Here is a 57671-nt window from a genome sequence, read left to right on the forward strand (position 1 = left end):
AAGGTCGGAGAAGTTAAAGAGATCACTTAGGTCGAGAAGGTCTTGTTGAAAAGCCATAAAAAAATCCGATTCCATGCTTGAAATCGGATTTTCTACTAGGCCACGCTGTACTTCAAATGCTTAAGTGAACAGCATTGCGCCCCTGGGCGGCCTTTTTTATGACAGTTACAACGTCGAACACTCTGTACTATTGGCTGAAGGCAAAGCCGTTGATAAGCAGACTGGAGTCTTTCGAGGGTGCCCAATCTCTTGTATTGCCGCCGTGAAAAGTTGAAAAGTACATTCCCCCAATTTTACCGGCGTTATTATCTTGGGTACGGTAGGTTATGTTATTGAGGCTAAGCACTTGCTCGCCATCAAACCAAACCTGCAGTTGCCCGTTTTCTTCACCTATATCATTAATCACAACACGCTGCTTAAGGCAGTGCCACTGCTCGGGTATAAAAGTGCGGTTTAATGCAATGTCCTGCCCCCAGGTTGCACTGCCATAGCGGCCATTAGGGGAGGGGGGCAGGTAGGCATAAATGACCGCCTGGCCACCAGTACGCCACATGTAACGCAAAGTCCATCCGTTGCTGCCATCGGGCTGATTGCCGCCTGAGCGCGTCCAGGAATCTTCGCCGCCGATCAGTCCTGGCAGTTTGCCACCCATTACAAAATCAAAGTCTTCGTTAAATTTTAAGCAGTAACTGAGGGTCAGATCTTCGTAGTGATCATTCATCCCCTGCCATTTTCGAAACAAGAGCGGGAATTGGGCTCCACCTTCGCCAGGGCCCACCGCGCCTTTGGGGAAATGTACTTCCAGGGCGTGGGGAAACTGCGCGGCATCCGGCGCGGGTACGACGCGAGTGGTTTCGAGACGGCTGTGCCAGGCCGGGGAAAGCTCTTCGAGCCAGTTTGGCTGAAAGGTCAGTGCTTTTATAACGCGGCTGTCGGCGTGCTCTGGTATTGGTGTGTCGGCAACAGCTAAGAGATTAACCGATGAGAGCAGCGTTACAGATGTTAGTAATCGCATTATTTTTTTCATGGTAAGCCCTGTTCTGCTGTTGATTAACGCCAGTTATCCCAGGCGTCCATTACCTTAGCCGAATAACGGTAACTGCCGTAGCTGCCGTTGTATCTTGCGAGTGCTTCGGCTAGGTGACCGTCTGCCCGGTCAATGTAGTGTTTTAGAATAATACAGCCGTAGCGCAGGTTGGTGGTTAGATCGATCAGGTTGTCTTCCGGGCGACCAATTTCGTGCTTCCAGAACGGCATAATTTGCATCATCCCTTGTGCGCCGACAGGGGAGAGGGCAAACCGGTCAAAGTGACTTTCCACTTCTATAACCGCTAGTACTAGTTCGGGCTTCACGCCCGCTGCTGTCGCCTCTTTATGTACGGTGCGCAACAGTGTCAGGCGTTCATCGCTGTCTTTAACGTAACGTTTTAGCCTGCCATCCATAAGCATTAGCCAGGCCTCAGCGTCAAACCGATCGATAAAGCTATCCGCTTGTTCGATGTGATTTTTTAGTAACTCGGCCAGTTCGGCGTCGATTTTTTCAGGTGTTTGCGCGAGAGAACTCTTGCTGAGTGCGAATACCAATGCGCCCAGCAAGAGAAGTTTCAGTGATTTACTGAGTGAGCAGCTTTTCACGTAACATTGAACCAATATCTTGTAGTGGTACTTCTTGCTTGTCTGCATCGCGACGGCCTTTGTACTCGACCATACCGTTTTCCAGGCCGCGCGCGCCAATCACTACCCTGTGCGGAATTCCAATAAGATCGGTGTTGGCCAGTAGCACGCCTAGGCGAGCATTTTTTTCGTCCATAAACAACACATCAATGCCCGCTTCACTCAGCTGTTGATAAAGTGCTTCGCAAGCTTCAGCCACTTGCTCAGACTTATGCATATTAATAGGCACAATGGCAACGTGGAATGGGGCGATGTTGTCGGGCCAGATTATGCCGTTCTCGTCGTAGTTTTGCTCGATGGCCGCAGCGACAACCCGGGTAACGCCAATACCGTAGCAGCCCATCATCATTGGCAGGTCTTTGCCATTCTCATCGAGTACTTTAGCGCCCATAGCTTCGGAGTACTTAGTGCCTAGCTGAAAGATATGCCCCACTTCGATGCCGCGTTTAATCTCGAGTGTGCCCTGACCACAGGGGCTAGGGTCGCCCGGTACAATATTGCGAATATCGGCCGCTTCAGTTGGCTCTAGTTCCCGCTCCCAGTTTACGCCAGTCAAGTGATAGCCATCTTTATTGGCGCCACAGGCAAAGTTGGCGACGGTTAGGGCGCTGTGATCGGCGATAACGCGGATGTTCAGTCCAACCGGCCCTATGGAGCCAACACCCACACCGAGTTCAGCTTTAATACGCTCTTCTGGCGCAAACGTCAGAGGGTTGGCTATGCCCTCAAGTTTCTCAGCTTTTATGTCATTGAGCTCGTGATCGCCGCGTAAGACTAACGCTACCAGCGGTTGTCCGGAGTCTTCCGTCTCAGCTTCGCCCAGTACAATCAGGGTTTTTAGGGTTTGCGCTGCGCTAAGCTCCAGGTATTGCGCTACCTCTTCGATACTGTGCTTGCCCGGAGTTGCAACCTCTGCGCATGCACTCGTCGCCGCAGGGCGCGCTTCGCTGGGGGGGAGAGCATCGGCCTTTTCAACGTTGGCAGCGTAGTCGGAACCGCTACTAAAGGCGATGGCGTCTTCACCACTTTCGGCCAGTACGTGAAACTCGTGAGAGAATGCTCCACCGATGGAACCGGTATCGGCGAGCACAGGGCGGTAGGCCAGCCCGATGCGATCAAAAATGTTGCAATAGGTTTGGTGCATAACCTCATAGGTTTGCTGTAAGCAATCCGCCGAGCTGTGGAAAGAGTAGGCGTCTTTCATAATGAACTCACGTGAGCGCATCACCCCAAAGCGAGGACGAATTTCGTCGCGAAATTTAGTCTGAATCTGGTAAAAATTAGCGGGCAATCGCTTGTAACTGTTAAGCTCGCTACGAGCCAGATCCGTGATCACCTCTTCATGCGTGGGCCCCAGACAGAAATCGCGCTGGTGGCGGTCACTGATTCGCAGCAATTCGGGCCCGTATTGCTCCCAACGGCCGGAATCTTGCCAGAGCTCAGCGGGCTGCACCACAGGCATCAAAACCTCCTGGCCGCCTGACTTGTCCATTTCTTCGCGAACAATGGTCTCAACCTTGCGTAGAACGCGAAGGCCCAGAGGCAGCCAGGTGTATAAGCCGGAGGCGAGCTTGCGAATCATACCGGCACGCAGCATCAGCTGATGGCTAATGACTTCGGCGTCGGCAGGTGTTTCTTTCAATGTGGCAATTAAATAACGGCTAGATCGCATAATAGGGTTCTGGCTTACTATAATGATAGGTGAGTTTGTTGGTTTTGTAGGTTGGGCTATTTTACGCAGCTTCACAGTCTGGGTACAGACCAATAGAGCAAAGTGTTTAAAGGAGTTACTTATGTTTTCACTGGATTCGCGCTTACGCAATGACAGCTTTGTTATTGGGCGTTTTGATCTGTCGCTGCTGCTTCTGGCGCGCGATGCTAATTATCCCTGGTGCATCTTGGTGCCGGAACGGGGCAATACTTATGAGCTCTACCACCTATCCGACGAGGAACAGGTTCAGCTAATCCGTGAATCCAGCCGTTTGGCTGAGGTAATGCACAATATTTTTGACGCGGATAAGATGAATATAGCGACTTTGGGCAATATAGTGTCGCAGCTGCATGTTCACCATGTGGCGCGCTATGAGACTGATCCCGCTTGGCCCGGCCCAATTTGGGGCAAGGTGCCGCCGAAAGAGTATACGCCTGAACGGCTTGAAGAGATTGTTGGAAAAATAACCAACGCTCTGGCGGGTGAAGGATTTACGGCTTTAGGTGAAGGAGATGATTTTACCATCGGCAATTCACCCAAGCCGACTATTGATTGCTAAGTAGCACCTTATTGAGCCTGGAAAGGCCACAAAAAAGCCCGCAACAGCGGGCATTTTTTAATGCAAAACAGGGGGCTGTTTACAGTGCCATTTCTTTCAGCTTCTTCAGCGGGCGCACTTTTACCTGAGTAGTGGCGGGCTTGGCTTTGAACATGGTTTCTTCGCCTGTGAAGGGGTTGATGCCTTTACGAGCTTTTGTTGCAGGCTTCTTAACGGTCTGAATTTTTAACAGGCCTGGCAACACAAATTCACCACAGGCACGTTTTTTGATATGACCTTCAATGACATCTGATAGCTCGTCCAATACGGCTTGAACTTGCTTCTTGCTCAGTTCGGTATTTTCAGCAATTTGGTTCAGAATTTGGGTTTTGTTATAGCGTTCGCGAACGGCGGTCACTTTTTTAACCGGAGCGGCTTTGGCTGCTGGTTTCTTGGCAGCGGCTTTCTTGGCGGGTGCTTTTTTTGCTGTAGCTTTTCTGGCGGCCATTTCTTTTTCCTTTGGGGTTAGTGAGTTGAAAAGGTGTGGATTGACAGGTGTTTGCCCGCTTGCCTATCACCTATCCGCAACCGTAGACAACTTGGCGTCGATAAACAACAGAAGCGAATGACACTATATATAAAGGATTAAAATCCAAGCAGCAAGAAAAAAGTGCGTGAAACTGCAGAAAAAATGCTTATTTTCAAAAATGCACACTTTTTGCCCGCAGTTCCCCCGTCGCAGACGCCATTACTCACAATCGGTTCTCGGTGTATGTCTGTGGCTTAAGCTCACAAGTGTAGCGTGCGAAGGTCGGGTATTTCGTTGGCAAATTCCCAAATTCGCAGGAACTCTTCGGCAATTGGTTTAACTTCACTGCCGGCAGCGTAATTGGCAAAACCTTGGTGAACCATGTCATCATTTTTATAGACTAAAAGGTTGCTGTCGGCTAATAAATAAGCCATTTGACTGTTGCCGGGCTCAATTGTCATTATGCGCAGCTTTACTTTGGTGCTGAGCCTTTGATGCAGTCGGGCCAGTCGATGGCCCCGCTCAACCAAGTCATCGCTATCGCGTACCAGCATTCTTAAGTCGCTGTTGCGCGAGCGTCTGGCAAATGCAGACAGTGCTGTCGTCATATCATCGCGATCGTACAGGTGAGGGTCGAGGGTGTCGCTGAGTAAGAAAATTCGACGCCTGGCCTTTTCAATGACCGCAATGCTGTGCTCAACCAGATCGTCCAGAGACTCGAGTAGTATAAGTTGCTTACTGGATTGCGATACTCTGCTCATGGCTATACCTAAAGACATTTAAAAATTTGAATTACTACTTATTGAGTAGCATAGTGCGATGTGGAATACCCGCGTCCATAAATTCATCGCTGACCGGCTCAAAGCCCAGTTTCTGATAGAATGCCATGGCATCGATCTGAGAGTGCAAAAAAACCGGGCATTGAGATCTGCGCGGTGCAGCGCACCAATCCAGCATGGAGGACATTAGGTAGCGCCCCACACCTTGCTTGCGCCAATTTTTGATAACGGCAACGCGCCCGATATGTAGGCCGCGGTTACCCCGCCAGGTTTCGTCCACAATGCGCGCGCAGCCAATGACGGAAGGTTGCGGTTTGGCACAATATTCAACGCAAAAGTGCCGCGCGCTTTGGTCTTTACCATCCCACTCCTCATCTTCACTGACTCCCTGTTCGTCAATGAACACGGTCTTGCGAATATCGCATAACTGTTGGCTATCTCTCCCCCACTGTGCCTGGACAAAGCGCAGTGGCGGGCTGGTCAAATCTATCATTGTGTTTGCCGGATTAAGCTGAAGCCAATCAATACTTTAGAACATTAGCGCGGGGTGATCTACAGCTATGGGACGGTTTATTGTTTTACGGTGTTTCGAGCAATGAACCTGTCGCAAGCAACTCGAGTAATAGATTTTGATCACATGCATTGGGAGCACAATCAGCCAACTTTTGCCACTTCCAGCGTCTGCCATTGCACAATGTAGAGGCTAAGTTGAGGCTACACGCGTAGCTATGACCGTCGACGAAAAGCTTGACGTTGGAGTCCACCTCGCTATAACAAAAACGCGAGGCTGCATTGACTTCTATCCAGGGGTTAGTTTGTTTTAGCCCCACGACTTCGCTGTCGCTTAATGGCTGCAAATCACCGTCTTCCTGAGGGTACTTCGGGGTCGTCATATAGGAGCCAAACCAACTCGCAATAGATCGATCGTCGAGATGTTGAACGATAATTTTTCTAAGTTCATCGATCGTGGCGTTAGTAATTAAACCCGAAGGCTCACGGGAATCAACAATCCTGTCTTTAAAGCGCTTATCGTTATCGAGTTTAGACGCAACTTCCTGCGCGAAATCACAGAGGATATCGGCGTGGCTAGGAGCGCGAAAGCCAATTGAGTAGGTTACGCAGTCTTCGCTTGCAGCTTTGCCCCAGTGTGCAACACCCGGCGGAATATAGAGAATGTCGCCGGGTTTGGCCAAATATTCGGCCGCCGGGGAAAAGTCTCGCAAAATTTTGAGATCAGTGCCTTCTCGCAGCGGTGACTGACTGTCGCACATTTGCCCCAATTGCCATTGGCGCTCACCAGCGCCTTGCAGTAAGAAAACATCGTAGTAGTCAAAGTGTGGGCCAACGCTACCTCCGGGTGGGGCGTAGCTGACCATAATGTCGTCGAGGCGCCAGTTCGCGATGAAACGAAATTTGTGTAATAACTCGGTGAGCTCGGGCACCCAGTGATCCACCGCATTGACCAGCAAGCTCCAGTTGCTGTCGGGTAGTTGGGCAAAACGAGTTTCACTAAAAGGCCCACTTTCTAACTGCCAAGGAGCTTGCTCGGTATCGACGACAAGACGCGATTCGATATCGGCTTCGAGTGCCAGCCCAGCTATTTCATTGGGCGTTAGCGGTGAGCGAAAGCCGGGAAGGGCGCCGGGTAAAAAAACAGCTTGTTTTTGCCAGTGATTTTGTAAAAAATCTTCTACCGATAAAGGGCCCAGCTGGGTGAGACGAGGAGTCATAGGCAGTAATTTGAGATGGTTGCGGGAAGCAAAGCTCCCCGCAAATTGATCAGATTAAATCGCGCGAGCTTGCGATTCTGCGTTGCCAATGTAATTGCCAGGCGTTAATTCACGGATGGTTTGTTTGGCGTGTTCAGGAATATCCAGTGTCTCAACAAACTCGGCCAGAACTTCCCGGGTTATGGCCTGACCGCGTGTAAGCGCCTTGAGCTTTTCGTAAGGCTCGGCAACCGCATAACGGCGCATAATTGTTTGGATGGGTTCGGCCAAAACTTCCCAGCTGTTATCCAGATCAGCGGCCAGACGGGCGCGGTTGATCTCGAGTTTGCCAATCCCTTTTAATGTCGACGCATAAGCAATTAGGCTGTAACCAAATCCTACGCCCATGTTGCGCAATACGGTAGAGTCGGTCAGGTCGCGCTGCCAGCGAGAAATTGGCAGTTTCTGTGCGAGATGGGAGAATACTGCGTTGCCAATTCCGAGATTACCTTCGGAGTTTTCAAAATCAATCGGGTTTACTTTGTGGGGCATGGTGGAAGAACCCACTTCGCCAGCAATGGTTTTTTGCTTGAAGTAACCGAGCGAAATATAACCCCAGATGTCGCGGTCAAAATCTATCAAGATTGTGTTAAATCGTGCGATGGCATCGAACAGCTCGGCGATATAGTCGTGCGGCTCAATCTGAGTGGTGTAAGGGTTCCAGCTCAGCCCCAGGCTGGTGACAAAAGTATCGGCATTGGTTTGCCAGTCGACGTCGGGGTAAGCGGAAATATGAGCGTTGTAATTACCCACGGCGCCGTTAATTTTACCCAGCAATTCGACCGCTTCTATTTGGCCAATTTGACGGCGCAGGCGGGCGGCAACGTTTGCCATTTCTTTGCCCACGGTTGAGGGACTCGCTGTTTGGCCGTGAGTGCGGGACAGAATCGGGTCGGCGGCGTAGTCATGAGCCAGCTTGGCGATGGCCTCGCTAATGGCGCGTGCGTCTTGCAATAAAACGTTGCGGCCGCGCTTTAACATCAGGGCGTGCGACAGGTTGTTAATGTCTTCGCTGGTACAGGCAAAATGAACAAACTCCAGTACCGCTTCCAACTCGCTGTTGCCGGCAAATTTTTGCTTTAGGAAGTACTCAACCGCTTTTACATCGTGATTGGTGGTACGCTCGATGGCTTTAATGGCTTCGGCGTCCGCTTCACTAAAATTACTTACAATCTCGTCGAGCTGGCGGTTGGTTGCATCGCTAAAAGCGGGCACTTCGGCCACACCGGTCAGTTGGCTCAGTTGCTGCAGCCAGCGTACTTCCACTTCAACCCGGCAGTGGATTAAGCCAAATTCACTGAAAATTGGGCGAAGAGAATCGGTTTTGCTGCCGTAACGTCCGTCGACGGGAGAAACGGCGCTCAGAGGAGAAAGTTCCATGGGCGGTCTCGCAGGTTTAACAAGTTGAGATAGGGGTGGTCGGTGTTACACCGGCCAGAATCATAAAGGCGCTATGATACCGTATTAGTGACCATTTTTCAGGCATTAATGATGCCGTACACGGTTAAAGTGGTATTTGCTGCAACAGACGCTCGGTCTCTGCCAATAGCTTTTTTCGATGCAGCAGGATTTGCAGTCGGGAGCCTCCCACCTGGCGCCAAAGCATGGCTGACCGTATCGCTGCCAGTAATAAAGCTCTGACTTGGTTGGCGACTCTTTGCTGCTGCAAATAACTTGGATCTCCGGCGACCTGAATGCGAAAACGAAAACGACTCAGTGTGTCACTGTAGATATCGGCCAGGTTGGCAACCACGTTGTCATGGGTGGGCCCGAAATGCTGCGCTTGAGACGTCGCAGTACCGATTCGGCTCGAGATTACCTGCAGCATGTCTTTGCGTTTACGCAAGCGCCCCTGCAAATGCAAGATGCCGGCACTGTAGCGTACGGTGTCGTTCTGTAGCTGGCGGCTAGATCGCAGCAAGTCGCGCAATGTTTCTAGCCCTAGACGCATGTCTGCCAGTTCACCGTATACACTCAGAGTGTCGGTCGGGTTGGTCTGAAATAAGCTATTAATGCTACAAGAATAGGCGTCGCTGGGAATAAACCCGGTACGGGCGAGCTGATCCACCAGAGCGGTTGCCTGCAATATGCCGGCAGCTGCCAGAGTGACGTCTTGCCATTTGTTTGATTGTGCCAAGGGTTACATCCTACTTCGAGTGTGCTTGTTGAACCATTTCGGGTTGCGCCCTAACGGTTGCCGGCGTATTCGATGACCGCCCCGCCCAGGCAGACGTCGCCGTTGTAAAATACCACTGACTGGCCCGGGGTGACGGCGCGCTGCGGCTCGTCAAAAACGACGTCTAGGTTGTCATCACCTACAGCAACGGTACAGGCTTGGTCGGCCTGCCGGTAACGGGTTTTCGCGGTGCAGCGCAGCGTCTTATGCGCGGGCACCTGATTGATCCAATGTGGTTGCGTGGCGTGTAAAAAGTTGGTGTACAGCAATGGGTTTTCTGTGCCCTGGGCCACAAGTAGAACATTGCGCTCAAGATCCTTACCCACCACAAACCAGGGGTCGTCACTGGCGCCCTTAACGCCGCCGATTCCCAACCCCTGACGCTGGCCAATGGTGTGGTACATCAGGCCACTGTGGGTGCCAATGGTGTGGCCGGCTTCATCTTCAATATTGCCGGGCTGGGCGGGTAAGTACTGTTCGAGAAAATCTTTAAAGCGGCGCTCGCCGATAAAACAAATACCGGTGCTGTCTTTCTTGCTGTGAGTGATTAAATTATGGGCCTCGGCAATTTTTCGAACCTCGGGTTTTTCTAATTCTCCTATCGGAAACAACGTTTGTGCGAACTCGGCTTCACTCACCGCATGGAGAAAGTAACTTTGGTCTTTGTTGCTGTCTAAGCCGCGCAATAGGTAGGTCTGGTTATCTCGGTCTGAACGGCGCACATAGTGGCCGGTCGCAATTGTTTCGGCTCCGAGCATTTGGGCGTACTCGAGGAAGACTTTAAATTTTATTTCGCGATTGCACAGGATGTCTGGATTTGGTGTACGGCCAGCTTTGTACTCCGCCAGAAAGTGCTCGAAGACGTTGTCCCAGTACTCAGCGGCAAAATTGGCGGTGTGCAGGCGAATGCCCAGGGTTTCGCAAACTTGTTGCGCGTCGGCCAGATCTTCCTTGGCCGTGCAGTAGTCGGTGCCGTCGTCTTCCTCCCAGTTTTTCATAAATAGCCCTTCGACTTCGTAGCCTTGCTGCTGCAGAAGGAGGGCGGAAACGGACGAGTCAACACCGCCGGACATGCCGACAATGACTTTTTTAGCGCAATGATTCATACATCGTAGGTTCTTTGGTGAGCGTTACTGGGCGCTATTCTAACCTTGCCCGCGCGTTACCTCCAAGGGGAAACACCGCCCGGCTAAATAGTCCTCTATTACCGAGAGCACCATTGGGCTGCGCAATTGTGCGGTGCGCTCGCGTATTTGTTCCAGGGTGAGCCAGATCGGGCCAATTATGCCGGTATCCAAGGGGGCGTCGTCGAGATGACGTTTGGCGCGAGCGATGAAGGTGGTGCGGACATAGGTGACACCATTGGCAGGTGCACGGTAGAGGTCGATGCCGACCACGCCGGTGGCCTCAACAATCCAGCCGGTTTCCTCCAGCGTTTCCCGGGCGGCGGCCTGTTCCAGGCTTTCGTTTTCCTCCAGGTGGCCCGCGGGTTGGTTAAGTTGTTCTATGCCATCGATTAGTTCGCGTACCAACAAGAATCGACCATCCTGTTCAACGATGGTGGCGACGGTAACGTGTGGTTGAAAACCCATAAGTTGTCCTGTAATGCCCTGACTGTGCAGGTGCTAACGGCGCTTTCGGTTGCCGGGCGCGCGCTGCGCGGCCGGCGACTGTGGCAAATGTATGCGCTCTTCCCGCGATTGACCACTGGCTAAATCCCCCAGTTCCCACTGGCCGACGCGGGCCCGTACCAGCCGCAAAGTGGGCAGATCCACAGCGGCTGTCATGCGGCGCACCTGACGGTTGCGCCCCTCAGTTATGGTAATCGATAGCCACGACGTCGGTATTTGCTGTCGCTCGCGTACAGGAGGGTTGCGCGGCCAGAGTGTGGGGGGATCAATGAGCTCCACGATGGCAGGGCGGGTGGGGCCATCCTTTAAGGTCAAGCCGCGGCGCAGCCGGTCGAGGGCTTGAGTACCGGCAGTACCTTCCACTTGCACCCAATAGGTTTTGGGGAGCTTATTGCGTGGGTGAGTAATGCGTTGTTGGAGGGCACCATCGTCAGTGAGCAGCAACAGCCCTTCTGAGTCGAGGTCCAGCCGTCCGGCAGCGTATATGCCTTTTTGTTTGACGTAGTCGGCGAGCGTGGGCCGGCCTTCAGTGTCGGTAAATTGGCACAAAACCCCATAGGGCTTGTTGAAAAGCACTAATTTGGCCATAGATATAGAGTGTTCGGTGCTGAAAGCGGGCCAGTGTAGCCCATGGGCGAGCATTACTAAAGAGCACCGTGTGACCTTTGGCGCTTGGCGCCTGTGCGCCCATCAAAGGCCACCGGAGAATGAGATCAGGAGCTGGCAGCCCTAGGCTCGGGCAGAGTGATATTAACGGCGTGCAGGCCTTTATCACCTTTTGAAATATCAAAATTAACAGATTGGCCAGCTTTTAGAGTTTTGTAACCGTCCATGTCGATGGCAGAGTAGTGAGCAAATAGGTCTTCATCGCCTTCGTCAGGGAGAATAAACCCGTAACCTTTGGCATTGTTGAACCACTTGACGGTACCTGTAGGCATATTTTTAGTCCTTCTTATTACAGGCGCGGCAACGGTCAGTTTACGCGCGATCGTTATTATTAGAGTTTGTTCGTCCCCAAGGTACGCAAAATGATCACGAAATATCGCGATAGAGCGTCAAAAAGGCGACGATCAAAGCTGGTGGCGAAGAAATGACCACCACATTACTTTTTATCTGACAGGCCGCGCCTTGTCAAGTGAGCTGGCAGGCTGTTGATAAACCCCAAGCGTACACAGGCTTTCAGGCTGGCTCTTAAGCTAGGCGGCCTTTTGACCGTGTGTGCCCACCCATCGAAAAAAGACAACGACGAGTGCGGGCCGGCCAGAAAGCGCCGGAGGGCGTGGCCTGAAGCGCACATCTGTTGCGCCTTGCCTCTAGCAAAGGGAACCACCCTGTCCGTCGAGACAAGACGCAACATCTGCACGCTGCAGGCTACGCTGAGCATGCATGGGGTTTTTCAGTAGCCTGCTAGTCTCAGCGCAATGAGGTACAATGTTATCTCACCGAAATTATGTAAGTTATCCAGTTCTTGTGTGTGACTATGGGAAAGTTTGAAAACTATCGACTAACATTAAATCAAGTGCGTTGTCACAGTAGTGACGACGAATATGACCACGATGACGGAGTGGCGGTGCAAGAGGCGCCGCCAGAGCTTAAAAAGCCCTCCATGTACAAGGTGATCATGCATAACGACGATTATACGCCTATGGAGTTTGTGGTTTTGACTCTGGAATCGTTTTTTGGCATGAATCGTGAGCAAGCCACTAATGTGATGCTGACGGTTCATACTCAGGGCAAGGCGGTTTGCGGAATTTTTACGCGCGATATAGCTGAAACCAAGGCGGCGCAAGTAAATCAGTTCTCAAAGGACAATGAGCACCCATTGTTGTGTGAAATCGAAGCAGTAGAAGGGGACGATGACGGAGATTGAGAAGTCACCCGGTGACAAAATTCCGGTGTGTTGGGCTCCCTAGAGAGGTACCGTTGATGTTAAGTAAAGATCTAGAAGTAACCCTGAACATGGCCTTTAAAGGGGCTCGCAGTAAGCGGCATGAGTTTATGACCGTGGAGCACTTGCTATTGGCGTTGATCGACAATGAATCGGCGGCCAATGTCTTGCGCTCCTGCGGTGCTGATTTGGTCGTTCTTCGACGGGAATTGATTGAGTTTGTCGACTCCACGACGCCGTTACTCCCGGAAAACGACGATGAGCGCGAAACCCAGCCAACCTTGGGTTTCCAGCGGGTGCTGCAGCGCGCGGTATTCCATGTGCAGTCCTCGGGTAAGCAAGAGGTTACCGGGGCCAATGTTTTAGTGGCAATTTTTAGCGAGCAGGAAAGCCAGGCGGTCTATTACCTGAAGCAGCAGAGCATTGCGCGTATTGATGTGGTGAATTACATCACTCATGGCATTCAAAAAGTGGCTGGCCACGAGCACGGCTCTGAAGAGCCGTCACAGGATCAAGCCGACGAAGAGACGTTGGGCGTTGAACAGCCCTCGCAAAGCCCGTTAGAAAATTATGCGGCGAACCTCAATGAGTTGGCTTCTGCAGGTAAAATTGACCCGCTGATTGGTCGTGCTTATGAGCTCGAACGAGTGGCGCAAATTTTAACGCGTCGGCGCAAAAATAATCCGCTGTTGGTGGGGGAGTCCGGTGTTGGTAAAACAGCAATCGCGGAAGGCCTGGCCAAACGTATTGTCGACGGCGAAGTGCCAGAGGCGCTGGCATCAAGTGTTGTGTACTCATTGGATATGGGGGCGTTGCTCGCCGGCACCAAATACCGCGGCGATTTTGAAAAGCGTTTTAAAGGCTTGTTGCAAGAGCTTAAAAAACAGAAAGATTCGATTCTTTTTATCGATGAAATACATACGATCATCGGTGCCGGCGCGGCATCGGGCGGGGTAATGGATGCGTCCAATCTGCTGAAACCTCTGTTGAGCTCAGGCCAGTTGCGCTGTATGGGCTCGACAACTTATCAAGAGTACCGTGGGATCTTTGAAAAAGATCGGGCGCTATCTCGTCGCTTTCAAAAAGTGGATGTGGTTGAGCCTACAGTGGATGAAACTTATCAAATTCTCAAAGGGCTGAAAAAGCACTTTGAAGAGCACCACGGGCTGCGTTTTACCGAGCCCGCGTTAAAGGCTGCGGCGGAATTAGCCGAGCGCTATATCAATGATCGATTCTTGCCCGATAAAGCGATTGATGTGATCGATGAAGCGGGAGCCTACCAACAGTTGCAGCCACCCAGTAAGCGCAAGAAAACTGTTGGCGTGACCGACGTTGAGGCGGTTGTGGCAAAAATTGCCCGTATTCCTCCCAAAAGTGTGTCAGCGAATGATTTAGAGCAGCTGCGCAAATTGGAAGATAATCTCAAGTTGACGGTGTTTGGTCAGAACGAAGCTATTGAAACTTTGGCCACGGCTATTAAATTAGCGCGGGCAGGTCTGCGTACGGGCGACAAACCCATAGGCTCATTCTTGTTTACCGGGCCTACGGGCGTGGGTAAAACGGAAGTCAGTAAGCAGCTGTCGAAGTGCTTAGGGGTGGAGTTGGTTAGGTTTGATATGTCGGAATACATGGAGCGCCATACCGTATCGCGTTTGATTGGTGCCCCACCTGGGTATGTTGGTTTTGATCAAGGAGGGTTGTTAACCGACGCCGTGACCAAAAACCCGCACTGCGTGGTGTTGCTGGATGAAATCGAAAAAGCTCACCCCGATGTATTCAATTTGCTGCTGCAGGTTATGGATCACGGTACCTTGACGGACAATAATGGGCGCAAAGCGGATTTTCGCAATGTAATACTGGTTATGACAACCAATGCGGGAGCCGAGGAAGCCAGCAGGGCGTCTATTGGGTTTACCAAGCAAGATCATTCCACCGACGCGATGGAAGCGCTCAAGCGTATGTTTACGCCGGAGTTTCGCAACCGGCTTGATGCGATCGTGCAATTTGGCTCACTGCCCATGAGTGTCGTTGAAACAGTGGTCGATAAATTTCTCACTGAGTTACAAAGTCAGCTGGACGATAAAAAGGTCACCCTCGAAGTTACTGAGCGCGCTCGCAAATGGTTAGCCGTAAACGGTTACGATGAAAAAATGGGCGCAAGACCAATGGCACGCTTAATCCAGGAGAAAGTTAAAAAGCCGCTGGCCGAAGCGGTACTGTTTGGTGATTTATCCGGTGGCGGCGTGGTCGAAGTTGATGTGGCAGAAGGGCGCGATGAACTGGCGCTGGAGTATGAAACCAATGAGTTAGAGCACGCGTAGTTTTTCAAGCTGCGCGGCTTCGAAATAAATCCCGGCTTTGGCTGGGATTTTTTTGTTCTGGTGTACAACTTACCTTTTGTCCACATTCGGGGCCATCTATGCACAATGCGCTGCCGATCATAAGTGCGCGAGCGCCAAGTGGTAAAGCAACAATCGATCGCGGCGGCCCGCTGTTATCACCGGGTAAATATCACCGGGTGTATTCAGCAATGGCATCTTGGCCAATGCGAGCGACTGAAGAGCAAGCAATTTGCGACAATTGCGCCCGCTCGTCGTGGCGACGATAGGAATGGGTTGGGGCGATCCATTCCTATCAGTAGGTAAATGAATACAGGAGGTATTCATCATTGGCATGTTTGCCAATGCGAGCGACTTAAGAGCAAGCAATTTGCGACAATTGCGCCCGCTCGTAGTGGCGACGATAGGAATGGGATGGGGCGATCCATTCCTATCAGTAGGTAAATGAATACAGGAGGTATTCATCATTGGCATGTTTGCCAATGCGAGCGACTTAAGAGCAAGCAATTTGCGACAATTGCGCCCGCTCGTAGGGGCGACGATAGGAATGGGTTAGGACAACCCATTCCTATCAGTAGGTAAAAAGCCTCAATAGCTGTCGCGAATTATGCTGATGCCTGGCTCTATCGCGCGACGCCAGGACTGTTCGATGTCGTTGTTAAACTGCGGGTCAAACTTCGCCAGCGTTTCAAGTAGCGCGTCAAACCACAGAGAGTACCAGCGTGGTTCGATATTGTAACCCGTGCGGGAGTGGCTTTCGCCTAACGCCTTCAGCTTAGTGGCAGGCATGCCCCTGGCATGCAGTACTAGCTGCATAATGCCGTTGCGTAAAAGGTGGCGTTGAGCTGACATGTCAGTGGCGCGGAATAGGTTTCTAATTTCGTCGGATTTCCCCATAAAACGGTCGTAGAAATCAACGAAAAAGGCGTCCTGATTACAGCAGCGGCCGTAACTTTGAAAGACGATATCTGAATCCGGTGTGATCATGGTTTTCGCTCCTGAGGTCAAGGCAATGGCCGTTTCAATACTGGCCGGGCAATATACCTTAGGCTGCAGAGCTTGTATTTGACCCTCGTCAATCCGCAGATACGAAAAAGCCCCTCAGCAAGGGGCTTTTACTAAAGCGGATGCGGATCGCGCAATTAACGAGCGCGGTAGGTTATGCGACCTTTGCTCAAATCATAAGGTGTCATTTCCACTTTTACTTTATCGCCAGTCAAAATACGAATGTAGTTCTTGCGCATTTTGCCGGAAATATGGGCAGTGACGACGTGACCGTTTTCCAGCTTTACGCGGAAGGTGGTATTTGGCAGTGTGTCAATCACTTCGCCTTCAAATTCGATATTGTCTTCTTTCGCCATTCGGCAGAGTCCTCTACTTGGCTAAGCTTCTCGCTGGGGTTGTCTAAAAAGGCGTGAATTGTGCCTGAAAAGACCCCATTAGCCAAGCCTAGGCGGCTAAATAGTAGACAAAATAGGGTAAAAATAACGTGATTGGTGATTCTTCAGCGCTTAATTCAGGCGAACCCAGCGTTTGTTGACCAGCAACTCCAGTGGCCGATACTGTGTTTTATAGCTCATTTTTTGGCAATCTCTGATCCAGTACCCCAAATAAATGTAGGGGAGCGCCAATTCCTGAGCCTTTTCGATCTGTTTTAAAATGGCAAAAGCCCCCAGGCTTCGCCGCTCATGATCGTTCTCGAAAAACGTATAGACAGCCGAGAGTCCGTCGAGTAGTTGGTCGCAAACTGAAACGCCCACCAATTGGCCATCCAGGCGGTACTCAATATATTGGGTCGTATCCCATTCGGCGCTTAAAAACGTCTGATATTGTTCGCGGGTCGGCGGGTACATATCACCATCGCGGTGGCGCGACTCTATGTAGCGCTGATACAGCTGGTAGTGCTCATCGGTATCGATGGTGTCGGCCCAGGTTATTACCAAGTCCTGATTGCGTTTTAAACACCGCTTTTGGGTTCGGTTGGGGCGGAACAGTTGCACGGGTATTCGGCAGGATATACAGGCTTGACAGTTAGCGCAGTGGGGGCGATATAGGTGTGAGCCACTGCGACGAAACCCTAATTGCGACAGTTCGGTGTATAACCTACTGTCTATGTTTGCCGCGGGGTCGATAAATACCGTGGTGGCTTCCTCACCGTCGAGATAGCTGCAGGGGTGTGGCGCTGTGGCAAAGAGCTTTAATGTTGATAAATCACTCACGCGTACCTCCACGTCCGTTACTGCTATTTTTGTTTACTCTAGAGTATTTAATCCGCTTTGTCTTCCCCAGTCAGACAGATTGCACGGCCCTTTAGGCCGAAACCAGCTGCGCGTGGCGCGGCCAGTTCGAAGCACTGTTGCTGCCAATCAGCTCTGTCAGGCGTTCGGCAAATTCTTCGCGTTGCATGTTGCTGGCACCCAGCGATGTTAGGTGATTACTGTGTACCTGACAGTCGATCAGTTCAAAGCCCCACAATGCGAGGTTGTGTCCAAGTGTAGCAAAGGCAACTTTGGAGGCATTACTCATTCGGCTGAACATGGATTCGCCAAAAAACACCTTGCCGAGAGAGACACCATAAAGCCCACCAACTAACTGGTCTTGGTAAAAGACTTCCACCGAGTGAGCTATCCCCAATCGGTGGAGCTCAATATAGGCCGAGCGCATCTCTTCGGTTATCCAGGTGCCCCCTTGCTCACTGCGAGGCTCAGCACATGCATCGATCACGCGCTCGAAACAGCTGTCACAGGTAACAGAAAATACATTTTTATTCAGTTGTTTGCGCAACGAGCGGGAAACGTGCACTGCGTCGGGAGTGACCACCGTGCGCGGGTTAGGGCTCCACCACAGTATCGGTTGGTCGTCTTCATACCAGGGAAAAATCCCCTGAGTATAGGCGTTGACCAGGCGGCTCGGGGTTAGGTCGCCGCCCGCCGCCAGCAATCCTTCAGGATCACTCAATGCTTCCTCAAGCGGAGGAAAAAGGGATGGGTTGGGGCCGAGCCAGGGTAATTGAATCATGCAAGCCTAGAGTTGCGGATAATAAAAAGCGGACCAAAGTCCGCTTCAATTGTATCGCATGCTTGATTGACGCGTTAGTCGTCGAGAAACTTCTCGGCGTCAAGGGCGGCCATGCAGCCGAAACCCGCTGAGGTGATAGCTTGACGATAAATGTGATCTGACACGTCGCCCGCGGCATAGACGCCTTCTACGCTAGTACAGGTGGCATTGCCGTCGAGACCACTGTTGATCTTAATGTAGCCGTCTTTCATGTCCAGTTGGCCGGCAAAAATGTCGGTGTTTGGTTTGTGGCCGATGGCAATAAAGGCTCCGGCAACATCAATCTCGGTTGTCTCACCGGCATCCAGATTGTTTAAGCGCAAGCCCGTAACGCCACTGTCGTCGCCAAGCACTTCGTCCAAAGTGTGGTTCCACAAGATCTTGATATTCTCTTTGGCAAACAGTTTGTCTTGCAATATTTTTTCTGAACGCAGGCTGTCGCGGCGATGGATTAACGTCACTTCACTGGCAATGTTGGACAGATACAGCGCTTCTTCGACCGCCGTGTTACCGCCACCAATGACGGCGACTTTCTGGTCGCGATAAAAGAAGCCGTCGCATGTGGCACAGGCGCTAACACCTTTGCCCATGAAAGCCTCTTCAGAGGGCAGGCCTAAGTACTGCGCCGAGGCACCGGTGGCGATAATAAGTGCATCACAGGTGTAGGTCTCGGTACCTTTAAGGGTAAAAGGGCGTTGCGACAGGTCAGTTTCGTGAATGTGGTCGAAAAGGACCTCGGTGTCGAAGCGCTCGGCGTGTTGTTGCATTTGCACCATCAAATCGGGCCCCTGCAGGTCGGCCACGCCTCCCGGCCAGTTTTCGACCTCGGTGGTGGTGGTAAGTTGACCGCCTTGCTGCATGCCGGTAATAACGACGGGCTTTAAGTTGGCCCGCGCCGCATAGATGGCCGCCGTGTAACCAGCGGGGCCGGAGCCCAAGATTATTAAGCGGTGATGCTTAGCTTCGCTCATTTGCTGTGTCCTTGTTGATTAGGTCTGAAGTATTTGAAATCGCATGCCCTGCATGGGGTTACGGGTTATGCCGCAGCGGTGCAGGGCAAATCTGGCGGAGGCTCACTTGCGGCGCCCCAGAATTGGCACCAATCATAAGGCAATCAAACTCAGCAGGCAAAATTGTAGTCTTCAATCTGTTAGATTGGTAAATTCTATTAAGCTCGAATTTGGCATAGACTTCACTGTTTGTTAGCCAGGGCCTCACACAGTGCTGGCAATGGATTACAATAGGCCGCTGGAGTCGATAGGCTCGAAATTATAATTAGATCTAATGGAGTTGGAACCGTTTGACTAAAAGCAGCGCCAAACAGGTAAAAAATGATGCAAGCACCGGGAACGCGTTTGCCGCACGTATATTGCGTGAAGGGGCTCTGATTGGGTTGGCGAGCGCCTGTGTGCTCATTTTAATCATTTTGCTGACCTATGACTCGGGCGATCCGGGATGGTCGCGGACCGGAGAAAACCTGCACGTCAAAAATGCAGGAGGGCCCGCGGGCGCTTGGTTTGCCGATGTCTGTTTTGCGCTGTTTGGCTATCTCTCCTTCCTCTTCCCCCTGATGTTGGGCTATCGCGCCTGGCTTATTTTTCGTGACCGTGCGCATCCTGCCGAGTTCGATCCGGTTTTGGTGGGATTGCGCGCCGTTGGTCTACTTCTCGTTATGGTGGCAGGTACCGGCCTTGCGGTACTGCGCATAGGCGGGCGGGAATCGGCGTTGCCTTTTTCTGACGGTGGCTATCTTGGGCTTTCCGTGGCGGACGCTGTTGCGGGCGCTTTCAGTCATACCGGTGGCACGCTGTTGCTGTTTGCGGTGTTCTTTTTCGGCTTAACGATTTTTACTGATTTGTCCTGGCTGGGGCTTATGGACCGGATTGGGCAGTGGGTGCTTCACGGCTGTCGGCTTACGACTGAAAAGTGGTCGCACTGGCGTCAACACCGGGTTGAGCAGCGTGAAGCGGATAAGCAACAACGCGAGCGTAAAGTAGCCATTGAAACACGCAAAAAAGAAGAAGCTAAACGTGTTCCGCCTAAAATCACCGAACCTGTGCGCAAGCCGGCTCCGGCCAAACGAGCGCCGCCAGCGAAACAAGCCTCTCTATTTGACAAAAGTGAAGGGCCGGTCGGCGAATTGCCGGCTATTAACTTGCTCGATCCAGCCGACAAGCACAGCGACAAAGCCTTTTCCAAGGAGTCCCTTGAGGCAATGTCCAAGTTACTGGAGCTTAAGCTCAAAGATTTTGGTATTGAGATTGAGGTGACCTCGGTGCAGCCGGGCCCAGTAGTAACGCGGTTTGAAATTAAGCCGGCGCCGGGGGTAAAGGCTAGCCGTATTACCAACCTGGCAAAAGATTTGGCCCGTTCGCTTGCGGTGATCAGTGTTCGGGTGGTGGAGGTTATTCCCGGCAAGTCAGTCATGGGTATCGAAATTCCCAATGAGCACCGCGAAATCGTACGCTTAAGTGAGGTGTTGGCCTCTGAGAGTTACGATCGCTCCCGGTCTCCTCTGACGATGGCATTAGGGCACGATATTGCCGGTGAGCCGGTGATTGCAGATCTCGCCAAAATGCCGCACTTGCTGGTAGCTGGTACCACGGGCTCGGGGAAATCGGTAGGGGTTAACGTCATGCTCCTGTCGTTACTGTATAAGTCGACACCGAAAGATGTTCGTTTAATATTGGTTGACCCAAAGATGCTGGAGCTTTCGGTATACGAAGGCATCCCCCATTTGTTGACCCCCGTTATTACCGACATGAATGATGCCGCCAATGGGCTGCGCTGGTGCGTGGGCGAAATGGAGCGGCGCTACAAATTAATGGCCGCGATGGGTGTGCGAAATTTGGCGGGCTTTAACCGCAAGGTAACCGAGGCGGAAAAAGCCGGTGCGCCAATTGCTGATCCGCTGTTTGTACCCGATGAACACTTCGAAGCGGGTAGTGCTGACGCAACAGCGCCAAACCTTGAAACTCTGCCCGCGATCGTTGTCGTTATCGATGAGTTTGCCGATATGATGATGATTGTCGGTAAAAAAGTGGAACAATTAATCGCCCGCATTGCCCAAAAGGCGAGGGCTGCTGGTATTCATTTGATTCTTGCCACTCAGCGTCCATCGGTGGATGTTATTACCGGTTTAATTAAGGCGAATGTACCGACGCGTATGGCGTTCCAGGTATCGAGCAAAATTGACTCGCGTACCATTCTCGATCAGGGCGGCGCAGAGCAGTTATTAGGGCACGGTGACATGCTGTATTTGCCACCGGGTACAAGCGTACCCGAGCGGGTTCACGGAGCGTTTGTGGACGATCACGAAGTGCACAATGTCGTGTCCGACTGGAAAAAGCGCGGCGAGCCAGATTATTTAGAAGATGTGGTAGACGATAGTACCAACAGTATCCCCGTCCCCGGCTTGCCGGGCGGCGATGAAAATAGCAACGATGAGGCTGATGCGCTCTACGATGAAGCCGTGGCGTTCGTAATAGATTCTCGCAAGGCTTCGATTTCTTCGGTGCAGCGCAAGTTGCGAATCGGTTACAACCGCGCCGCCCGGCTCATTGAAACTATGGAGGCGGCAGGGGTCATTTCTGAGGCCGGTCACAATGGCAGTCGTGAAGTGTTGGCGCCAAAAGCTTAGGAGCATTAATGATAATTTTAAAGAGTGTTGGAGCTGTGGTTTTCGGTGTGTTGCTGCTAAGTTCTGCGCAAGCACAAACCGCAGCGCAGGAGTTGGTTGATAAGTTGGCAGATTTGACCAGTCTGACCGGTAACTTTGAACAAACTCTGATTGATGAAGCCGGCGAGGTAATCGAAAGTAGCTCTGGCCAATTTGTGCTGCAAAAGCCAGGGCGGTTTTACTGGTTGACGACACGACCTTACGAGCAGCAGCTTGTTTCCAACGGCGAAACGATTTGGCTCTATGATCCGGATTTGTTTCAGGTAACTGTTCGCCAGGTGACCGCTGATTTAGAAAAGTCGCCTGCCTTGTTGTTGAGTGCGGATGCTGACCAGCTGTCCACCAACTATGACGTTGCTGCAGCGCAAGACGACGGTTTTACTCTTACACCTCGACAACCGCAGGCCTTGTTTGATTCTCTGTATCTTGGCTTTGCAGGCGGCCAAATTCAAACGGTTCGTCTTAATGATGCGTTAGGGCAGGCTACCGTAATCGCCTTCACCGACACGCAAGCCAATGTGCCTGTGGACGAGTCGCGCTTTCATTTTGTCGTGCCTGACGATGTTGACGTATTGATCGACTGACATGGCTGATTTGTTTGCTCAAGAAGGGCCGTTGCCACCATTGGCTGCCCGTATGCGGCCGCGTTCTCTCGACCAATATATTGGTCAGGAGCATATACTTGGGCCGGGTAAACCGCTGCGTGAGGCGGTCGATAAAGGCCAGCTGCACTCGATGATTTTGTGGGGGCCGCCGGGAGTTGGTAAAACATCACTGGCTCGTCTGTTTGCCGAACGTGCAGATGCCCGTTTTGAGAGCATTTCAGCGGTTTTAGCTGGCGTAAAAGATATCCGCCAGGCGGTGCATATGGCGCAGCAAGAGCGACAGATGCGCGGCCGCCCCACCATTCTTTTTGTCGATGAGGTTCACCGTTTTAATAAATCACAGCAGGATGCCTTTCTGCCTTTTGTGGAAGATGGCACCTTTATTTTTATTGGTGCAACGACGGAAAACCCCTCATTTGAGCTCAACAACGCCTTACTTTCGCGCTGCCGGGTGTATGTGTTGCGCTCATTGGGTGAGGACAGTATTCAGGCTGTTCTGCAACAGGCGTTAGTTGATGACAAAGGCCTCGGAGGGGAATACAGCCTCAGTGAAGAGACATTACAGAGGCTGGCGGTAGCGGCCGACGGTGATGCGCGCCGCGCCTTGAACCTATTGCAGGTCGCGGCAGATTTAGCCGTAGATGCCGAGGGTGTGAAGCGTATCGATAGTGGGGTATTGGCGGAAGTGCTCGGTGGCGATGTGCGCCGTTTCGATAAAGGCGGCGATCTTTTCTACGAGCAGATATCGGCCATGCATAAATCTGTGCGAGGCTCCTCTCCCGATGGCGCCCTGTATTGGATGGCGCGTATGCTCGATGGCGGTTGCGACGCACTGTACATCGCCAGAAGAGTTGTGAGGATGGCCAGTGAGGACATTGGCAATGCCGATCCGCGCGGATTGTCCCTCGCGCTGGCGGCATGGGACACCCAGGAGCGCCTCGGCAGCCCGGAGGGTGAGCTGGCCATAGCGCAGGCGATTACCTACCTCGCCTGCGCCCCTAAAAGTAACGCTGTGTATAATGGCTTTAAGCAGGCAATGGCTGATGTGCGCGCAGACCCAGCCTACGATGTTCCTATGCACCTGCGCAATGCGCCTACAGCAATGATGAAAGACATGGACTTCGGTGCCGAATACCGCTATGCCCATGATGAGCCCGAAGCTTATGCGGCCGGTGAAGTTTACCTACCCGAAGAAATAGCATCGAGGCGCTATTACCAGCCCACAGGCCGCGGTTTAGAGCGAAAAATTGGTGATAAGCTTCAACACCTGCAGACGTTGGATCTGGCCAGCCGGCAGAGGCGCTATTCAAGCGAGGAATGAACATGCAGTGGCTGTTTATAGCCTGTGGCGGCGCTCTGGGAGCTATGCTGCGTTTTTTTATTACCGCTCAGCTCTATCCGGTTACCGGTAACAAGTTTCCCTTGGGAACCCTTGTAGTTAACTTATTGGGGTGTGCGCTGGTGGCTTTTTGTTACGTGTTTATTGTTGAAAAGGCCATGATTTCGCCGCATTGGCGGCATTTATTGATAGGCGGTTTTTTAGGCGCCTTGACGACTTTTTCGACGTTTTCGCTCGATGCCTTGCTGCTTTGGCAAAATGGGCTTCATTCGGTCGCTCTAATTTATGTTCTGGCCAATGTCTTCGGTTGCCTGTTGGTGGTGGCCGGGTCGTGGTATTTGGCCAACTTTATGTTATCTTAACCGCCCTTAAAATCACCATCCAACCGTTAAATAGTCAAATATATGCTAGATCCTAAACTGATTCGCGCCAACCTCGACGAGGTCGCTGACGGGCTTGCTAAACGCGGCTTCGAACTCGATGTAAACTTGCTGCGCTCGCTTGAGCAAGAACGCAAAGAAATTCAGGTGAAAACTGAAAATTTGCAGTCTGAGCGCAACAGCCGCTCGAAAAATATTGGTAAGGCGAAAGCCGCCGGTGAAGACATCACGCCTTTACTGCAAGAGGTGGATCAGCTGAAACAGGATTTGGCCAATGCCGAAGCTGAGTTGCATCAGGTCCAACATAAGTTGGATGAGTATTTGTCCACTGTACCCAATATTCCCGCCGCTGAGGTGCCCGCAGGGCTCAGTGAAGACGATAACGTCGAAGTGCGCCAGTGGGGTACGCCACGCGTATTCGATTTTGATGTGAAAGACCACGTTGACCTGGGTGCGAATATTTCAGGGCTGGATTTCGAAACGGCCAGCAAGATTACCGGCGCGCGTTTTGCGGTGATGCGTGGCGCAATTGCCAAATTGCATCGGGCACTGATTCAATTAATGCTCGATACGCATGAAAACGAACATGGCTATGAAGAGGTTAATGTTCCTTATATCGTCAATGCCGAGTCGCTCTACGGTACAGGACAGCTGCCTAAGTTTGAAGAAGACTTGTTCAAGCTGAACGACGAGCGGGATTTCTACCTCATTCCTACCGCAGAGGTGCCGGTTACGAATCTGTTGCGTGATTCGCTGCTTGATAAAGACACCCAGTTGCCGCTCAAGTTTGTCGCCCATACCCCTTGTTTTCGGTCCGAGGCAGGCAGTCATGGTCGCGACACCCGAGGTATGATTCGTCAACACCAGTTCGAAAAAGTGGAACTGGTGCAGTTCGTCCGCCCCGAGGAGTCTGACGCGGCGCTGGAGTCACTAACAGGGCACGCCGAAGCTATCTTGCAGAAGCTGGGCTTGCCTTACCGCACCGTTATATTGTGCGGTGGAGATATTGGTTTCTCGGCTGCGAAAACCTACGATATTGAAGTGTGGGTTCCTTCGCAGAACAAGTATCGCGAAATTTCGTCTTGCTCCAGCTTTCGGGACTTTCAGGCGCGTCGCTTAAAAGCGCGTTACCGCGACCCGGAGACAGGAAAACCTGCATTACTGCACACTCTCAATGGTTCGGGTTTGGCCATCGGCAGAACCCTTTTGGCGGTTATGGAAAACTACCAGCAGGCCGACGGCAGTATATTGATACCCGAAGCGCTGCAGCCTTATATGGCTGGGCTCAAGCGTATAGAAGCTTAATTAACAAGGTATCACCGTGGATTATTTCCCCTTCTTTATGCGTTTGCGAGGCCAGCGGGTGTTGCTGGTCGGTGGAGGGGATATCGCTACGCGTAAAGCGCGTTTACTGGCCAAGGCGGGCGCCAAATTGCATGTGGTCAGCCTTGCAATAGAGTCGGAGTTAGAAGCGTTAGTTGCGCGTACCGAAGGCTCTCTAAGGCTGGGCGAGTTCGTCGACACTGATCTCGACGGGGTCGTGCTGGCCGTCGCCGCGACGGACGATGCCGGCGTTAACCAGCGTATATCCGAGCAAGCTCAGGCGCGCCACTTACCGGTAAATGTGGTGGATAGCCCAGAGTTGTGTACCGTCATTACCCCAGCCATTGTAGATCGCTCTCCCTTGGTCATTGCCATTTCCAGCGGCGGTGAAGCCCCCGTTCTGGCGCGTCGAGTGCGCAGCAAGCTGGAACAAATGCTGCCAGCCAGTTATGGCCGTCTGGCCGGTTTGGCGAGCCGATTCAGGCAGGCGGTAAAGGATAAGTTTGGCGATGGTGATCAACGTCGCCGCTTTTGGGAAAAGGTATTAGAAGGGCCGATCGCGGAGCAAGTTTACGCCGGCAATGAGGCCGAAGCCGAATCGATGTTGGCAAACGAACTCGCCTCAGAAACCGGTCAGACCGGCGGCGAGGTCTATTTAGTGGGTGGTGGGCCGGGAGATCCCGAGCTGCTGACACTCAAAGCCCTGCGTTTAATGCAGCAAGCTGAAGTGGTCCTCTATGATCGTTTAGTCTCTTCTGAAGTAATGGAGCTGGTGCGCCGTGACGCGGATCGAATCTATGTGGGAAAACGGCGCAGTGAGCACAGCCTACCGCAACCCGAAATAAATCAATTGCTGCTGAATCTGGCTAAGCAGGGCAAGCGTGTCCTGCGCCTCAAGGGAGGAGATCCGTTTATCTTTGGGCGTGGTGGTGAAGAAATTGAGCTGCTTGCCGCCAATGGTATACCGTTTCAGGTTGTGCCGGGCATTACCGCCGCGTCAGGTTGTGCGGCCTACGCCGGTATTCCACTCACCCATCGCGATCACGCTCAATCCGTCCGCTTTATAACCGGTCATTTAAAGAACAATGACCCCAACCTAAGTTGGCCTGAGCTCGCGATGCCTGGTCAGACGTTGGTGTTTTATATGGGCCTGATGGGGCTGGAGGAAATCGCCCAAATGCTGCTAAAAAATGGGCGTTCGCCGCTCACACCGGTCGCGTTGATAGAGAAGGGAACAACTCGTGAACAGCGTGTCATAGTGGGAAATTTGCAGACGATTACGGCAAAAGTCGAAGAGTTTGCCGCGAAAGGGCCAACCCTGATTATAGTGGGTGAGGTGGTGTCACTGCGCGGACATCTGGATTGGTTTGGCGATAGAGACCGCCAAAATGTGAATTAGGCGAGATTTCGCGCTAAAATTTGTACAGTTTTGCAGCAGGTTGGCCGATAGCCATTGCACACAATCACCAAGGATTCAGTGCCAGCATGGTTTATTTAGGACCCATTACACGTCTTTCGCCAGTGAGCAAGCCGAAGCCTGCCACGGGCTATGAGCCAGATAAGGATCTGGTGATAGACAAGCGTTTGCCTGAGCATGTGTCTCCCAAGTTGGAGCGGCGTCGTAGCGATCGCCGCAAAAACGCGAAAAATGCCGTGCTAGATTCTCGCAGTGGTCGCGACCGCCGTCGTAATAAGCGCTCCAGCATCGACCTCGAAGTCTAGTAACGCGCCTACCTGGCTGCTCGCGCCTCTTAATCAGAATCGCAATTTTAACTATTGTCTGGAATATACTCTATGGAAACATATGACTTGCTGGTGGTGGGAGCCGGCTCTGGTGGTGTTCGCGCAAGTCGTGTCGCGGCCAGCCTGGGGGCGAAAGTTGCAGTCGTTGAAGAGCGTGCGTTGGGTGGTACGTGTGTCAATGTCGGCTGTATTCCCAAGAAATTATTTGTCTATGCCAGTCAGTTTCGCGAACAGTTTGAGCGAGGGCGCTCTTATGGTTGGCAGGCGGACAATATTCGCTTTGACTGGTCCGTTTTACGCGATAACACACAGCGGGAAATACAGCGCTTAAATGGCGTGTATGGGCGAGTGCTAGAGAATGCGGGCGTGACCCTGTTGCAAGGTCATGCGCAACTGTTAGGCAATGGTCGCGTACGGGTGAATGACAGGGAATACACGGCCGGGCGGATTATATTGGCGGTCGGTGGTTGGCCGTTTGTACCGGACGTACCCGGCCGCGAATACGCAATTACATCTAACGAAATCTTCAGCTTACCGGAGCTACCTGCCTCGGCGGTGGTTGTGGGCGGTGGTTATATCGCCTGCGAATTCGCCAGTTTTCTCAATGGGATGGGGGTAGAAACCCATCTGGTTTATCGCGGCGAGCTGATATTACGCGGCTTCGATACAGACATTAGGCAGATGATGCTCGAGCAGATGAAAGGCAAGGGTGTCCACTTGCACCTGGAATCTGATGTTACCGAAATCAAGTCTGAGGGGGCAAACCTTGCGGTGACTCTTAATGCTACTAAGTTACTGAGCAGTGAAGCGGTCATTTATGCCACGGGGCGCAAGCCGCTGCTCGACGACTTGGGCATTGAAAATACGTCTATTGAGCTTGACGGTAACGGGGCTATCTCGGTTGATCAGAATTATTTAACCGCAGAGCCCAATCTCTACGCCATTGGCGATGTCATTGGGCGAATGGAGCTAACCCCGGTGGCTTTGGCTGAGGGTATGGATTTAGCGCATCGCCTCTTCGGTGAAACTAATGGTGGCCCCGGGCCGGTTGATTATCCATTGGTCCCTACGGCGGTGTTTACGCAGCCGAATATTGCCACGGTGGGCCTAACGGAGCTGGACGCAAAGAATACTGGCGTAAACTATGATGTTTATCGTGCCAGTTTTACCCCCTTACCGTTGTCATTGACTACAAGTACTGAGAAGGTCATGGTAAAAGTAATCGTGGATAAGTCCAGTGACAAGGTCATCGGGTGCCACATGGTTGGGGCGGATGCCGGAGAGGTTATTCAAGGCTTAGCCGTCGCCATGTCAGCGGGGGTGACTAAAGCGGATTTTGACCGAACCATTGGGATTCACCCAACCGTGGCAGAAGAGTTTGTGACTTTACGTGAACCTGTGTCATAGTTTGTAAGCTTTTAATGTGTATTCTATTGGGCACGAAGTTTAAAATCTGCACATTGCATTACGTGTCAGCGCAAGTCTTAGATTAATGATGTGAACATTTGAAAAAGAGAAAGGAGATCACTTATGGCTATTCGCTTAAATAAACCTCTAGCAATAATCGCAGCAACAGCGCTCACCTTTGGAGCTCTGCAGGCTGAAGCTCGCGATGATGCTCTGATGTTGCCTATTCAGGATGTTATGACTGAGTATGAAGATAGGCTCAACAGCGATGTTAAAATGTACTTTGGTGAACAGTCTTACCCAGAGCCGGGTAAAAAAATGGGCACCTTCGTCAGCAACAAAAAAACCAATGCGTTTAACAAGACTGATGAAGAAGCGTGTAAGTGGGTAATGTTGTCGGCATTGTTGTCTCTGCAGGAGCGTGCTGTACGTGAAGGTGGTAATGCCGTGGTTGATATTGTTAGCTACTACGATAAAAACACAATGAGTAGCGAAACAGAATATGAGTGTCATGCCGGCGCCATTATGGCCGGTGTTGCACTGCAGGGCCGCGTTGTCACGATGGACTGAACTTTCTAACGCTGTAAAAGTGAGTTCAGTTTAAAGGCGCTCTTGCATAGAGCGCCTTTTTTGTTTCTGTGCATATTTTTGGCTAATCACAATATGTTTAAATTAGGCAAATGCATACTTCTAGTGCGCTCCAAAAATAATGCACTACCACATTTGGGCATCGCTGGTGCAAATCTCGTGCGTTAGAGTGATGCGTTTTCTCTAAAAGATTCGCAATATCGTGCATCCCCGCAAATCGACCTTCCGCTAAGGTTTGCTCTTTGATCTCCTTTGTTTGATTTCCTTGGAATCTATAACGCTTTGAATATATTGAATAAAAAAATATCTTCAGGGTGTGATTAGACGACTGGCATAGGCTTTGCTCTAACCCTACTGCCGATGTGAGCCGGTTAAAACAACACAATCAACACGCACAGAAAAGGCTCACGAAATAAGTCCAGAGGCCTGAAGACAAAAAAGTGCGGCGGGAAGAAAACAAAACCTAAACAACGAGCTAGGAGAGAAACAATGAAAAAGCAATTGGTTTTGGCCTTGGGGGCCGCCGGTTTGGTGGGAGCGGTTTCAGCGCAAGCGCAAGAGGCTGCCAGCATTAAAGATGCGTTGGTTGATGGCGATATTAAACTTAATCTGCGCCTGCGTTACGAAGACGTGAGTTGGGATGGTTTGGAAGATTCTGATGCGTTGACGCTACGTACGCGCTTGTCTTTCACCTCACAAGAGTACAAAGGTTTTGGTTTAACCTTAGAGATGGACGATGTGAAGGAAGTGGGTGATGTTGACTATCGCACCGCGCCTAACGATCCGAATAACCCAGGTACAGCCGTCATTCCTGACCCTGAAGGTACCGAGGTGAATCAGGCCTATTTGTCTTACAGTGGTCTGGGGAAAACAACGTTTAAGTATGGGCGCCAACGTATTTTACTGGATAACCAGCGTTTCGTGGGGGGCGTGGGATGGCGTCAAAACGAGCAAACTTACGATGCCTTCTCGGTAACCAACAAGGCAATAGAGGACGGTACTTTCTTCTATGCTTATGTCACCAACGTCAATCGTATTTTTGGTGAGCAAAATCCTATTGGTGACCACAAGCATGAGTCACACTTGGTGAACTTTAACTATGCCGGGTGGGGCGCGGGCAAACTATCGGCCTATGCCTACTTGCTAGACAACCAAACAGCGGCGGCATTATCCAGCGATACCATGGGTGCGCGTTGGGTAGGTAAAGCGGGTGATATGTTTTCCTACACATTGGAGTACGCAACTCAGACCGAGGCGGGTGATAACCCTACATCGTACGATGCGGATTATATGCTAGGTGAGGCGGCATTCAAATTCGGTGGGGTTAGTTTAACGGGGGGTTACGAGCTGCTAGGGTCTGACGACGGTGTTGCAGCGTTTAGTACTCCGTTGGCGACTTTGCATAAGTTCCAGGGCTGGACGGACCGCTTTTTAAGTACGCCAGCGGCGGGCGTTGAGGATATTTACGTAGGAGCTTCTGGTGCTTTCGGTGGCGTAAAACTTTCTGCCACTTATCATGAGCTGGCGTCCGATTACGGCAGCACTGATTATGGTCAGGAACTCGATGTGTCCGCCGCTAAAAAGTTTGGCCCGGTGCTTGTTCTGGTTAAATATGCAGATTACCAAGCAGATGATTACGGTTCAGACACTCAAAAATTTTGGTTGATGCTTAATGCTACCTTCTAGAGTGTAGCGAAGCTAAGGAGCCTGATTAAGTAAGTCTCCAGTCGTCTCTGCGCCACCACTCGTACTGAGTTGGTGGCGCTTTTGGTTGCAGCTGTTCGATTTTGTATTGATCGCGGTGCGTTGCTGTAATCTGACAGTGCCAATATTCGAGGTAAATGTAAGTGCAGCGTTGGCAATAGGAGGGGTAATTGGTGAGATCAGGGCGGGCCAGCTATCCAGCCATTAAAATATCAATACGCTTTTAGTTTGGCGCATTAAAAAAGGCCCCGAAGGGCCTTTTTTAATGCGCTTTACTCTGGGTAGTCGCGCTTGGCGTAGCCGGTGTAACGCTGGCGAGGGCGGCCAATTTTGTACGGTTGGCTTACCATTTCATCCCAGTGTGCATACCAGCCAACGGCGCGGCCGGTGGCGAAAATAACAGTAAACATTTCAGTGGGGATGCCAATGGCTTTCATGATGATGCCAGAGTAGAAGTCGACGTTGGGGTAAAGTTTCTTCTGAATGAAGTACTCGTCTTCCAGGGCGATTTTTTCTAGCTTCTTGGCGATAGCCAGAAGTGGATCGTTTTCTAAGCCGAGTTCGGATAGCACTTCGTCAGCCGCTTGCTTCATAACTTTGGCGCGCGGGTCAAAGTTTTTGTAGACGCGATGACCGAAACCCATTAGGCGGAACGGATCGGCTTTATCCTTAGCTTTTTCAACATAGGTGTCGATATTCTCGACCGAGCCTATCTCTTCCAGCATGTTGAGTACGGCCTCATTGGCGCCACCGTGGGCGGGTCCCCACAAGGTGGAAATGCCCGCGGCTATCGCGGCAAATGGGTTGGTGCCTGAAGATCCGGAGAGGCGAACGGTTGAGGTAGACGCGTTTTGTTCGTGGTCGGCGTGCAGCAGGAAGATGCGATCCATGGCCTTGGCCAGAGTTGGACTTACCTTGCTGGCGGCGGAGTTGCCGAACGTCATGTTCAAATAGTTTTCGGCGTAGTCGAGGGCCTTATTGGGCTCTACGAAGTCCTCACCCTTGAGGTGTTTAAACGTCATCGCTGCCAGTGTCGGCATTTGACCGATAAGGCGATAGGCTGTGGTGTCGCGATCCTCTGCTTTGGCGATGTCGGTATCATCGTTATAAACAGCGGCTAAACCCGCTACAGCGCTACACAGTACGGCCATTGGGTGCGCTTCTTTTGGGAAGCTTTGAATCAACTTGGCAATGGAAGGAGCGACTGCTGAGTTGTCTTTAACCGCTTGAACAAACTGTTGTTTTTGCTCGGCGTTTGGCAGTTCGCCTTTAAGCAGCAAGTAGCAGGTCTCAAGGTAATCTGAATGCTCTGCCAGCTGGTCAATAGGATAGCCTCTGTGAAGCAGAATGCCTTTGCCGCCATCGATGAAGGTGATCTTAGACTCGCATGAAGCTGTCGACATGAAGCCTGGGTCGTAAGTAAAAAAACCGTTCTTGGTCAAGCTGGTAACATCAATAACGTCAGGACCGGCTGTGCATGCATATATAGGCAGCTCAACTGAAGTGTCCTGGCCGTCGACCGTTAAACGTGCTTTTTTGTCAGTCATTACGGACTCCTGTAGTTACTTTGCAAGGTCGGCGGTAATTGGCCGAGCTCATCATTCAGTGGCGCAAAACTGCCTAGCTAGGCGCCTTTTGAGGAGGTGCCAGCGAGATAGGCCCACTGCGAATTAGTGTTGGGGGCAAGTTGAAGCTGCTAGTACTGCATACAGACTCGCCTCGGGTGTTGCTGCGGCCCTTTATAAAGGCTCTGCTGTTTCCGGCTTCGGGTGGCTGCTATTATAGCGGCGGCATTTGAAGCTTCGTGGCTCTTTGTGATACCCGCAGGCAACACGTCCCCTGGCTAGTAAGTGCTACCTCGTCAGTGGGAGGCGGCATTATAGATGAGATTGGCCGTCGAGGCATAGCGTTGACCAGCAATTGCGCATTAATTTAAGCAACTTTTTGTGCATGCGCAGCGTAAAAGTATGGTGCGTGGGCGGTATTGGTGCAGAGGGCTTGTCCATGTTGGGGCGATGGCGTGTTTTTGCACGCCGGTGGCGCACAAAACCTGTCTGTAGAGTGCCGTTAACGGTCTGGAAGTGCTTGGAAAATCAGCAAAAAATGCAAATTCTAACCAGGTCAATTTATTTGTGTTTCGTCCCTCAAATCCCTATAATACGCCGCGACTTGCAGGATGTGGCTGGCGGCAAATCTAATGCGCACTTTTTTGGCGCACGACAAATTAACCCTCCTAAATCATTGGGATGGCTGCCCGCTCTTACTTCTTAAAACCGGCCCTTTGGGCATAAAGGTGATTAGCTACCGTGAACAAAAAAAGACCTGTCAATCTCGAGCTCTCTACCATCAAGCTACCTATTACCGCACTGGTTTCCATTACCCATCGGGTGTCCGGCGTCGCGCTTTTCGCCGGTGTTGCTGTGCTGCTTTGGATGCTTGATTCCAGCCTAAGTTCCGAAGAGGGGTTCGCCGCGGTGCAAGATGCACTGGCAAGCCCGCTGTGTAAGTTCATTGTTTGGGCTGTGCTTGCGGCCTTGGGCTATCACACGGCCATGGGGGTTCGTCACCTCATTATGGACTGTGGTGTGGGTGAAACCTACGAAGGTGGTCGCCTTGGTGCCAAAGTGGCGCTGGTGGTGGCTGTTGTACTGATCGTATTGGCAGGAGTCTGGGTATGGTAACGTCAATTACAAATTTAGGCCGCAGTGGACTTTACGACTGGTTGATCCAGCGTGTTAGTGCGGTTGCTATGACCGCTTATGTGTTGTTTCTGGTTGCCTACCTGGTGATCAATCCCGATGTTGATTTCAGTCAGTGGAGCGCGCTGTTCGATCAGTTGTGGGTGCGTGTTTTCAGCCTGATAACCTTATTGTCGATTGTGGCGCACGCCTGGATCGGCCTGTGGGCTGTATTAACTGACTACATTACTCCTATGACGCTCGGTGGCAAGGCCACCGCGGTGCGCGTTTTTGTTCAGCTGGTGCTGGGTATTGTCGCGATCACCTACACCGTCTGGGGTTTCGAAATTATTTGGGGGCTTTGATTAATGGCTAATATGCGTACGATTTCCTTTGACGGTATTGTGATTGGCGGCGGTGGCGCCGGCATGCGCGCAGCCTTGCAGCTCGCTCAGTCTGGTTACAAGACAGCCGTTATTACCAAAGTATTCCCGACGCGCTCTCATACGGTGTCCGCGCAAGGCGGCATTACCTGTGCGATTGCCAGTTCCGACCCGCAAGATGATTGGCGTTGGCATATGTATGACACCGTTAAAGGGTCTGACTATATCGGTGATCAGGATGCGATTGAGTACATGTGTTCTGTTGGGCCCGAGGCTGTTTTCGAGCTAGAGCATATGGGGCTGCCGTTCTCGCGCACTGAGAACGGACGAATCTACCAGCGCCCATTTGGTGGTCAGTCAAAAGATTTTGGTCGCGGTGGCCAGGCTGCGCGAACATGTGCTGCTGCGGACCGCACCGGTCATGCGCTGCTGCATACCCTGTATCAGCAGAATGTCCAAAATAACACAGTGTTTTTAAACGAGTGGTTTGCCGTTGATCTGGTGAAAAACCAGGACGGAGCGGTCGTGGGTGTTATCGCCATTAATATTGAAGATGGTGAAGTGGTTTTTGTTAAATCAAAAGCGACTGTTTTTGCCACCGGCGGTGCAGGGCGCATATATGCCTCTACAACCAACGCTCACATCAATACCGGTGATGGTATTGGCATGGCGCTGCGCGCAGGATTCCCTGTGCAAGACATTGAGATGTGGCAGTTTCACCCCACCGGTATTCACGGTGCAGGTACCTTGGTTACTGAAGGGTGCCGCGGTGAAGGCGGCTATTTGGTGAATAAAGATGGCGAGCGCTTTATGGAGCGTTACGCGCCCAATGCCAAAGACTTGGCCGGGCGTGATGTCGTAGCGCGCTCTATGGTCCTTGAGATACTTGAGGGGCGTGGTTGCGGCGAGAATGGCGATCATGTTTATCTGAAGCTAGACCATCTGGGTGAAGAAACCCTGAATGCGAAGTTGCCGGGTATTCTGGAATTATCGCGCACTTTCGCTCACGCTGATCCGGTAAAAGAGCCGATTCCAGTGGTCCCAACCTGTCACTATATGATGGGCGGCATTCCAACCAATGTGAGCGGGCAGGCGTTAACTCAGGATGCGGACGGCAACGATCACGTCATTCCGGGTTTCTACGCGTGCGGAGAAGCGGCCTGTGTGTCGGTACATGGAGCCAATCGCCTGGGCGGTAACTCGCTGCTCGATTTGGTGGTGTTTGGTCGCGCTGCCGGTCAGTATATTGAAAAGAGTTTGCGTGAAGGTATCGAGTTGCGTGAGCCCAGCCAGTCGGACATCGATGCGGCCATGTCGCGGCTTGATCGACTGAATAACTCTGAGGGCGGGGAGTCCACAGCCCAATTGCGTACAGAGTTGCAAAACGTCATGCAGAATCACTTCGGTGTTTTCCGCAAAGGCGAATTTATGGAAGAGGGCATTAAGAAGTTGGCCGATCTGCGTGATCGTATCGCCAACGTAACCTTGTCCGATAAGAGTAATGCGTTCAATACGGCGCGGATCGAAGCGCTTGAGCTGCAGAACTTGCTTGAAGTGGCAGAGGCTACAGCAATTACCGCCGAAGTGCGCAAGGAATCCCGTGGTGCTCACGCTCGCGAAGACTTCCAGGAGCGCGACGACGAGAACTGGTTGTGTCACTCGATGTTCTTCCCCGTTGATAAGCGGGTAGGCAAGCGCAGTGTAAATTTTGCGCCCAAGTCGATGGACGCGTTTGAGCCAAAAGCTCGTACTTATTAATGGGGTGGATAAGTTATGTTGAAAGTAGAAATTTATCGCTATAACCCGGAGACTGACTCCGCGCCCTATATGAAGTCTTACGAGGTTGACACTCAGGGCAAAGATTTAATGGTATTGGATGTCATGGAGTTGCTGAAAGCTCAAGACACCTCTTTGGCGTATCGTCGCTCGTGCCGTGAAGGTGTGTGCGGCTCTGATGGCGTTAACATCAATGGTAAGAATGGGTTGGCTTGTATTACACCGCTTTCTGAGTGTGTGAAAAACAACAAGCTGATACTGCGCCCACTGCCTGGATTGCCGGTAATTCGCGATCTGGTGGTGGATATGTCTCAATTTTATGCACAGTACAAAAAAATTGAGCCTTATTTGCAGAATAATAGCCCCGCTCCTGCCATTGAGCGGTTACAATCACCGGAAGATCGAGCTAAGCTCGACGGGCTCTATGAGTGTATACTTTGTGCCTGTTGTTCAACCAGCTGTCCGTCTTTCTGGTGGAACCCCGACAAGTTTATCGGCCCTGCCGGCTTGCTCCAGGCGTATCGATTCCTGGTAGATAGCCGCGACGAGGCGACCGAGAGTCGCTTGTCTAAACTGGACGACCCGTTCAGCGTTTTCCGCTGTCACGGTATTCAAAATTGTGTTGCAGTGTGTCCCAAAGGTCTCAACCCGACCCGGGCCATTGGCCATATCCGGTCTATGCTATTGCGCAGTGCGACCTAAGCGGTTCTCGACTGCTTTTGAGTCACGCGATGCGCTGTTTGAGGGGTAACCCGCATGCAGCGCATTTGTGTATGTGCCAGACTCTGAATTGGCATACTTTAAGCGGCGTGTTCGGCCAAAAGCTGAGCGCGTTATTGGAAGCTAACGGCTATTAATGAAATAGCTGGGGAGCCCAGGTTATCGCCCGGGCCGAGTCGGTAACTAGGCCGGCCGAATCCTCTTTACAAGGTGGGTGGAATGCAAGACAGCATTATGGAGCAGCTTTGGAGCACGTCCCATATTTCTGGTGGGAACGCTTCATATGTGGAAGATCTCTACGACATATATTTACACGACCCCAATGGCGTACCTGAGCAATGGCGCGATTACTTTGATCAGTTACCTCGCGTAGAGGGGGTCGTTTCTCAAGATACACCACATTCGGTGATTCGCGAGCAATTTATTCAGTTAGCCAAAGCGCGATCAAGCGCAGCGTCACCGACAGTGGCTGGCTCAATCTCGGTTGAGCACGAGCGCAAACAGGTCAAGGTGCTGCAGCTAATTAGCTCCTACCGATTTCGCGGGCATCAAAAGGCCCAACTCGACCCGCTCGGATTGATGGAGCGCGAGCAGGTTCCCGACCTGGATCTTGCGTTCCACGGACTAACCTCTGCCGACCTCGATACTGTTTTCCAAACCGGCCCACTGTTTATCGGCCGCGAAGAAGCCCCTCTGAAAGATATAGTTGCCGCCTTAGAGCAGACTTACTGCGGTCACGTTGGCCCTGAAATCATGCACATTACCAACCTTGCGGAAAAGCAGTGGTTGCAGCAGCGTCTGGAAAGTGTGCGTTCTAAACCGACCTATAGCCCAGAGCAGCGTCTCGCCGTGCTGGAGCGACTGACCGCCGCCGAGGGGCTGGAGCGTCACCTCGACAGCAAATACCCTGGCACCAAGCGTTTTGGTCTGGAAGGTGGTGAAAGCTTCATTCCATTGGTGGATGCTTTGGTTAAGCGTGCCGGTGGTTATGGCGCCAAAGAAATTGTTCTGGGTATGGCTCACCGTGGGCGTCTCAACACTTTGGTGAATATCTTCGGTAAAAGCCCGGCGGAACTGTTTGGTGAATTTGAAGGCAAGCGTTTGGTGGATACCTCCGGTGATGTGAAATACCACCAGGGTTTCTCGTCAAATGTGATGACACCGGGCGGCGAGTTGCACATGGCGATGGCCTTTAACCCGTCTCACCTCGAGATCGTGTCGCCAGTGGTGGAAGGCTCTGTACGTGCTCGCCAAGATCGTCGTGACGACAAAGTAGGCCAGACTGTCGTGCCGATTGTGGTTCACGGCGACGCCGCGTTTGCCGGTCAAGGTGTGGTTATGGAGACGTTCCAGATGTCTCAAACCCGCGCTTATAAAACCGGTGGAACATTGCACCTGGTAATCAACAATCAGGTGGGCTTTACGACCAGCTACCGTGAAGATGCGCGCTCCACTGAGTACTGCACCGATGTAGCGAAAATGATCGAGACACCCATTTTCCACGTCAATGCCGATGACCCAGATGCGGTGCTGTTTGTCGCGCAGTTGGCGATGGATTATCGCTACGAATTTAAGCGAGACGTGGTGATCGATTTGGTTTGTTACCGTCGTCGCGGTCACAACGAGGCCGATGATCCATCATCGACTCAGCCTTTGATGTATCAGGCCATTCGCAAACAGAAAACCGCGCGCACCTTGTATTCAGATACGTTGGTCAATGACGGTGTGCTCAGCGCCGAAGACTCAGCCAAGATGATGGATGACTATCGCGCATCATTGGATCGCGGCGAAAGTGTCGCCAGCGGTTTGGTTAGCGAGCCCGACAGTTCGCTGTTTGTCGATTGGTCGCCTTATATTGGTCACGATTGGCAAACACCGGCGGAAACTGGCTACGAACTCAAGGCCCTGCAGGCTGTCGCTCACAAAATGTGTGAAGTACCAGACGGCATGGTGCTGCAGCGTCAAGTGTCGAAAATTTATGACGATCGCCGGAAAATGGCCGGCGGCGCACTGCCAATCAACTGGGGCTTCGCCGAGACTTTGGCCTACGCTACTTTGGTTGAGCAGGGGCATCAAATCCGCATGACCGGTCAAGATGTGGGCCGCGGCACTTTCTCGCACCGTCACGCCGTACTGCACAGCCAGAAAGATGGTCGGCGCCATACGCCGTTGGCGAATATGAGCGAAAACCAACCTACCTTTGACCTCTACGACTCGTACCTGTCTGAAGAAGCTGTACTGGCTTTTGAGTACGGTTACGCGACAACAACCCCCAACGCCCTAATTATTTGGGAAGCCCAGTTTGGTGATTTTGCCAACGGCGCACAGGTTGTGATTGATCAGTTTATTACCAGTGGTGAACATAAGTGGGGTCGTTTGTGCGGTCTGACCATGTTGCTGCCTCACGGCTACGAGGGGCAGGGGCCGGAGCACTCTTCCGCGCGTCTTGAGCGCTTTATGCAGCTGTGTGCAGAGCACAATATTCAGGTGGTTATACCCACCACACCGGCTCAGGTTTTCCACATGTTGCGTCGCCAGGCGATACGCCCCATGCGTCGCCCATTGGTGGTGATGAGTCCAAAGTGGATTCTGCGCCACCCTCTGGCGACCTCAAGCCTGGAAGATTTGGCGCAAGGTAGCTTCCAAAATGTTATTGGTGACACCGAGCTCGAGCCTTCCAAGGTTAAGCGCGTCGTGTTGTGCAGCGGTAAGGTTTACTACCACCTGCTGGAAGAGCGCAATAAGCGTGAACAAGACGACGTAGCGCTGGTTCGCCTGGAGCAACTCTACCCATTCCCGGAAGAAGAGCTAAAGGCCGCTTTGGCGCCATTTACCAAAATCAAGGATGTTATGTGGTGTCAGGAAGAGCCAATGAACCAAGGTGCTTGGTACTCAAGCCAGCATCACATGCGCCGTGTGGTGTATGACCTGAACCCGAATTTGTACCTGGGCTATGTAGGGCGTGATCCTTCTGCTGCACCTGCATCCGGCTACGCTTCGGTTCACCTTGAAGAACAGAAGCGCTTTATCAACGAAGCATTGAGTGTATAAGCACGCAACTGAATAGAGAAAGCTAGCGAAAGCTAAGGAAACGTAATGAGCACAGATATCAAAGCCCCTACATTCCCCGAATCCGTCCAGGACGGGACCGTTGCGACCTGGCACAAGCAACCCGGTGAAGCCTGTTCACGCGACGAACTGATTGTTGATATTGAAACCGATAAAGTGGTTTTGGAAGTGGTTGCCCCCGCTGACGGCGTGATTAGCGAAGTCATGAAAGGTGAGGGCGACACAGTGTTGTCAAATGAAGTGATCGCCAAATTTGACGCTGGCGCTGCTGGTGCTGCCGCTCCGGCCGAAGCCGCCGAAGCACCTGAGTCTGAAAGTTCTTCTGACGGAGCGCCTGATGACAAAATATTGAGCCCCGCTGCGCGCAAACTGGCCGACGAAAATAACGTTGACCCAAGCGCTGTGGACGGTACGGGCAAAGATGGACGCGTCACCAAAGAAGACGTGATGAATCACATCAGCTCAGCGAGTAGTAAGCCTGCCGCGGCACCGGCTTCGGCACCCGCCGCGGCTCCCGCGCCAGCGCCCATTGCTGCAGAAGGTGATCGTGTTGAAAAACGCGTACCAATGACACGTCTGCGTAAACGCATTGCTGAGCGCTTGCTTGACGCCACCAGCTCGACAGCCATGTTGACAACATTTAACGAAGTTAATATGGCGCCGGTGATGGAGTTGCGCAAACAGTACAAGGATAAGTTTGAGAAAGTACATAACGGCACTCGTCTAGGGTTTATGGGCTTGTTTGTTAAAGCTGCAACCGAAGCTCTGAAGCGCTTCCCAGCGGTGAATGCCTCACTGGATGGCGATGATATTGTGTATCACGGTTACCAGGATATCGGTGTTGCCGTCTCTACCGAGAAAGGCCTGGTAGTGCCTGTGTTGCGCAACAGTGAAAAAATGAGCGTAGCCGAAGTGGAGTCCACCATTCGTGATTTTGGTTTGCGCGCCCGCGACGGCAAGCTCTCTATTGATGAAATGACCGGCGGTACCTTCACCATCACTAACGGCGGTGTATTTGGCTCGCTGCTTTCCACTCCGATTCTGAATTTGCCGCAAACCGCTATTTTGGGCATGCACAAAATTCAGGAGCGTCCGATGGCTGTGAATGGTGAAGTGAAGATTCTGCCCATGATGTATCTGGCTTTGTCTTATGACCACCGATTGATCGATGGTAAAGAAGCTGTACAGTTCTTGGTTGCGATTAAAGAGCTGCTGGAAGATCCCGCGCGCATCCTGCTCGAGATTTAAGACTGACTGCTACCGGCGGCTTACCGGCCGCTGGCAATATTGAAGTGCCGGGACACCAACGCCGGCTACGAGAAAACTATTGGGAATGAGACTATGTCTGACAAATATGATGTGATTGTAATTGGTTCTGGCCCCGCCGGATATGTAGGGGCCATCCGCTGCGCTCAACTGGGCTTGAAAACCGCTTGTATTGAAAAGTGGAAAGACAAAGACGGCAAGGGCATCAATGGCGGTACCTGTTTGAACACAGGTTGCATTCCATCTAAGGCGCTGCTCGACAGCTCTCAGAAATATCATTACGCCGAAGTAGGCTTTGCTGGCCACGGTATCAGCACTGGCAAACTGGCGATTGATGTACCCGCCATGATTAAGCGCAAAGAGGCGGTTGTTAAGCAAATGTCAGGCGGTGTTGCTGGCTTGTTTCAGTCCAACAAAGTCAAAAGCTTATACGGCACAGGTAAGTTGTTGTCTGGCAAGAAAGTTGAGTTTACCGATAACGACGGCAAAACCAGCGTTCTGGAAGCGGATAATGTCATCCTGGCCTCCGGTTCTATTCCGGTAAATATCGGTGTAGCCCCCGTTGACAACGACGTAATTGTGGATTCAACCGGCGCGTTGGAATTCCAGGAAGTGCCTAAGCGTTTGGGCGTGATTGGCGCCGGTGTTATTGGCCTTGAACTGGGTAGTGTTTGGAAGCGTTTGGGATCTGACGTTGTACTGCTAGAGGCTATGGATAGCTTTTTGGCCATGATGGATCAGCAGATTGCAAAAGAGTCGCAAAAGATTTTTACCAAACAAGGTTTGGATATTCGCCTGAGCTGCCGCGTAACCGGCACTGAAGTCAAAGGCAAAGGAAAGACAAAAGAAGTTGAAGTTACCTATACCGATAAAGACGGTAATGAGCAAAAAGAAGTGTTCGATAAGCTTATTGTGTGCGTTGGCCGTAAGCCATTCACCGAAGGTCTGTTGTCCGAAGACAGCGGTGTGAATCTGGACGAGCGTGGTTTCGTATACGTTAATGATTTGTGCTCTACCGATGCCCCCGGAGTATGGGCGGTAGGTGATGTAGTGCGCGGACCGATGTTGGCCCATAAAGGCTCGGAAGAAGGCGTTATGGTTGCCGAGCGTATAGCCGGTCAGAAGCCTCTCGTGAACTACGATATTATTCCTAATGTAATCTACACTCACCCTGAAGTGGCGTCTGTGGGTAAAACCGAAGAGCAACTGAAGGCCGAAGGTGAAGAATACGAAGTAGGTACCTTCCCGTTTATGGCGGTAGGTCGTGCGGTAGCCTCAGACGAAGCTGAGGGTATGGTGAAAATCATCGCACATGCTAAAACTGACCGGGTGTTGGGCGCTCATATTGTAGGTCCTGCGGCATCCGACTTGGTTCAGCAAGTTGCTATCGCGATGGAATTCGGTTCCAGCGCTGAAGATATTGGTATGACTGTATTTGGTCATCCGACTTTCTCTGAGGCGGTTAAAGAAGCCGCTCTGGCCGTAGGTGGGCACGCTATTCACATGCCTAACCGCAAGCGTAAGAAATAATTATTCCAACAATGAAAAATGCAAATCCCCAGGTGACAGCTTGTGGGATTTGTGATTGCAGGTATTGAGCCACAACATCTGTAGTCGGGAAGAAAAGTAGGGGCGAGGTCGCACAAAACGCGAGCTCGCTGTCGTTATTCAATTCACGTTAACGAACGGAAAAGTATCATGAATCTGCATGAGTACCAAGGCAAACAGTTGTTTGCACAATACGGTTTGCCCGTGTCCACAGGTGTGGCTGCACAGACGTCAGCAGAAGCCGTTGCAGCGGCCGACACAATCGGCGGTGACGAGTTTGTCGTAAAGGCCCAGGTACACGCCGGTGGCCGCGGTAAGGCCGGTGGTGTAAAACTGGTTAAATCAAAGAGCGAAATCGAAGCCTTTGCCAAGCAGTGGCTGGGTAAGAATTTGGTTACCTACCAAACAGATGAAAAGGGTCAGCCTGTTAGCCGCATTTTGGTAGAGAGCTGTACCGATATTGATCAGGAATTGTATCTGGGCGCTGTCGTTGATCGTTCCAGCCGTCGCATTGTCTTTATGGCGTCGACCGAAGGTGGCGTTGAAATTGAGAAAGTGGCAGAAGAAACGCCTGAGAAAATCATCAAAGCGACCATCGACCCTCTGGTTGGTCCACAGCCTTATCAGGCGCGTGACCTCGCGTTCAAGCTGGGCCTGGAAGGCAAGCAAATTAAGCAATTTGTGCAGATCTTCATGGGTCTTGGCAAAATGTTTAAAGAAAAAGATTTGGCTCTGGTGGAAATTAATCCGTTGGTTATCACCCCCGCCGGTGACCTGCACTGTCTGGACGCTAAAGTAGGCGTTGATGGCAATGCTATGTACCGCCACCCCGATTTGCACGAAATGCACGATCCTTCGCAAGAAGATGAGCGTGAAGCGCATGCGGCTCAGTGGGAACTAAACTACGTAGCACTGGACGGTAACATCGGCTGCATGGTCAATGGTGCGGGTCTGGCTATGGGCACCATGGACATTGTAAAACTGCATGGCGGCCAACCTGCTAACTTCCTCGACGTAGGTGGTGGTGCCACCAAAGAGCGTGTGGTTGAAGCATTCAAAATCATTTTGTCAGATGACAACGTTCAAGCGGTGCTTATCAACATCTTTGGCGGTATCGTTCGCTGCGATCTCATCGCCGAAGGCGTAATCGGCGCTGTTGAAGAAGTCGGCGTAAAAGTGCCTGTAGTCGTGCGACTTGAGGGTAACAATGCGGAGCTGGGTGCTAAAGTATTGGCAGACAGCGGTTTGAACATTATTGCTGCGAACAGTCTGACTGACGCTGCCGAGCAAGTGGTTAAAGCAGCGGAGGGTAAATAAATGAGCGTTTTGATCAACAAAGATACCAAAGTTATTTGTCAGGGTTTTACCGGTTCACAAGGTACTTTCCACTCTGAACAAGCTATCGCTTATGGCACCAAGATGGTGGGTGGTGTAACGCCAGGCAAAGGCGGTCAAACTCACTTGGGTTTGCCGGTTTTTAATACTGTTGCTGAAGCCGTTGCTGAAACAGGCGCTACAGCGTCTGTTATCTACGTTCCTGCGCCATTTTGTAAGGACTCTATTCTGGAAGCGGCTAACGGTGGCATTAAGCTGATCGTTTGTATCACCGAAGGTGTGCCGACTATGGACATGCTTGACTGTAAAGTTAAGTGTGATGAGTTAGGTGTTACCTTGATTGGTCCTAACTGCCCAGGCGTAATCACTCCGGGTGAGTGTAAAATCGGTATTATGCCAGGCCACATTCACAAGCCAGGTAAGGTCGGTATCGTTTCTCGTTCTGGCACCCTGACTTATGAGGCGGTTAAGCAAACCACTGATTTCGGCTTTGGTCAGTCGACTTGCGTAGGTATTGGTGGTGATCCGATTCCAGGCTCTAACTTCATTGATATTCTGAAGTTGTTTCAGGAAGATCCGCAAACTGAAGCCATTGTTATGATTGGTGAAATTGGTGGTAGTGCTGAAGAAGAAGCCGCTGCATTCATCAAGGACAATGTCACTAAGCCGGTTGTGTCTTACATTGCGGGTGTTACCGCACCTCCGGGTAAGCGTATGGGGCACGCAGGTGCTATTATCTCCGGTGGGAAAGGTACCGCCGATGAGAAATTTGCCGCTCTGGAAGACGCCGGTGTTAAAACCGTGCGAAGCCTCGCCGGAATTGGCGATGCGCTGAAGGAACTGACGGGCTGGTAAGCCTTGTCAAGCGTGAAAAAGGCGGCCAATGGCCGCCTTTTTTGTACCTTTGAATGCGGCGCCAGCACATACTAAAAAGGTGTAAAAAGCCTTTTCTTTTGCCAAGAAGTGTGGGAAATTGCGCGTCTTTTATGGGCGTACAGCGCTCTTTCGGTCCTCAGAGGAGATGAGCGATTGAATGACTCTCAAGCTAACCTGTGGTCTGCCAAGCAATCGGCGGAACTCTACGGCATTGACGAATGGGGCAGCGGTTATTTTGGTATTAGCGACAACGGCAACGTTGAAGTGCGCGCCCAAGGTGATCACGGCCAGGTCGCGGTTCCGCTGACTGATATCATCGATGGCCTGTCACAGCGCGGGTTGCAAATGCCGGTGTTGTTGCGCATTGAAAACCTGGTGGACAGCCGGCTAAGTATTCTCAACGAATCTTTCGCTCACGCCATTGCAACAACGGGCTATCAGGGACAGTATCGCGGCGCTTTCCCCATTAAAGTGAACCAACAAAGCCATATTGTTGAGGAAATTGCCCGCTTTGGTGAGCGCTATAACCATGGGCTGGAAGCCGGCAGTAAAGCCGAACTTATGATCGCGATGTCGGTTTTGCAAAATCGCGAAAGTCTGATTATCTGTAACGGCTATAAAGACGCTGAATTTATCGATCTTGGACTGCAGGCTCGCAAGCTCGGTTTCAAATGTATTTTTGTACTGGAAACCGTAGCGGAAGTGAAGCTGGTAATCGAGCGCAGCCGCGCTCTGGATGTTGATCCGATTATTGGTGTGCGTTTGAAGCTTTCCACCAAAGTCGACGGGCATTGGGCCGAAGACAGTGGCGATCGCAGTTTGTTCGGGCTTACCACCAAGGAACTGGTTGAAATCATTGATCTGTTAAGAGCGGCCGAGCTAATCCATAGTTTGCAGCTTTTGCATTTTCACCTGGGCTCACAAATACCCAATATTCGCAACATTCGGGCGGGTGTTTTGGAGGCATGTCGATACTATATCGAGATGGTCGGTGAAGGCGCACCCCTGAGCTACATTGACCTGGGGGGCGGGCTTGCTATTGATTATGACGGTACCTCCAGTGTGAGTGGGCATAGCCGCAACTACTCTGTTGAGGAATATTGTGTCGATGTTGTCGAGGCAATTGCGCAGCAGTTGGACGCACACGAATTACCGCATCCTACTATCGTGACCGAGTCGGGCAGGGCGACAGTGGCGCATACTTCTGTGTTGCTTTTCAATGTGTTGGATGTGGGTCATTTTAACCCAGGCCCGATACCGGAGCAGCTCCCAGAGAAACTACACGAGCAAATTTCGAATCTCTGGTACACAGTGAAGGGCGTGAAGCTCGAGAAATTACAGGAATGCTATAACGACGTTATCTACTACCGGGATCAGGTGCGCGACTGTTTTTTCAGTGGTGAAATTAATCTGCGCGATCGGGCGTTTGCGGAAAATCTTTGTTTGGTTGGATTGCAAAAAATTGTCGAACTAATCCCACAAATGAAGCGAATTCCACCGGAGTTGGAGGAATTGCCAGAGCAGCTGGCCGATATTTATTACGGTAACTTTAGCGTGTTTCAGTCTCTGCCGGATTCCTGGGCTATTAACCAGGTTTTCCCGGTTATGCCTATTCACCGACTGGATGAAAAGCCGTCACGGCAGGCGACAATTGCGGATTTGACCTGTGACTGCGACGGTAAACTGGATAAATTTGCCGGCCCTGAAGGAGAAACCAATACTGTCTCTTTGCACCCGATCAATCCCGATGAAGAGTACTACCTGGGGGTATTTTTGGTGGGCGCCTATCAAGAGACGTTGGGCGATCTACATAATTTGTTTGGTGATACAAACGTCGCTAGCGTCAGAATAAACGGCGATGGCAGCCTCGATTTTGTCCATGAGCTGCACGGTGATAGTATCTCCGACGTGCTTAGCTATGTCGAATACGACCCGCAATCCATGTTTCGCCAGTTTCGTATGGCCGCAGAGCAGGCCGTTCGCGACGGTCGTATTACCGTTTCTGATCGGCAACAAATGCTGGCCGCCTACTCGGAAAGTCTGCGCGGTTACACTTACTTTGAACGATGAGCTCAAATCAGTAAAAGGACCTCAGAATTATGGCTAAAGTGATCATTATTGGAGCCGGCGGTGTCGGCAGTGTGGTGGCGCACAAGTGCGCTCAGTTGCCAGACGTGTTTAACGAAATTGTCCTGGCGAGCCGAACCGAGTCGAAATGCAAAGCAATAGCGGCCGACTTGCCCCGACCGGTGAAAACTGCACAGATCGATGCCGACGATGTGGCCGCGACTACAGCCTTGCTCAAAGCCGAGCAACCTGATTTGGTCATTAACGTGGCGCTGCCGTATCAAGATTTGGCGATTATGGATGCCTGCCTGGCCGCGGGTGTTGATTATCTCGATACCGCCAACTACGAGCCGCCAGAAGAGGCTAAATTTGAGTACAAGTGGCAGTGGGCGTATCAGGATAAATTTACCAGTGCAGGGCGTATGGCCTTGCTCGGCTCAGGGTTTGATCCAGGTGTCACCAACGTTTACACGGCATATCTGAAAAAGCACTATCTGGACGAAATACACTATCTGGATATTATTGATTGTAATGACGGGGATCATGGTCAGCCATTTGCCACTAACTTTAACCCCGAAATTAATATTCGGGAAGTAACGGCCAATGGTCGCTATTGGAGCAATGGCGACTGGCAAGAAACCGGGCCGCTGGAAGAGAATCGTTCTTTTGACTTTCCGGCCGGTATTGGCCCCAAGCAAATATACTTGATGTATCACGAAGAGCTGGAATCGATCACTAAGCATTTGCCTGAAATAAAACGCGCCCGCTTTTGGATGACATTCTCTGACAATTACCTCAAGCACTTAGAAGTGCTCGGTAATATCGGTATGACGTCGATTGAGCCGGTTGAATTCGAAGGCAAAGAAATTATACCGTTACAGTTTCTTAAAGCGCTGCTGCCAGACCCTGCCAGCCTCGGACCACTTACTAAGGGTAAAACGTGTATTGGCTGTATTGCCCGCGGAGTTAAAGATGGCGTAGAAAAAACGTATTACATCTATAATATTTGCGATCACGAAGAGTGTTACGCCGAGGTAAAGTCTCAGGCAATCTCATACACTACCGGCGTTCCCGCAATGATCGGAGCAAAAATGATGCTGGAGCGAAAATGGGCCGGAGCAGGTGTGTGGAATATGGAACAGCTGGACCCAGATCCGTTTATGGAAGACCTCAACAAGTACGGGTTGCCCTGGCAAGTGGTTGAGTTGAACGAGCAAACAGGAATGGAAGACTGAGCTATCAGTCAGTCGCCTAAAGCCCGTCACTGACGGGCTTTTTTCTAACAGGTACCCCAATGCAAAAACGCCGCTATTTCGATAACTTTGATGCCTCTCGTGTTCCGTCTCCATGCTTTGTTATAGATAGGGCGGCGGTGGAGGATAATTTAAAGATTTTGCATCGTGTCGGACACGAAAGCGGCGCTAAGGTTTTAGCGGCGTTAAAAGCATTCAGTTGCTGGTCTTTGGGGGATATGTTTCAGCAGTACTTGTCTGGCAGTTGCGCCAGCGGAGTCAATGAGGCCCGCTTGGCGCGGGAGTACTACGGTGGCGAAGTGCATACCTATTCTGCTGCCTACAAAGAGAGTGATCTGGTGCAGGTTCTGGCCTTGTCAGACCATGTTTTATTCAACTCTTTGTCTCAGTGGGAACGTTTTAAGCCTATGGCGCTTAAGGCTAAGGAGCAACGGCCGGGGCTGGCGTTCGGTCTGCGAATCAATCCTGAGCACTCTGAGGGTGAGGTAGCAATTTACGACCCTTGCGCGCCTAAGTCCCGAATGGGGGTTCCTCGTTCAGAGTTTGGTGAAAGCCTGCCAGAGGGTATTACCGGCCTGCATTTTCACACGTTGTGTGAACAGGATGTGCCGCCCCTGGCCAGAACCATTGAGGCGGTGGAAGAAAAGTTTCGCGAGTTTTTGGGCGAAGTGGAATGGGTCAATTTCGGCGGAGGCCATCATATTTCACGCGAAGATTATCAGGTTGATGAACTCATCGCGTTGATTCGCGGCTTTTCGGCAAAATACGACGTACAGGTTTATATTGAGCCGGGCGAAGCAACGGCTATTCGCAGTGGCGTATTGGTGGCTGAAGTACTGGACACCTTTGTCAGTACCGTACCGCAAGCCATCCTCGATACCTCGGCAACTTGCCACATGCCTGACACTCTGGAAATGCCTTACCGAGCTGAAATTCTCGGTGCCGGAGAACCCGCTGAAAAGCGCTATACGTATCGTCTCGGCGGTATGACCTGTCTGGCCGGCGATGTGATTGGCGACTACAGTTTCGACGCTCCTCTGTATATTGGGCAGCGTTTGGTTTTCGACGATATGGCGCACTACACCATGGTGAAAACAACCACGTTTAACGGAATTAACCTGCCAGCGATTGCACTGTGGGACTCTCGTACGGATCAATTGGAGGTGATTCGTCAGTTCGGCTATGAAGCGTTTAGAGATAGGTTGTCGTAGTGCATTGAGATGATTGCACTATCTGCAATCTAATTGTCATCATTCGCGCCTCAACTGCCTCTATAATGAACCTCACTTAGGGGAGGTTTATTTGAAAACACAGTTGTTGGCCATTGCAGGAGTCTCTGGCTCCGGTAAAACCTGTTTAGCGCGCTATTTAGCGGAACACTCCAGTGCGCTTAGTCAAGGCTCTGTTTGTGTCATTGCTCAGGATAACTATTACCACGATTATTCCGCCCGTAGCGATGCAGATCGCGCTCGTATTAATTTTGATCATCCCCATAGCTTTGACGTTCATGAATTGCTGTCAGATTTGACAGCACTTAAGTCAAATCGCACCGTCGCTATTCCGCAGTATGATTATGTCAATCATAAACGTAAGTCCGAGCGGAGCCAGCAGAAGCCGGTTGATTTGATTATTCTTGAGGGAATTTTGGCCCTACACTGGTCACAGCTGCGGGCGCTGACCGATTGTTCCGTTTATTTAAACACGCCACTTTCAATCTGTCTGGAACGGCGCTTGCTACGTGATACAAGCGAGCGAGGCAGGACTAGGGACTCAGTAATGACGCAGTATCGCCAGCATGTGTTGCCCATGTATGAGGCATATATTAGTGAGCAAGCCCAGTGGGCCGACATTCTTGTGGCTGATGGCGGAGCTAATCCGGTGGTGTTAAAGCAAATCAGGGAGAGGTTGTAAGTTTTGCAGGTACTCATCAGTGCACTGGGTATGGTCACTTTAATGGGGCTCGCCTACGGTTTAAGTGAAAATCGACGCGGTATTAATTGGCGCACTGTCATTGTGGCCTTTGTGGTTCAGTTCGGTCTCGGCGCTTTGGTGCTTTATTCCGCCTGGGGGCGCGCCGCTCTAAAACATCTTTCCGATGGTGTCTACGGCATTATTGGGTATGGCCGGGCGGGGATTGACTTCATGTTCGGCGAGTTGGCAAGCAGTTCTCTGGGGTTTATTTTCGCGTTCAATGTACTGCCGGTGGTCGTGTTTTTCGCTTCGTTTGTAGCGGTGTTGTATCACCTCGGCATTATGCAGTGGATAATCCGGTTGCTAGGCGGTGCGCTGCGATTTTTGTTGCAAACCAGCCGGGCTGAATCTTTGTCTGCAACCGCCAACATATTTGTCGGTCATACTGAAGCGCCGATGGTTGTCAAACCTTATCTGCCAACGATGACGCGCTCCGAGCTGTTTGCCGTAATGGTTGGCGGTCTGTCTACTGTAGCGGGGTCCGTGTTGGCGGGCTATGTCGGCCTTGGGGTTGATCTGAAATACTTATTGGCGGCCAGTTTTATGGCTGCCCCCGGTGGCTTTCTAATGGCGAAGTTGATGGTGCCTGAAACACAGACACCGTGCGACGATCTCAATATTTGTGAAGCGCACGCGACTAGCGCGAATGTGTTTGATGCCGCCGCCACTGGTGCCAGCGATGGACTAAGAATGGCCGCCAACATCGGTGCTATGCTACTGGCTTTTGTCAGCCTGATTGCCATGCTCAATGGTTTGCTGAGTTTGATTGGTGGCTGGGTGGGGATGGAGTACCTGAGCATGCAGTGGATTTTGGGAGGCTTGTTCCGGCCTCTGGCATTCTTGTTAGGTGTCCCTTGGGATGAGACCCGTCTCGTTGGTAGCTTGATAGGTCAGAAATTGGTTTTAAATGAGTTTGTCGCTTTTATTGATCTAGCCGCTAACAGAGAGGCATTGTCTGCCCGGTCTGAAGCTATTGCATCATTTGCTTTGTGTGGGTTCGCAAACTTTGGCTCTCTGGCGGTACTCTTGGGTGGTTTTGCAACGTTAGCACCGACACGCCGCGCCGAGGTGGCAAGCTTGGGGTTGAAAGCGGTGTTCGCAGGTTTTTTTGCCAATATGATGAGTGCGGCCATCGCTTCGATATTCGTCAGTTAAACCCGTAGGGTTTTTCCGTCTAAAAAATATAGATCTGCATATTCTGGTTGTATTGATTTTGTAGTCTGGTTGTATGGGGCTGTTTACGGTTCTCGTGTGCTGTCAAAAAGCGCATGGTGCCCAATGAGGCCGATAGTCACGATAGATGCCAAATGCTTCAGCGTGCTACTATGCGCTGCACAATGGCTAATGGAATTCACGTTGGGGAGTTAAGCTTCATGGCCGCGAAAGCAAAGGCGTCATTAAAAAAAGATACAAAGTTCGATCAACACTTTCATGTGTTGCACAATATTCATTTGCCGAAAGGCCAACATCCAGAAATTCGCCGCCTAAAGCGCGAGAGTGAAGAACCATCCTTGCATGGTAATAAGGTCTGGAGGTCCAGCGCAGTGTTGATGGACTATCTGCTGGAGAACCCGATTAAGAAGCGTGCAGGCGTAATGGAGATTGGCTGTGGCTGGGGCGGTTTAAGCTGTTTTATGGCAAAGCACTTTGATGCGAAAGTAACGGCACTCGATGCCGATGGCGCTCTTGCACCCTACGTAGAATTTGTGAAAACCCTGAATGCGGTTAAACGCGTAGAGTTTGTGACCCGTCGTTTTGAAAAAATAACCAAGAAAGATTTAAGTGGAATTCATACCTTAATAGGCAGTGAAATTTGTTTTTGGGATGAAATGACCAAGCCGCTTTACAATCTTATTAAACGAGCGCGGGCGGCAGGCGTTAAGAATATCCTGATTGCTGATCCCGGCCGAACGCCGTTTTTAAACTTGGTTGATCTGTGTGAAGATAAATTCGGGTGCGATCTGATTGAGCACCGAATCTCTAAACCGTGGAAAACATCAAAATTCATCCTGCAGGTCGACGGTAAATAGTCGGATTGTACCTTGTACGCTGGACAAGCAATGCCCCTATTGCTTGTTGCAGTCCCAGCACTTTAAAGGCCTGTCTGTGCTTGCTGACAGGCCCTCTCAAGCGGGAGCATTGTTGACTAACGATCCGACCACAAGGTGCAGTCGAGACACTGTGCGTATACAGTGTTAGCCTCGAGGCTGAGCGCGGGACTTATGCCCGCCGCCTGACTGAAGCTTTCGAGCGTGCTCAGAGATTGCTGAACACTCTCGGGTAAGGGCATAGTCACGTTTGAAAGCTGTTGCATAAATTGTTCGAACGGCGTGAGCGCGCGCTCGATGGTTTTAACGTCCCACTGTTTGAGTTCGGCATATTCGGCGGCAGCCTTGATGGTGTCGTCGAGCGTGCCCAGTTTATCCACCAAGCCTATTTCGAATGCTTTGGCACCACTCCAGACCCGCCCCTGACCGATTTGATCCACTTGCGCTTGTGTTAAGTCGCGGGCGTTGGCTACCGTTTTCAGAAAGCGTCGATAGGTTCCGTCGACTGTGCTTTGCAATACAAATGCCGCCTTTTCACTCATTGGCAGCGCAGGATTCATCGCGCCAGCGAGTGGGGTCGTGCCTATGCCGTCGGTGTGAATGCCGAGTTTTTTTAACGACTCGTTGAGCGTGGGAATGATGCTGTATACGCCAATCGAGCCTGTGATGGTACTCGGCAATGCCCAAATCTCATCGGCGCTGGTGGCGATCCAGTACCCACCCGAGGCCGCGACACTGCCCATGCTTACCAACACAGGTATACCCGAGTCGCGCACCATTTGAATTTCTGAGCGAATCACTTCCGAGGCAAACGCGCTGCCTCCGGGGCTGTCTATGCGCACCACCAGTGCCTTTATATCGCTGTCATCGCGCGCTTGGCGCAATAGCTTAACAAAAGTTTCACTGCCGACGGTGCCGGGTGGTTGTTCTCCGTCATAGATTGTTCCGGTCGCATTAATCACACCAATGTATGTTTTGCCCGGTAGTGGCAGTGGTTGTTGATGATGTAAGTAGCGATACCAGTTCACGGATTTGAAACTGTCGGCGTTGTGATCGTAGCCGAACTGATCAATCAATTCGGCGCGTATCTGCTGACGACTACTGACCTGATCGACTAATCCCGCCGCTAACGCCATTTGTGCCGGATCGCCTTGGGCGTCGGTAAGTTGCTGTTGTGTGTTGCGAATAAGATTGTCGACAGCGCCAACCGGCAGTGAACGTTGCGTTTCGATTCGGCTCGTGTACAAGTCCCACAAATGGTTTATCCATTGGGAGTTGTGCTCGCGTGAAGCGTCCGACATATCGTTGCGAATATAGGGTTCTACCGCATCTTTAAATTGTCCCGCACGGAAAATATGAAAGTTTAGTCCGAGGGTGTCGATCGCATCTTTGTAGTAGGTGCGGTAGCTGCCGAAGCCCGTGAGCATGACGTGTCCCATATCGTGCAGGTATATGTTGTCGGCGTGGCTGGCCAAGTAGTATTGGCTTTGACTGTATTGATCACTGATCGCTATGATCTGTTTCCCGCTATCTTTGAACGTCTGCAGCGCCAGGCCAATTTCATGCAGTTTACTGAGACCGCCTCCCAGTAAATGGTTTAAGTCCAGCACGATATGACTGACCCTCGAATCAGCCCGGGCTTGATCAATAGCGTTGACAACGTCCGTGACCAAGGTTTCTGATTCGTACTGATTGGTACCGCTAAGAGCCGCGAGAGGGGCCACGGGTTGGCGCTCATCGACCAGAAAGCCGCTTGGCGCTAAATACAAGGCAAACGAATCTGGCAACATATCCGTTTCGTGTTTACTGATGGCGACCACGATTACCACAATAATAACAAGAAGAATAATGTTCGCCAGGGCACGTCTAAGCCAGGTTAGCGCTCCCCAGATAAATGAAAATAATGCGCTAATAGGGTTTCGCGATGAACGTTTGTCACTCACTAAGAGAGTCCTTTCGTGGCCGGTTTAGGTGGATGAGGTAGGGTAGTGTTTTGTTCTACGGCCAGCAGGCTGTGCTGTCGCCAGCGACTGCCCATCATGGCGGCGCAAAACAAAACTGCGGTCACAACAACGCCAACAATATCGAGTGCGTCGGAATTAGGCGTCATGGCGCTGACCACAAAGCCGGTAAAATAAAAGAGTACGACGAAACAAAGCCAGCTGTAGGTTCGGTAGTGGCCTCGTACGCAACCGGGTATAAACAGCAGTACCGGTAGGGCCTGTATGCACCAACGTACCACGCTACCCGATGTTTCAGTCAAGCTGGCCCAAGTGAATATTAAACCGAGAACGATAAGGGAGGCGATGCAGATGAGTCGTGCCTGAGCGTACTTTCGCTGCAGAGGCGCTATGTCATTTTGAGTGTACAGTGGGATTTTCACTTTGTCGCTCCCATTTTAAGTGCCAATTTGGCCAGTCGGGCGCCTTGCGCAAAGCACAGCTGACGTTCGCTGTCACTCAACTGCGTCGCGCTGTCGCTCCAGTGGCTGGCGCCATAGGGCGTGCCTCCATGCCGGGTCTCATTTAGGCCCGCTTCGCTGTAGGGGATGCCCGTTACGATCATGCCGTGGTGCAGCAATGGCAGCATCATACTGGTGAGAGTGGTCTCCTGGCCGCCATGCAAGCTGCCAGTGGATGTAAATACTCCGGCGGGTTTGTCAATTAGGTCGCCGTTGAGCCACAAATCACTGGTGGTGTCGAGGAAGTATTTTAGCGGCGCAGCCATATTGCCAAAGCGGGTAGGGCTGCCGAGTGCTAGTGCACTGCAATACCTGAGGTCATCTTTAGTGCAATAGATTGCACCGTCTTGCGGGATCTCAGGCACGCTAGCCTCGCTGTCGGGCGATACCGGAGGGACAGTGCGCAGTTTGGCCTCTACCCCAGCGATTGCTTCAACACCGCGGGCGATGGCTTGCGCGAGCTCAGCGGTAGCGCCGCTGCGGCTGTAATACAGTACTAATACGTATGGGGTCACACAAGCTCCAGTACAGCTTCGGGTGGTCGGCCAATCACTGCGCGATTGCCCGCTACAACGATTGGCCGTTCAATTAATTTGGGGTACAGGTGCATGGCCCGAATAAGCTCATCGTCACCGAGGTCGGTATTGGCCAAATTTAGCTCCTTGTACACCGACTCTCCTTTGCGCAGTAGCTCTCGGGGGCTTATGGCCAGTTTTTTGACAAGTTCGCGCAAAGTCGCCTCGCTGGGTTTTTGCTCGAGATACTTAATAATTTCTGGCGTCACGCCCCGCTCCTCAAGTAGGCTGAGGGCTTGGCGCGACTTAGTGCAGCGCGGATTATGATAAATTTGCATAGAGACTGGGCTCAAGGTCTGGGTGTTTGCGCCGATTATATCGGTAAGCGGGGTGAGAAGGTAACCGCCATAACCCATCAAAATAGGCTAGAGTATTGCGGTAAGTGTTAAAAACCGTTTATTGTCTTGTGATTGAAGCGTACCTCTTAGCTATAATGCATACATTGTCTGACATGGATTCTTATACCCTCGATGAGTACACCGCTGTTAATTTGTGATGACTCGAAAATGGCTCGCAACCAGGTTGCCCGAGCCCTGCCTCCCGGATGGGACGTCGACATTACCTTCGCTACCAATGGTAAAGAGGCTGTGGAGGCCATTCGTGCGGGGAAAGGTGAAATGGTGTTTCTCGATCTCACTATGCCCGAAATGGATGGTTACGAGGTGCTGGAGGCTATTCAAAAGGAAAGCCTAAAGAGTGTCGTGATCGTCATTTCTGGGGACATACAACCCAGCGCACACGAGCGGGTCACAGGCTTGGGCGCGATCGACTTCATTAGAAAGCCCGTCAACGCCGACAAGCTGCAGGATACCTTGCGTCGCTTCGGCCTAATTTAGCCCGTTTGGGCATTTTCCATGCAATTTTCTGAGTTTGGCCAAAGGCTGACGGCCGCCTCCGGTATTGTCTCGTTAATGGACGATCTGGGCTGCGCCCTGCGTGAAAACCCGAATATGCTGTTTCTGGGCGGCGGCAACCCCGCTCGGATCGATGTTGTCGAGCGGCATTTGACGCAGGCTATGCAGGCCGTGTTGGCGCGCGGAGACGACTTACACCAGATGTTTGGGGTATACCAGTCACCGGCCGGCGATGCAGCTTTTCGCCAGGATTTGGCGGAGCATCTCAACCGCGAGTTTCATTGGCGGCTGAACGCGGGCAATATCGCGCTGGCAAATGGCAGTCAAAGCGCCTTTTTTACGTTGTTCAACCTATTGGCTGGTCGTCAGGGAAGTGGCCAAAATCGCAAAATTCAGCTGCCTTTGGTGCCGGAATATCTCGGTTACAGCGAATTGGGACTCACCACCGACTTTTTTCATGCTAACAGGCCCGCTATTGAACGCTTAAGTGAGCACGAGTTTAAGTACCACCTCGACCTGACGAGCTTCGCAGTAGAGCCTGATACGGCGGCCTTGTGCGTCTCCCGGCCCACCAACCCGACGGGCAATGTCATAACCGACGCCGAGATGGCTGAGCTCGATCGTGCAGCGTGTGAGGCTGGCGTGCCGCTTATTGTCGATGGTGCCTACGGTCTGCCATTCCCGTCCATCGTATTTACCCAAGCCAGTTGTCGCTGGAACGAAAACACAGTGTTGGTGCTGAGTTTGTCTAAGCTAGGGTTTCCCGGGGCGCGCACCGCCATTGTAATTGCCAGCGAGGAGCTTATTGATGCTTTCGCCAAAGCCAATACCGTTATGAGCTTGGCGGCGGGCAACGTGGGCCCGGCCGTCGCGCACGAGCTGCTGCGGCGGGAGCAATTGCTTTCTCTGGGCCGGCTTACGATTGCGCCGTTTTACCTCGAGCGTTGCCAGCAGGCAGTGAGGGTGCTGAATCGGGCCTTGGGACACCTGCCGTACCGGCTGCACAAGCCGGAGGGCGCGATATTTCTGTGGTTGTGGTTCGAAGGCCTACCGATTAGTTCGCAAGCGCTTTATCAGCGTTTGAAGGCCAGAGGCGTTTTAGTGATTGCCGGTGAGCACTTTTTCCCCGGCCTTGCCGAACCCTGGCAGCACCGCTATGAGTGTATTCGCTTGAGTTACGCGCAACCGGCGCAGGTGGTGGAGCAGGCTGCGCGCATTATCGCCGATGAGGTCACCCAGATATATGAGCGTCAAGGCGATCATTGCTAAACCTTGGTAGATTGTGTTCAGTTGCTCTGATTGAGCCGGTACCAGGGGCGCGTGCTGCGGCATAGCTGCTGAAAGTGTTCGCGCTTGCGCTCCGCCGAGTCGTAAAAATAGTACTCTTGGGTGGGCGCGCGGTTAATCCAGCGTCTGGCGTTTTGAATAAGCTCGACATGCAGCTTAGGGACGCCGAGTTTGCGGTCGCTGTTGTAGCTCTGGTTCCAGTGAATAAGTATCTGATGGCAAGCGTGAACCGCGGCCTGTTCGGCATCTTGCGCGTCGATACGACGGCAAGTTAGAAATCCTGTGATGACACTTTCTGTATGATTTTCAATAAAAATATCCGTGCCGCAGACAATGACATCAAATAGTGTGGACATAGGCGTCGCGCAACCTTATTTACCGCAAACGTTACAACATGGCCGCTCGTTAAAGCGTACTCCTCCAGAGTAGACGACCTTTACGCCGGTGTCCGAGAAGTGGCGCGCATCATAACGGAAACAACTTATATCCTCTAGCGCCCTGTGTCAGGTCTTTTCCCTGAGCGTCGGATAGGGCATATTAGCGCTTATGCCTTACATTGCGCTTGCCAAATTGCACGAGCTTCACGACGGCTATCGCCAGTCATTGCGGCTCAACGGAAAAGACCTGCTGCTGTTGCAAGAGGGC

Annotated in this window: 55 protein-coding genes (1 of these 55 running past the window's edge); 31 read left to right on the top strand and 24 right to left on the bottom strand. The window is 51.7% G+C overall.

The genetic code is table 11. The annotated features are described in order from the left end of the window. Positions 1-187: 187 nt before the first annotated feature. From QWI17_RS23095 to QWI17_RS23105, 3 genes are read right to left on the bottom strand one after another with little or no spacing between them, the layout of a single operon-like run. Entirely contained in the window at positions 188-1015 is an 828-nt protein-coding gene (locus tag QWI17_RS23095; RefSeq protein ID WP_302724901.1) for a polysaccharide lyase, read from the bottom strand. Between the two features lie 35 nt (positions 1016-1050). Then, complete coding sequence (locus tag QWI17_RS23100; protein ID WP_370659608.1) at positions 1051-1635, bottom strand: lytic transglycosylase domain-containing protein; 585 nt, start codon at positions 1633-1635, stop codon at positions 1051-1053. Next, positions 1613-3346 carry a proline--tRNA ligase gene (locus QWI17_RS23105; protein ID WP_302724902.1) on the bottom strand — a complete coding sequence of 578 codons (1734 nt, stop codon included), beginning with the start codon at positions 3344-3346 and terminating at the stop codon, positions 1613-1615. The genes QWI17_RS23100 and QWI17_RS23105 overlap by 23 nt, the downstream gene beginning before the upstream one ends. Before the next feature lie 121 nt (positions 3347-3467). Between QWI17_RS23105 and QWI17_RS23110 the strand changes: the two genes are divergently transcribed. Continuing rightward, on the top strand, positions 3468-3944 hold the full coding sequence (locus QWI17_RS23110) for an HIT domain-containing protein (RefSeq protein ID WP_302724903.1): 477 nt from the start codon (positions 3468-3470) through the stop codon (positions 3942-3944). Between the two features lie 79 nt (positions 3945-4023). Here the strand turns inward: QWI17_RS23110 and QWI17_RS23115 are convergent, their stop codons facing one another. From QWI17_RS23115 to cspD, 10 genes are all read right to left on the bottom strand, one after another. Next, positions 4024-4431 carry an HU family DNA-binding protein gene (locus QWI17_RS23115; protein WP_302724904.1) on the bottom strand — a complete coding sequence of 136 codons (408 nt, stop codon included), beginning with the start codon at positions 4429-4431 and terminating at the stop codon, positions 4024-4026. A 281-nt stretch (positions 4432-4712) separates the two neighbouring features. Continuing rightward, complete coding sequence (locus QWI17_RS23120) at positions 4713-5213, bottom strand: DUF7931 domain-containing protein (RefSeq protein ID WP_302724905.1); 501 nt, start codon at positions 5211-5213, stop codon at positions 4713-4715. Positions 5214-5247: 34 nt separating this feature from the next. Beyond that, positions 5248-5724 (bottom strand): GNAT family N-acetyltransferase, encoded by a 477-nt coding sequence (locus tag QWI17_RS23125; protein WP_302724906.1) that lies wholly within the window; start codon positions 5722-5724, stop codon positions 5248-5250. Positions 5725-5809: 85 nt separating this feature from the next. Beyond that, entirely contained in the window at positions 5810-6961 is a 1152-nt protein-coding gene (locus QWI17_RS23130) for a JmjC domain-containing protein (RefSeq protein ID WP_302724907.1), read from the bottom strand. A 54-nt stretch (positions 6962-7015) separates the two neighbouring features. Further along, positions 7016-8380: an adenylosuccinate lyase gene (gene purB / locus QWI17_RS23135; protein ID WP_302724908.1), complete on the bottom strand. Its 1365-nt coding sequence runs from the start codon at positions 8378-8380 to the stop codon at positions 7016-7018. A gap of 124 nt (positions 8381-8504) precedes the next feature. Next, positions 8505-9137, bottom strand: a complete 633-nt coding sequence (hflD, locus tag QWI17_RS23140; RefSeq protein ID WP_302724909.1) for a high frequency lysogenization protein HflD — start codon at positions 9135-9137, stop codon at positions 8505-8507. 50 nt (positions 9138-9187) lie between these two features. Continuing rightward, the gene (gene mnmA / locus QWI17_RS23145; protein ID WP_302724910.1) at positions 9188-10282 is read right to left on the bottom strand and encodes a tRNA 2-thiouridine(34) synthase MnmA; all 1095 of its coding nucleotides are present in this window, start codon (positions 10280-10282) and stop codon (positions 9188-9190) included. 39 nt (positions 10283-10321) lie between these two features. Continuing rightward, positions 10322-10768 carry an NUDIX hydrolase gene (locus QWI17_RS23150; protein ID WP_302724911.1) on the bottom strand — a complete coding sequence of 149 codons (447 nt, stop codon included), beginning with the start codon at positions 10766-10768 and terminating at the stop codon, positions 10322-10324. A 33-nt stretch (positions 10769-10801) separates the two neighbouring features. Next, positions 10802-11395: a pseudouridine synthase gene (locus QWI17_RS23155; protein ID WP_302724912.1), complete on the bottom strand. Its 594-nt coding sequence runs from the start codon at positions 11393-11395 to the stop codon at positions 10802-10804. 125 nt (positions 11396-11520) lie between these two features. Continuing rightward, positions 11521-11745, bottom strand: coding sequence for a cold shock domain-containing protein CspD (gene cspD / locus QWI17_RS23160; RefSeq protein WP_302724913.1), 225 nt, complete (start codon positions 11743-11745; stop codon positions 11521-11523). A gap of 542 nt (positions 11746-12287) precedes the next feature. On the opposite strand from cspD, the gene clpS reads away from it, so the two are divergent. Together clpS and clpA are read left to right on the top strand one after the other, a co-directional pair. Continuing rightward, positions 12288-12677, top strand: a complete 390-nt coding sequence (gene clpS, locus QWI17_RS23165) for an ATP-dependent Clp protease adapter ClpS (protein WP_302724914.1) — start codon at positions 12288-12290, stop codon at positions 12675-12677. A gap of 56 nt (positions 12678-12733) precedes the next feature. Then, positions 12734-15016: an ATP-dependent Clp protease ATP-binding subunit ClpA gene (gene clpA / locus QWI17_RS23170; protein ID WP_302724915.1), complete on the top strand. Its 2283-nt coding sequence runs from the start codon at positions 12734-12736 to the stop codon at positions 15014-15016. Positions 15017-15622: 606 nt separating this feature from the next. Here the strand turns inward: clpA and QWI17_RS23175 are convergent. From QWI17_RS23175 to trxB, 5 genes are all read right to left on the bottom strand, one after another. Beyond that, on the bottom strand, positions 15623-16021 hold the full coding sequence (locus tag QWI17_RS23175) for a globin (protein ID WP_302724916.1): 399 nt from the start codon (positions 16019-16021) through the stop codon (positions 15623-15625). 155 nt (positions 16022-16176) lie between these two features. Further along, positions 16177-16395, bottom strand: coding sequence for a translation initiation factor IF-1 (gene infA, locus QWI17_RS23180; protein WP_049722125.1), 219 nt, complete (start codon positions 16393-16395; stop codon positions 16177-16179). Positions 16396-16545: 150 nt separating this feature from the next. Beyond that, positions 16546-17253 carry an arginyltransferase gene (locus QWI17_RS23185; protein WP_302724917.1) on the bottom strand — a complete coding sequence of 236 codons (708 nt, stop codon included), beginning with the start codon at positions 17251-17253 and terminating at the stop codon, positions 16546-16548. A gap of 91 nt (positions 17254-17344) precedes the next feature. Further along, positions 17345-18052 (bottom strand): leucyl/phenylalanyl-tRNA--protein transferase, encoded by a 708-nt coding sequence (gene aat, locus QWI17_RS23190; RefSeq protein ID WP_302724918.1) that lies wholly within the window; start codon positions 18050-18052, stop codon positions 17345-17347. A gap of 74 nt (positions 18053-18126) precedes the next feature. Then, positions 18127-19062 (bottom strand): thioredoxin-disulfide reductase, encoded by a 936-nt coding sequence (trxB, locus tag QWI17_RS23195; protein ID WP_302724919.1) that lies wholly within the window; start codon positions 19060-19062, stop codon positions 18127-18129. Positions 19063-19391: 329 nt separating this feature from the next. Between trxB and QWI17_RS23200 the strand changes: the two genes are divergently transcribed. The 10 genes from QWI17_RS23200 (at position 19392) to QWI17_RS23245 (ending at position 30841) form a co-directional block, all read left to right on the top strand. After that, on the top strand, positions 19392-21731 hold the full coding sequence (locus QWI17_RS23200) for a DNA translocase FtsK (protein WP_302724920.1): 2340 nt from the start codon (positions 19392-19394) through the stop codon (positions 21729-21731). 8 nt (positions 21732-21739) lie between these two features. Beyond that, the gene (gene lolA / locus QWI17_RS23205) at positions 21740-22354 is read left to right on the top strand and encodes an outer membrane lipoprotein periplasmic chaperone LolA (protein WP_302724921.1); all 615 of its coding nucleotides are present in this window, start codon (positions 21740-21742) and stop codon (positions 22352-22354) included. A 1-nt stretch (position 22355) separates the two neighbouring features. After that, entirely contained in the window at positions 22356-23696 is a 1341-nt protein-coding gene (locus QWI17_RS23210) for a replication-associated recombination protein A (RefSeq protein WP_302724922.1), read from the top strand. Between the two features lie 2 nt (positions 23697-23698). Beyond that, positions 23699-24076: a fluoride efflux transporter CrcB gene (gene crcB / locus QWI17_RS23215; protein WP_302724923.1), complete on the top strand. Its 378-nt coding sequence runs from the start codon at positions 23699-23701 to the stop codon at positions 24074-24076. Between the two features lie 42 nt (positions 24077-24118). Then, positions 24119-25399 carry a serine--tRNA ligase gene (serS, locus tag QWI17_RS23220; protein ID WP_302724924.1) on the top strand — a complete coding sequence of 427 codons (1281 nt, stop codon included), beginning with the start codon at positions 24119-24121 and terminating at the stop codon, positions 25397-25399. Between the two features lie 16 nt (positions 25400-25415). After that, positions 25416-26816, top strand: coding sequence for a siroheme synthase CysG (gene cysG, locus QWI17_RS23225; protein WP_302724925.1), 1401 nt, complete (start codon positions 25416-25418; stop codon positions 26814-26816). Between the two features lie 86 nt (positions 26817-26902). Next, a complete protein-coding gene (locus tag QWI17_RS23230; RefSeq protein WP_302724926.1) occupies positions 26903-27139 on the top strand; it encodes a hypothetical protein in 237 nt (78 codons plus the stop codon). 72 nt (positions 27140-27211) lie between these two features. Beyond that, on the top strand, positions 27212-28567 hold the full coding sequence (gene gorA / locus QWI17_RS23235) for a glutathione-disulfide reductase (RefSeq protein WP_302724927.1): 1356 nt from the start codon (positions 27212-27214) through the stop codon (positions 28565-28567). Positions 28568-28690: 123 nt separating this feature from the next. Then, complete coding sequence (locus QWI17_RS23240) at positions 28691-29137, top strand: excinuclease ATPase subunit (protein WP_302724928.1); 447 nt, start codon at positions 28691-28693, stop codon at positions 29135-29137. 507 nt (positions 29138-29644) lie between these two features. Further along, positions 29645-30841 carry an alginate export family protein gene (locus tag QWI17_RS23245; RefSeq protein WP_302724929.1) on the top strand — a complete coding sequence of 399 codons (1197 nt, stop codon included), beginning with the start codon at positions 29645-29647 and terminating at the stop codon, positions 30839-30841. A 290-nt stretch (positions 30842-31131) separates the two neighbouring features. On the opposite strand, the gene QWI17_RS23250 is transcribed toward QWI17_RS23245, so the two are convergent. Further along, on the bottom strand, positions 31132-32406 hold the full coding sequence (locus tag QWI17_RS23250) for a citrate synthase (protein ID WP_302724930.1): 1275 nt from the start codon (positions 32404-32406) through the stop codon (positions 31132-31134). 759 nt (positions 32407-33165) lie between these two features. Between QWI17_RS23250 and sdhC the strand changes: the two genes are divergently transcribed. From sdhC to QWI17_RS23325, 15 genes are all read left to right on the top strand, one after another. Further along, on the top strand, positions 33166-33540 hold the full coding sequence (sdhC, locus tag QWI17_RS23255; protein ID WP_302724931.1) for a succinate dehydrogenase, cytochrome b556 subunit: 375 nt from the start codon (positions 33166-33168) through the stop codon (positions 33538-33540). Next, positions 33534-33902 (top strand): succinate dehydrogenase, hydrophobic membrane anchor protein, encoded by a 369-nt coding sequence (gene sdhD, locus QWI17_RS23260; RefSeq protein ID WP_302724932.1) that lies wholly within the window; start codon positions 33534-33536, stop codon positions 33900-33902. The genes sdhC and sdhD overlap by 7 nt, the downstream gene beginning before the upstream one ends. Before the next feature lie 3 nt (positions 33903-33905). Beyond that, complete coding sequence (gene sdhA / locus QWI17_RS23265) at positions 33906-35678, top strand: succinate dehydrogenase flavoprotein subunit (protein WP_302724933.1); 1773 nt, start codon at positions 33906-33908, stop codon at positions 35676-35678. Between the two features lie 15 nt (positions 35679-35693). Further along, a complete protein-coding gene (locus tag QWI17_RS23270) occupies positions 35694-36398 on the top strand; it encodes a succinate dehydrogenase iron-sulfur subunit (RefSeq protein ID WP_302724934.1) in 705 nt (234 codons plus the stop codon). Positions 36399-36635: 237 nt separating this feature from the next. Next, positions 36636-39467, top strand: coding sequence for a 2-oxoglutarate dehydrogenase E1 component (locus QWI17_RS23275; RefSeq protein ID WP_302724935.1), 2832 nt, complete (start codon positions 36636-36638; stop codon positions 39465-39467). Between the two features lie 45 nt (positions 39468-39512). Next, positions 39513-40733: a 2-oxoglutarate dehydrogenase complex dihydrolipoyllysine-residue succinyltransferase gene (gene odhB / locus QWI17_RS23280; protein WP_302724936.1), complete on the top strand. Its 1221-nt coding sequence runs from the start codon at positions 39513-39515 to the stop codon at positions 40731-40733. Between the two features lie 93 nt (positions 40734-40826). After that, the gene (lpdA, locus tag QWI17_RS23285; RefSeq protein ID WP_302724937.1) at positions 40827-42281 is read left to right on the top strand and encodes a dihydrolipoyl dehydrogenase; all 1455 of its coding nucleotides are present in this window, start codon (positions 40827-40829) and stop codon (positions 42279-42281) included. Positions 42282-42449: 168 nt separating this feature from the next. Next, a complete protein-coding gene (gene sucC, locus QWI17_RS23290; protein ID WP_302724938.1) occupies positions 42450-43616 on the top strand; it encodes an ADP-forming succinate--CoA ligase subunit beta in 1167 nt (388 codons plus the stop codon). Further along, positions 43617-44489, top strand: a complete 873-nt coding sequence (gene sucD, locus QWI17_RS23295) for a succinate--CoA ligase subunit alpha (RefSeq protein ID WP_302724939.1) — start codon at positions 43617-43619, stop codon at positions 44487-44489. A 174-nt stretch (positions 44490-44663) separates the two neighbouring features. Then, positions 44664-46580, top strand: coding sequence for a biosynthetic arginine decarboxylase (gene speA / locus QWI17_RS23300; RefSeq protein ID WP_302724940.1), 1917 nt, complete (start codon positions 44664-44666; stop codon positions 46578-46580). 29 nt (positions 46581-46609) lie between these two features. Then, positions 46610-47812 carry a saccharopine dehydrogenase family protein gene (locus QWI17_RS23305; protein WP_302724941.1) on the top strand — a complete coding sequence of 401 codons (1203 nt, stop codon included), beginning with the start codon at positions 46610-46612 and terminating at the stop codon, positions 47810-47812. Positions 47813-47871: 59 nt separating this feature from the next. Then, entirely contained in the window at positions 47872-49041 is a 1170-nt protein-coding gene (gene nspC, locus QWI17_RS23310; RefSeq protein WP_302724942.1) for a carboxynorspermidine decarboxylase, read from the top strand. Positions 49042-49132: 91 nt separating this feature from the next. Next, positions 49133-49741 (top strand): uridine kinase, encoded by a 609-nt coding sequence (gene udk / locus QWI17_RS23315; RefSeq protein WP_302724943.1) that lies wholly within the window; start codon positions 49133-49135, stop codon positions 49739-49741. Positions 49742-49744: 3 nt separating this feature from the next. Further along, on the top strand, positions 49745-50956 hold the full coding sequence (locus tag QWI17_RS23320; RefSeq protein WP_302724944.1) for a NupC/NupG family nucleoside CNT transporter: 1212 nt from the start codon (positions 49745-49747) through the stop codon (positions 50954-50956). Between the two features lie 116 nt (positions 50957-51072). Beyond that, positions 51073-51831 (top strand): class I SAM-dependent methyltransferase, encoded by a 759-nt coding sequence (locus QWI17_RS23325; protein ID WP_302724945.1) that lies wholly within the window; start codon positions 51073-51075, stop codon positions 51829-51831. Between the two features lie 116 nt (positions 51832-51947). Here the strand turns inward: QWI17_RS23325 and sppA are convergent, their stop codons facing one another. The 4 genes from sppA to arsC are packed head-to-tail and all read right to left on the bottom strand — an operon-like array spanning position 51948 to position 55163. Further along, positions 51948-53792: a signal peptide peptidase SppA gene (gene sppA, locus QWI17_RS23330; protein WP_302724946.1), complete on the bottom strand. Its 1845-nt coding sequence runs from the start codon at positions 53790-53792 to the stop codon at positions 51948-51950. Further along, positions 53792-54232 carry a DUF2069 domain-containing protein gene (locus QWI17_RS23335; protein WP_302724947.1) on the bottom strand — a complete coding sequence of 147 codons (441 nt, stop codon included), beginning with the start codon at positions 54230-54232 and terminating at the stop codon, positions 53792-53794. Before QWI17_RS23335 ends, sppA begins: the two co-directional genes overlap by 1 nt. Continuing rightward, positions 54229-54825, bottom strand: a complete 597-nt coding sequence (wrbA, locus tag QWI17_RS23340) for an NAD(P)H:quinone oxidoreductase (protein WP_302724948.1) — start codon at positions 54823-54825, stop codon at positions 54229-54231. The genes QWI17_RS23335 and wrbA overlap by 4 nt, the downstream gene beginning before the upstream one ends. Beyond that, the gene (arsC, locus tag QWI17_RS23345) at positions 54822-55163 is read right to left on the bottom strand and encodes an arsenate reductase (glutaredoxin) (protein WP_302724949.1); all 342 of its coding nucleotides are present in this window, start codon (positions 55161-55163) and stop codon (positions 54822-54824) included. The genes wrbA and arsC overlap by 4 nt, the downstream gene beginning before the upstream one ends. 192 nt (positions 55164-55355) lie before the next feature. Here arsC and QWI17_RS23350 point away from each other — a divergent pair, with 192 nt between their 5' ends. Both QWI17_RS23350 and QWI17_RS23355 read left to right on the top strand, forming a co-directional pair. Continuing rightward, a complete protein-coding gene (locus QWI17_RS23350; RefSeq protein ID WP_302724950.1) occupies positions 55356-55721 on the top strand; it encodes a response regulator in 366 nt (121 codons plus the stop codon). Positions 55722-55739: 18 nt separating this feature from the next. Continuing rightward, the gene (locus QWI17_RS23355) at positions 55740-57008 is read left to right on the top strand and encodes a valine--pyruvate transaminase (protein ID WP_302724951.1); all 1269 of its coding nucleotides are present in this window, start codon (positions 55740-55742) and stop codon (positions 57006-57008) included. 17 nt (positions 57009-57025) lie between these two features. On the opposite strand, the gene QWI17_RS23360 is transcribed toward QWI17_RS23355, so the two are convergent. Then, positions 57026-57382 (bottom strand): hypothetical protein, encoded by a 357-nt coding sequence (locus QWI17_RS23360; protein WP_302724952.1) that lies wholly within the window; start codon positions 57380-57382, stop codon positions 57026-57028. Positions 57383-57572: 190 nt separating this feature from the next. Here QWI17_RS23360 and QWI17_RS23365 point away from each other — a divergent pair, with 190 nt between their 5' ends. Beyond that, a protein-coding gene (locus QWI17_RS23365; protein WP_302724953.1) for a Rieske (2Fe-2S) protein crosses the window boundary here: on the top strand, positions 57573-57671 show its beginning. 213 nt of this gene lie beyond the right edge of the window; 99 of the gene's 312 nt are visible here — the first part of the coding sequence; it begins with the start codon at positions 57573-57575; the stop codon falls past the right edge of the window.

The organism is Gilvimarinus gilvus, from assembly GCF_030518155.1.
Taxonomy (GTDB): domain Bacteria; phylum Pseudomonadota; class Gammaproteobacteria; order Pseudomonadales; family Cellvibrionaceae; genus Gilvimarinus; species Gilvimarinus gilvus.

Coding starts and splice junctions, on each gene's coding strand:
- QWI17_RS23095 (WP_302724901.1), bottom strand. CDS start 1,015: ATGCGATTACTAACATCTGTAACGCTGCTCTCATCGGTTAATCTCTTA.
- QWI17_RS23105 (WP_302724902.1), bottom strand. CDS start 3,346: ATGCGATCTAGCCGTTATTTAATTGCCACATTGAAAGAAACACCTGCC.
- QWI17_RS23110 (WP_302724903.1), top strand. CDS start 3,468: ATGTTTTCACTGGATTCGCGCTTACGCAATGACAGCTTTGTTATTGGG.
- QWI17_RS23115 (WP_302724904.1), bottom strand. CDS start 4,431: ATGGCCGCCAGAAAAGCTACAGCAAAAAAAGCACCCGCCAAGAAAGCC.
- QWI17_RS23120 (WP_302724905.1), bottom strand. CDS start 5,213: ATGAGCAGAGTATCGCAATCCAGTAAGCAACTTATACTACTCGAGTCT.
- QWI17_RS23125 (WP_302724906.1), bottom strand. CDS start 5,724: ATGATAGATTTGACCAGCCCGCCACTGCGCTTTGTCCAGGCACAGTGG.
- QWI17_RS23130 (WP_302724907.1), bottom strand. CDS start 6,961: ATGACTCCTCGTCTCACCCAGCTGGGCCCTTTATCGGTAGAAGATTTT.
- purB (WP_302724908.1), bottom strand. CDS start 8,380: ATGGAACTTTCTCCTCTGAGCGCCGTTTCTCCCGTCGACGGACGTTAC.
- mnmA (WP_302724910.1), bottom strand. CDS start 10,282: ATGAATCATTGCGCTAAAAAAGTCATTGTCGGCATGTCCGGCGGTGTT.
- QWI17_RS23150 (WP_302724911.1), bottom strand. CDS start 10,768: ATGGGTTTTCAACCACACGTTACCGTCGCCACCATCGTTGAACAGGAT.
- QWI17_RS23155 (WP_302724912.1), bottom strand. CDS start 11,395: ATGGCCAAATTAGTGCTTTTCAACAAGCCCTATGGGGTTTTGTGCCAA.
- cspD (WP_302724913.1), bottom strand. CDS start 11,745: ATGCCTACAGGTACCGTCAAGTGGTTCAACAATGCCAAAGGTTACGGG.
- clpS (WP_302724914.1), top strand. CDS start 12,288: ATGGGAAAGTTTGAAAACTATCGACTAACATTAAATCAAGTGCGTTGT.
- clpA (WP_302724915.1), top strand. CDS start 12,734: ATGTTAAGTAAAGATCTAGAAGTAACCCTGAACATGGCCTTTAAAGGG.
- QWI17_RS23175 (WP_302724916.1), bottom strand. CDS start 16,021: ATGATCACACCGGATTCAGATATCGTCTTTCAAAGTTACGGCCGCTGC.
- infA (WP_049722125.1), bottom strand. CDS start 16,395: ATGGCGAAAGAAGACAATATCGAATTTGAAGGCGAAGTGATTGACACA.
- aat (WP_302724918.1), bottom strand. CDS start 18,052: ATGATTCAATTACCCTGGCTCGGCCCCAACCCATCCCTTTTTCCTCCG.
- trxB (WP_302724919.1), bottom strand. CDS start 19,062: ATGAGCGAAGCTAAGCATCACCGCTTAATAATCTTGGGCTCCGGCCCC.
- lolA (WP_302724921.1), top strand. CDS start 21,740: ATGATAATTTTAAAGAGTGTTGGAGCTGTGGTTTTCGGTGTGTTGCTG.
- QWI17_RS23210 (WP_302724922.1), top strand. CDS start 22,356: ATGGCTGATTTGTTTGCTCAAGAAGGGCCGTTGCCACCATTGGCTGCC.
- crcB (WP_302724923.1), top strand. CDS start 23,699: ATGCAGTGGCTGTTTATAGCCTGTGGCGGCGCTCTGGGAGCTATGCTG.
- serS (WP_302724924.1), top strand. CDS start 24,119: ATGCTAGATCCTAAACTGATTCGCGCCAACCTCGACGAGGTCGCTGAC.
- QWI17_RS23230 (WP_302724926.1), top strand. CDS start 26,903: ATGGTTTATTTAGGACCCATTACACGTCTTTCGCCAGTGAGCAAGCCG.
- gorA (WP_302724927.1), top strand. CDS start 27,212: ATGGAAACATATGACTTGCTGGTGGTGGGAGCCGGCTCTGGTGGTGTT.
- QWI17_RS23240 (WP_302724928.1), top strand. CDS start 28,691: ATGGCTATTCGCTTAAATAAACCTCTAGCAATAATCGCAGCAACAGCG.
- QWI17_RS23245 (WP_302724929.1), top strand. CDS start 29,645: ATGAAAAAGCAATTGGTTTTGGCCTTGGGGGCCGCCGGTTTGGTGGGA.
- QWI17_RS23250 (WP_302724930.1), bottom strand. CDS start 32,406: ATGACTGACAAAAAAGCACGTTTAACGGTCGACGGCCAGGACACTTCA.
- sdhD (WP_302724932.1), top strand. CDS start 33,534: ATGGTAACGTCAATTACAAATTTAGGCCGCAGTGGACTTTACGACTGG.
- sdhA (WP_302724933.1), top strand. CDS start 33,906: ATGGCTAATATGCGTACGATTTCCTTTGACGGTATTGTGATTGGCGGC.
- QWI17_RS23270 (WP_302724934.1), top strand. CDS start 35,694: ATGTTGAAAGTAGAAATTTATCGCTATAACCCGGAGACTGACTCCGCG.
- QWI17_RS23275 (WP_302724935.1), top strand. CDS start 36,636: ATGCAAGACAGCATTATGGAGCAGCTTTGGAGCACGTCCCATATTTCT.
- odhB (WP_302724936.1), top strand. CDS start 39,513: ATGAGCACAGATATCAAAGCCCCTACATTCCCCGAATCCGTCCAGGAC.
- lpdA (WP_302724937.1), top strand. CDS start 40,827: ATGTCTGACAAATATGATGTGATTGTAATTGGTTCTGGCCCCGCCGGA.
- sucC (WP_302724938.1), top strand. CDS start 42,450: ATGAATCTGCATGAGTACCAAGGCAAACAGTTGTTTGCACAATACGGT.
- sucD (WP_302724939.1), top strand. CDS start 43,617: ATGAGCGTTTTGATCAACAAAGATACCAAAGTTATTTGTCAGGGTTTT.
- QWI17_RS23305 (WP_302724941.1), top strand. CDS start 46,610: ATGGCTAAAGTGATCATTATTGGAGCCGGCGGTGTCGGCAGTGTGGTG.
- nspC (WP_302724942.1), top strand. CDS start 47,872: ATGCAAAAACGCCGCTATTTCGATAACTTTGATGCCTCTCGTGTTCCG.
- arsC (WP_302724949.1), bottom strand. CDS start 55,163: ATGCAAATTTATCATAATCCGCGCTGCACTAAGTCGCGCCAAGCCCTC.
- QWI17_RS23350 (WP_302724950.1), top strand. CDS start 55,356: ATGAGTACACCGCTGTTAATTTGTGATGACTCGAAAATGGCTCGCAAC.
- QWI17_RS23355 (WP_302724951.1), top strand. CDS start 55,740: ATGCAATTTTCTGAGTTTGGCCAAAGGCTGACGGCCGCCTCCGGTATT.
- QWI17_RS23360 (WP_302724952.1), bottom strand. CDS start 57,382: ATGTCCACACTATTTGATGTCATTGTCTGCGGCACGGATATTTTTATT.